General features: G+C 71.2%; 58 protein-coding genes and 1 riboswitch (2 of these 59 only partly in view). Of the genes, 29 read left to right on the top strand and 29 right to left on the bottom strand.

The window, feature by feature from the left end:
• On the bottom strand, positions 1-204 hold the 5' portion of the coding sequence (locus D581_RS0119085) for a transporter (RefSeq protein ID WP_018958816.1). Its footprint begins 771 nt before the window's first position; 204 of the gene's 975 nt are visible here — the first part of the coding sequence; the start codon lies at positions 202-204; the stop codon falls past the left edge of the window.
• Positions 201-1,145: an ABC transporter ATP-binding protein gene (locus tag D581_RS0119080; RefSeq protein ID WP_018958815.1), complete on the bottom strand. Its 945-nt coding sequence runs from the start codon at positions 1,143-1,145 to the stop codon at positions 201-203. The genes D581_RS0119085 and D581_RS0119080 overlap by 4 nt, the downstream gene beginning before the upstream one ends.
• Positions 1,146-1,311: 166 nt before the next feature.
• Here D581_RS0119080 and otsB point away from each other — a divergent pair, with 166 nt between their 5' ends.
• Positions 1,312-2,163 (top strand): trehalose-phosphatase, encoded by an 852-nt coding sequence (gene otsB / locus D581_RS0119075; RefSeq protein ID WP_018958814.1) that lies wholly within the window; start codon positions 1,312-1,314, stop codon positions 2,161-2,163.
• Between the two features lie 33 nt (positions 2,164-2,196).
• Here otsB and D581_RS1000000141330 read toward each other — a convergent pair whose 3' ends face one another.
• From D581_RS1000000141330 to D581_RS0119060, 3 genes are all read right to left on the bottom strand, one after another.
• A complete protein-coding gene (locus D581_RS1000000141330) occupies positions 2,197-2,361 on the bottom strand; it encodes a hypothetical protein (protein WP_018958813.1) in 165 nt (54 codons plus the stop codon).
• Positions 2,358-3,785, bottom strand: a complete 1,428-nt coding sequence (locus D581_RS0119065; protein WP_018958812.1) for a trehalose-6-phosphate synthase — start codon at positions 3,783-3,785, stop codon at positions 2,358-2,360. Before D581_RS0119065 ends, D581_RS1000000141330 begins: the two co-directional genes overlap by 4 nt.
• Positions 3,786-3,849: 64 nt before the next feature.
• Positions 3,850-4,800: a glucosyl-3-phosphoglycerate synthase gene (locus D581_RS0119060; RefSeq protein ID WP_026290676.1), complete on the bottom strand. Its 951-nt coding sequence runs from the start codon at positions 4,798-4,800 to the stop codon at positions 3,850-3,852.
• A gap of 154 nt (positions 4,801-4,954) precedes the next feature.
• Positions 4,955-5,082, top strand: a riboswitch (SAM riboswitch).
• 19 nt (positions 5,083-5,101) lie between these two features.
• Between D581_RS0119060 and thrC the strand changes: the two genes are divergently transcribed.
• From thrC to D581_RS0119015, 9 genes are all read left to right on the top strand, one after another.
• Positions 5,102-6,403 (top strand): threonine synthase, encoded by a 1,302-nt coding sequence (gene thrC / locus D581_RS0119055; protein WP_026290675.1) that lies wholly within the window; start codon positions 5,102-5,104, stop codon positions 6,401-6,403.
• Positions 6,404-6,432: 29 nt separating this feature from the next.
• Positions 6,433-6,711: a MoaD/ThiS family protein gene (locus D581_RS0119050; RefSeq protein WP_018958809.1), complete on the top strand. Its 279-nt coding sequence runs from the start codon at positions 6,433-6,435 to the stop codon at positions 6,709-6,711.
• A gap of 441 nt (positions 6,712-7,152) precedes the next feature.
• On the top strand, positions 7,153-7,359 hold the full coding sequence (locus D581_RS0119045) for a cold-shock protein (protein WP_003967346.1): 207 nt from the start codon (positions 7,153-7,155) through the stop codon (positions 7,357-7,359).
• Positions 7,360-7,799: 440 nt separating this feature from the next.
• Positions 7,800-9,422: a chaperonin GroEL gene (gene groL, locus D581_RS0119040; RefSeq protein WP_018958808.1), complete on the top strand. Its 1,623-nt coding sequence runs from the start codon at positions 7,800-7,802 to the stop codon at positions 9,420-9,422.
• A gap of 742 nt (positions 9,423-10,164) precedes the next feature.
• Entirely contained in the window at positions 10,165-10,287 is a 123-nt protein-coding gene (locus D581_RS1000000140815) for a keywimysin-related RiPP (RefSeq protein WP_018958807.1), read from the top strand.
• A gap of 50 nt (positions 10,288-10,337) precedes the next feature.
• On the top strand, positions 10,338-12,356 hold the full coding sequence (locus D581_RS0119030; RefSeq protein WP_018958806.1) for an asparagine synthase-related protein: 2,019 nt from the start codon (positions 10,338-10,340) through the stop codon (positions 12,354-12,356).
• An 18-nt stretch (positions 12,357-12,374) separates the two neighbouring features.
• Positions 12,375-12,626, top strand: a complete 252-nt coding sequence (locus tag D581_RS0119025) for a lasso peptide biosynthesis PqqD family chaperone (RefSeq protein WP_018958805.1) — start codon at positions 12,375-12,377, stop codon at positions 12,624-12,626.
• The gene (locus D581_RS0119020; RefSeq protein WP_018958804.1) at positions 12,623-13,096 is read left to right on the top strand and encodes a lasso peptide biosynthesis B2 protein; all 474 of its coding nucleotides are present in this window, start codon (positions 12,623-12,625) and stop codon (positions 13,094-13,096) included. Before D581_RS0119025 ends, D581_RS0119020 begins: the two co-directional genes overlap by 4 nt.
• Entirely contained in the window at positions 13,047-15,029 is a 1,983-nt protein-coding gene (locus D581_RS0119015; RefSeq protein ID WP_018958803.1) for an ABC transporter ATP-binding protein, read from the top strand. The genes D581_RS0119020 and D581_RS0119015 overlap by 50 nt, the downstream gene beginning before the upstream one ends.
• A gap of 4 nt (positions 15,030-15,033) precedes the next feature.
• Here D581_RS0119015 and D581_RS0119010 read toward each other — a convergent pair whose 3' ends face one another.
• Positions 15,034-15,621, bottom strand: a complete 588-nt coding sequence (locus D581_RS0119010; RefSeq protein ID WP_018958802.1) for a Uma2 family endonuclease — start codon at positions 15,619-15,621, stop codon at positions 15,034-15,036.
• 56 nt (positions 15,622-15,677) lie between these two features.
• On the bottom strand, positions 15,678-16,496 hold the full coding sequence (locus D581_RS0119005; protein WP_018958801.1) for a hypothetical protein: 819 nt from the start codon (positions 16,494-16,496) through the stop codon (positions 15,678-15,680).
• Positions 16,497-16,864: 368 nt separating this feature from the next.
• On the opposite strand from D581_RS0119005, the gene D581_RS0119000 reads away from it, so the two are divergent.
• From D581_RS0119000 to D581_RS0118985, 4 genes are all read left to right on the top strand, one after another.
• Complete coding sequence (locus tag D581_RS0119000; RefSeq protein WP_018958800.1) at positions 16,865-17,668, top strand: hypothetical protein; 804 nt, start codon at positions 16,865-16,867, stop codon at positions 17,666-17,668.
• 117 nt (positions 17,669-17,785) lie between these two features.
• On the top strand, positions 17,786-18,286 hold the full coding sequence (locus tag D581_RS0118995; RefSeq protein WP_018958799.1) for an RNA polymerase sigma factor: 501 nt from the start codon (positions 17,786-17,788) through the stop codon (positions 18,284-18,286).
• Complete coding sequence (locus D581_RS0118990; protein WP_018958798.1) at positions 18,279-18,785, top strand: hypothetical protein; 507 nt, start codon at positions 18,279-18,281, stop codon at positions 18,783-18,785. The genes D581_RS0118995 and D581_RS0118990 overlap by 8 nt, the downstream gene beginning before the upstream one ends.
• A gap of 229 nt (positions 18,786-19,014) precedes the next feature.
• Complete coding sequence (locus tag D581_RS0118985; protein WP_018958797.1) at positions 19,015-20,292, top strand: mannosyltransferase family protein; 1,278 nt, start codon at positions 19,015-19,017, stop codon at positions 20,290-20,292.
• Here the strand turns inward: D581_RS0118985 and D581_RS0118980 are convergent.
• A complete protein-coding gene (locus D581_RS0118980; protein ID WP_018958796.1) occupies positions 20,210-21,205 on the bottom strand; it encodes an NAD(P)-dependent oxidoreductase in 996 nt (331 codons plus the stop codon). The genes D581_RS0118985 and D581_RS0118980 overlap by 83 nt on opposite strands.
• A 149-nt stretch (positions 21,206-21,354) precedes the next feature.
• On the opposite strand from D581_RS0118980, the gene D581_RS0118975 reads away from it, so the two are divergent.
• On the top strand, positions 21,355-21,681 hold the full coding sequence (locus tag D581_RS0118975) for a winged helix-turn-helix transcriptional regulator (protein ID WP_007456995.1): 327 nt from the start codon (positions 21,355-21,357) through the stop codon (positions 21,679-21,681).
• A gap of 48 nt (positions 21,682-21,729) precedes the next feature.
• Here the strand turns inward: D581_RS0118975 and D581_RS0118970 are convergent, their stop codons facing one another.
• Positions 21,730-22,137 carry a cupin domain-containing protein gene (locus tag D581_RS0118970; protein ID WP_018958795.1) on the bottom strand — a complete coding sequence of 136 codons (408 nt, stop codon included), beginning with the start codon at positions 22,135-22,137 and terminating at the stop codon, positions 21,730-21,732.
• Positions 22,138-22,207: 70 nt separating this feature from the next.
• Here D581_RS0118970 and D581_RS0118965 point away from each other — a divergent pair, with 70 nt between their 5' ends.
• The 4 genes from D581_RS0118965 to D581_RS0118955 all read left to right on the top strand — a co-directional run bounded on the left by D581_RS0118965 (position 22,208) and on the right by D581_RS0118955 (position 26,657).
• Positions 22,208-23,158, top strand: a complete 951-nt coding sequence (locus tag D581_RS0118965) for a GlxA family transcriptional regulator (protein WP_018958794.1) — start codon at positions 22,208-22,210, stop codon at positions 23,156-23,158.
• Positions 23,159-23,550: 392 nt separating this feature from the next.
• On the top strand, positions 23,551-23,712 hold the full coding sequence (locus D581_RS1000000141325) for a hypothetical protein (RefSeq protein WP_158688618.1): 162 nt from the start codon (positions 23,551-23,553) through the stop codon (positions 23,710-23,712).
• Positions 23,713-23,808: 96 nt separating this feature from the next.
• Positions 23,809-24,492, top strand: coding sequence for an ABC transporter ATP-binding protein (locus tag D581_RS0118960; protein WP_032752820.1), 684 nt, complete (start codon positions 23,809-23,811; stop codon positions 24,490-24,492).
• Positions 24,492-26,657, top strand: coding sequence for a hypothetical protein (locus tag D581_RS0118955; protein ID WP_026290673.1), 2,166 nt, complete (start codon positions 24,492-24,494; stop codon positions 26,655-26,657). The genes D581_RS0118960 and D581_RS0118955 overlap by 1 nt, the downstream gene beginning before the upstream one ends.
• Before the next feature lie 258 nt (positions 26,658-26,915).
• On the opposite strand, the gene D581_RS0118950 is transcribed toward D581_RS0118955, so the two are convergent.
• From D581_RS0118950 to D581_RS0118935, 4 genes are all read right to left on the bottom strand, one after another.
• Positions 26,916-29,111 (bottom strand): tetratricopeptide repeat protein, encoded by a 2,196-nt coding sequence (locus tag D581_RS0118950; RefSeq protein WP_018958791.1) that lies wholly within the window; start codon positions 29,109-29,111, stop codon positions 26,916-26,918.
• Positions 29,108-29,506: a hypothetical protein gene (locus tag D581_RS0118945; protein ID WP_018958790.1), complete on the bottom strand. Its 399-nt coding sequence runs from the start codon at positions 29,504-29,506 to the stop codon at positions 29,108-29,110. Before D581_RS0118945 ends, D581_RS0118950 begins: the two co-directional genes overlap by 4 nt.
• Positions 29,507-29,586: 80 nt before the next feature.
• On the bottom strand, positions 29,587-30,195 hold the full coding sequence (locus tag D581_RS0118940) for a DUF6879 family protein (protein ID WP_018958789.1): 609 nt from the start codon (positions 30,193-30,195) through the stop codon (positions 29,587-29,589).
• The gene (locus tag D581_RS0118935; protein ID WP_018958788.1) at positions 30,188-30,457 is read right to left on the bottom strand and encodes a hypothetical protein; all 270 of its coding nucleotides are present in this window, start codon (positions 30,455-30,457) and stop codon (positions 30,188-30,190) included. The genes D581_RS0118940 and D581_RS0118935 overlap by 8 nt, the downstream gene beginning before the upstream one ends.
• Positions 30,458-30,772: 315 nt before the next feature.
• On the opposite strand from D581_RS0118935, the gene D581_RS1000000140810 reads away from it, so the two are divergent.
• A complete protein-coding gene (locus D581_RS1000000140810) occupies positions 30,773-31,825 on the top strand; it encodes a hypothetical protein (RefSeq protein WP_486585850.1) in 1,053 nt (350 codons plus the stop codon).
• 126 nt (positions 31,826-31,951) lie between these two features.
• Here the strand turns inward: D581_RS1000000140810 and D581_RS0118925 are convergent, their stop codons facing one another.
• From D581_RS0118925 to D581_RS0118915, 3 genes are all read right to left on the bottom strand, one after another.
• Positions 31,952-32,161 (bottom strand): DUF397 domain-containing protein, encoded by a 210-nt coding sequence (locus tag D581_RS0118925; protein ID WP_018958786.1) that lies wholly within the window; start codon positions 32,159-32,161, stop codon positions 31,952-31,954.
• A gap of 67 nt (positions 32,162-32,228) precedes the next feature.
• Positions 32,229-32,438: a DUF397 domain-containing protein gene (locus D581_RS0118920; protein ID WP_026290672.1), complete on the bottom strand. Its 210-nt coding sequence runs from the start codon at positions 32,436-32,438 to the stop codon at positions 32,229-32,231.
• Positions 32,435-33,274, bottom strand: coding sequence for a Scr1 family TA system antitoxin-like transcriptional regulator (locus D581_RS0118915; protein WP_018958784.1), 840 nt, complete (start codon positions 33,272-33,274; stop codon positions 32,435-32,437). Before D581_RS0118915 ends, D581_RS0118920 begins: the two co-directional genes overlap by 4 nt.
• A gap of 106 nt (positions 33,275-33,380) precedes the next feature.
• On the opposite strand from D581_RS0118915, the gene D581_RS0118910 reads away from it, so the two are divergent.
• From D581_RS0118910 to D581_RS0118890, 5 genes are all read left to right on the top strand, one after another.
• Positions 33,381-33,650, top strand: coding sequence for a hypothetical protein (locus D581_RS0118910; protein WP_026290671.1), 270 nt, complete (start codon positions 33,381-33,383; stop codon positions 33,648-33,650).
• A gap of 52 nt (positions 33,651-33,702) precedes the next feature.
• Positions 33,703-34,119, top strand: a complete 417-nt coding sequence (locus D581_RS0118905; protein ID WP_018958782.1) for a hypothetical protein — start codon at positions 33,703-33,705, stop codon at positions 34,117-34,119.
• A gap of 23 nt (positions 34,120-34,142) precedes the next feature.
• A complete protein-coding gene (locus D581_RS0118900) occupies positions 34,143-34,517 on the top strand; it encodes a hypothetical protein (protein WP_018958781.1) in 375 nt (124 codons plus the stop codon).
• A gap of 14 nt (positions 34,518-34,531) precedes the next feature.
• Entirely contained in the window at positions 34,532-34,951 is a 420-nt protein-coding gene (locus D581_RS0118895) for a hypothetical protein (protein ID WP_026290670.1), read from the top strand.
• A 178-nt stretch (positions 34,952-35,129) separates the two neighbouring features.
• Positions 35,130-36,593, top strand: a complete 1,464-nt coding sequence (locus D581_RS0118890; protein ID WP_026290669.1) for an MFS transporter — start codon at positions 35,130-35,132, stop codon at positions 36,591-36,593.
• A gap of 51 nt (positions 36,594-36,644) precedes the next feature.
• Here D581_RS0118890 and D581_RS0118885 read toward each other — a convergent pair whose 3' ends face one another.
• The 5 genes from D581_RS0118885 to D581_RS0118865 form a co-directional block, all read right to left on the bottom strand.
• The gene (locus D581_RS0118885; protein WP_018958778.1) at positions 36,645-37,241 is read right to left on the bottom strand and encodes a hypothetical protein; all 597 of its coding nucleotides are present in this window, start codon (positions 37,239-37,241) and stop codon (positions 36,645-36,647) included.
• Between the two features lie 946 nt (positions 37,242-38,187).
• Positions 38,188-39,612: a GH1 family beta-glucosidase gene (locus D581_RS0118880; protein ID WP_018958777.1), complete on the bottom strand. Its 1,425-nt coding sequence runs from the start codon at positions 39,610-39,612 to the stop codon at positions 38,188-38,190.
• Between the two features lie 188 nt (positions 39,613-39,800).
• The gene (locus D581_RS0118875; protein WP_018958776.1) at positions 39,801-40,712 is read right to left on the bottom strand and encodes a carbohydrate ABC transporter permease; all 912 of its coding nucleotides are present in this window, start codon (positions 40,710-40,712) and stop codon (positions 39,801-39,803) included.
• Positions 40,709-41,686 carry a carbohydrate ABC transporter permease gene (locus D581_RS0118870; RefSeq protein ID WP_018958775.1) on the bottom strand — a complete coding sequence of 326 codons (978 nt, stop codon included), beginning with the start codon at positions 41,684-41,686 and terminating at the stop codon, positions 40,709-40,711. Before D581_RS0118870 ends, D581_RS0118875 begins: the two co-directional genes overlap by 4 nt.
• A 336-nt stretch (positions 41,687-42,022) precedes the next feature.
• Positions 42,023-43,327: an extracellular solute-binding protein gene (locus D581_RS0118865; protein WP_018958774.1), complete on the bottom strand. Its 1,305-nt coding sequence runs from the start codon at positions 43,325-43,327 to the stop codon at positions 42,023-42,025.
• Positions 43,328-43,561: 234 nt separating this feature from the next.
• On the opposite strand from D581_RS0118865, the gene D581_RS0118860 reads away from it, so the two are divergent.
• The gene (locus D581_RS0118860) at positions 43,562-46,378 is read left to right on the top strand and encodes a glycosyl hydrolase (protein WP_018958773.1); all 2,817 of its coding nucleotides are present in this window, start codon (positions 43,562-43,564) and stop codon (positions 46,376-46,378) included.
• A gap of 234 nt (positions 46,379-46,612) precedes the next feature.
• Here D581_RS0118860 and D581_RS0118855 read toward each other — a convergent pair whose 3' ends face one another.
• Positions 46,613-47,656 (bottom strand): LacI family DNA-binding transcriptional regulator, encoded by a 1,044-nt coding sequence (locus D581_RS0118855; protein ID WP_018958772.1) that lies wholly within the window; start codon positions 47,654-47,656, stop codon positions 46,613-46,615.
• Positions 47,657-47,929: 273 nt separating this feature from the next.
• Between D581_RS0118855 and D581_RS0118850 the strand changes: the two genes are divergently transcribed.
• A complete protein-coding gene (locus D581_RS0118850; RefSeq protein ID WP_026290668.1) occupies positions 47,930-48,172 on the top strand; it encodes a hypothetical protein in 243 nt (80 codons plus the stop codon).
• The gene (locus D581_RS0118845; protein ID WP_018958770.1) at positions 48,162-48,398 is read left to right on the top strand and encodes a hypothetical protein; all 237 of its coding nucleotides are present in this window, start codon (positions 48,162-48,164) and stop codon (positions 48,396-48,398) included. The genes D581_RS0118850 and D581_RS0118845 overlap by 11 nt, the downstream gene beginning before the upstream one ends.
• 86 nt (positions 48,399-48,484) lie before the next feature.
• Here the strand turns inward: D581_RS0118845 and D581_RS0118840 are convergent, their stop codons facing one another.
• Both D581_RS0118840 and D581_RS0118835 read right to left on the bottom strand, forming a co-directional pair.
• Positions 48,485-48,838, bottom strand: a complete 354-nt coding sequence (locus D581_RS0118840; RefSeq protein ID WP_018958769.1) for a PRC-barrel domain-containing protein — start codon at positions 48,836-48,838, stop codon at positions 48,485-48,487.
• Positions 48,839-49,021: 183 nt separating this feature from the next.
• Entirely contained in the window at positions 49,022-49,192 is a 171-nt protein-coding gene (locus D581_RS0118835; protein WP_018958768.1) for a DUF5670 family protein, read from the bottom strand.
• Between the two features lie 236 nt (positions 49,193-49,428).
• On the opposite strand from D581_RS0118835, the gene D581_RS0118830 reads away from it, so the two are divergent.
• Positions 49,429-50,043: a Uma2 family endonuclease gene (locus tag D581_RS0118830; RefSeq protein ID WP_018958767.1), complete on the top strand. Its 615-nt coding sequence runs from the start codon at positions 49,429-49,431 to the stop codon at positions 50,041-50,043.
• Here the strand turns inward: D581_RS0118830 and D581_RS0118825 are convergent, their stop codons facing one another.
• The 5 genes from D581_RS0118825 to D581_RS0118805 form a co-directional block, all read right to left on the bottom strand.
• Positions 50,044-50,679, bottom strand: coding sequence for an NAD(P)-binding domain-containing protein (locus D581_RS0118825; protein WP_018958766.1), 636 nt, complete (start codon positions 50,677-50,679; stop codon positions 50,044-50,046). It lies immediately after the preceding gene.
• A gap of 127 nt (positions 50,680-50,806) precedes the next feature.
• Positions 50,807-51,142 (bottom strand): helix-turn-helix domain-containing protein, encoded by a 336-nt coding sequence (locus D581_RS0118820; protein WP_018958765.1) that lies wholly within the window; start codon positions 51,140-51,142, stop codon positions 50,807-50,809.
• Between the two features lie 97 nt (positions 51,143-51,239).
• Positions 51,240-52,859: a PTS transporter subunit EIIC gene (locus D581_RS0118815; RefSeq protein ID WP_018958764.1), complete on the bottom strand. Its 1,620-nt coding sequence runs from the start codon at positions 52,857-52,859 to the stop codon at positions 51,240-51,242.
• A 50-nt stretch (positions 52,860-52,909) separates the two neighbouring features.
• Positions 52,910-53,881 carry an N-acetylmuramic acid 6-phosphate etherase gene (gene murQ, locus D581_RS0118810; protein ID WP_018958763.1) on the bottom strand — a complete coding sequence of 324 codons (972 nt, stop codon included), beginning with the start codon at positions 53,879-53,881 and terminating at the stop codon, positions 52,910-52,912.
• A 132-nt stretch (positions 53,882-54,013) separates the two neighbouring features.
• Positions 54,014-54,886: the 3' portion of a MurR/RpiR family transcriptional regulator gene (locus tag D581_RS0118805; protein WP_018958762.1), read on the bottom strand. 45 nt of this gene lie beyond the right edge of the window; only the last 873 of its 918 coding nucleotides appear in the window; its start codon lies off the right edge, out of view; the stop codon is at positions 54,014-54,016.

Raw genomic sequence — 54,886 nt, 5'->3', positions numbered from 1 at the left:
GTCCTTCTCCGGCCAGCCCCTCGCGTCGAGCAGCTGGCCCAGTTCGTGGCGCTCGTACGCGATCCAGAGCGCGGTCAGCAGTGTGAGGCCGAGGACGCAGGTCAGCGCGGTCCGGTGCTGGCGTACGACGAGCCACGGCATCCCGCGCAGCAGGCGGCGTCCGGAGCCGGTTTCGGCGGGCTTCTCGGTGAGGGTGGTACTCATGCGGCCTGGGTCCCTTCGGCCTCGACGCGGGCGCCCTGGGTGTAGAGCGAGGGCGCGTCCGGGGAGCGGAGATGGGCGAGGAGGACTTCCTCCAGGGAGGGTTCGGCGCTCTCCCAATCGGCTGGGATCGGCGCCTTCGGCCGGATCATCGCCTGGAACTGCCTCCCCTGGAGGCGGGTTTCGACGACGGTGTGGTCGGCCAGCTCGGGCGGCAGCGAGCCGTCCCGGGCCACCCCGGTGACCAGCGCGTGGGCCGGGACCAGCGCGTCGGCGTCACCGGCCATCCGGATCCGGCCCTCGGAGACGACCAGTAGGTAGTCGCACATGTCCTCCAGCTCGGTCAGCATGTGCGAGGACATCACCACCGTGGTGCCGCGCTCGACGGCCTCCGCCATCAGCAGGGTGCTCATCTCGTCGCGGGCCAGCGGGTCGAGGTCCGACATCGGCTCGTCCAGGAGCAGCAGGTCCGGCCGCTTGCCGAAGGCGAGCGCGAAGGCCACGCGGGTGCGCTGACCGCCGGAGAGCGTGCCGACCTTCGCGTGCGGCGAGATGTTGCCCGAGCGGACGATCCGTGTCGCCGCGGCCGCGTCCCAGGCGGGGTTCAGCTCGGCGCCCATGCGCAGGGTGTCGGCCACGGTGAACCGCTTGAACAGCGGCTTCTCCTGGCCGAGGAACGCGAAGGTGGGCAGCACGGCGGGGTCGTCGACCGGTACGCCGAAGATCCGCAGCTCGCCGGTGGTCGGCTGCACCTGTCGGGTCGCCAGTCCGAGCAGGGTGCTCTTGCCCGCGCCGTTCGGGCCGACCAGACCGCAGATGCGGCCGGCCGGGATCCGGAAGGAGCAGTCGCGCAGTGCCCAGCCGCGTCGGTAGCGCTTGCCCAGGCCGCGGGCTTCCAGCGCCCAGCTGCCGGACGTCGCGTTCGGAGTGCCCGTGTCCGCCACGCACCTCACCTCAATTCCATTAGTCAATTAATGGAATCATGGAGTCGTGGGGGAACGACTGTCAAGCCGGCGGGGCCGGTGGGGCCGGGGTGCGGGGCGCGGGGAGAAGGAGGGGCGACGGCCCACAAGGCTCGTGAACAACCCGCTCAAGGCATAAGCTCGCCCCATGGGCAGCCACTCCGTACATCTGCCGAACCCGACCACCCCGGCCGGCCGCGAGGGGCTCGACGCCGTCCTCGCCCGGCCCGACCGCGCGGTCGTCGCCCTCGACTTCGATGGCACGCTCGCCGACATCGTCCCGGACCCCGAGCAGGCCCGCGCCCACCCCGGCACGGTGGCCGCGCTCGCGGCGCTCGCGCCGAAGGTCGCCGCCGTCGCCGTGATCACCGGCCGTCCGGCGGGCGTCGCGGTGCGCTACGGAGGCTTCGCGGGCGTCCCCGGACTGGAGCACCTCGTCGTGCTCGGGCACTACGGCGCCGAACGCTGGGACGCCGTGACCGGCACCGTGAACACCCCCGCCCCGCACCCCGGCGTCGCCGCCGCGCGGGCCGAACTCCCCGGCTTCCTGCACGAGTTCGCCTCGTGGCGCGGTACCTGGATCGAGGAGAAGGGGCAGGCCGTCGCCGTCCACACCCGGCGCGCCCAGGACCCGCAGGCGGCCTTCGAGACGCTGCGCGGGCCCCTGGGCGAGCTGGCCGCCAAGCACGGGCTGATCGTCGAACCGGGCCGCCAGGTCCTGGAGTTGCGCCCGCCCGGTATGGACAAGGGCGTCGCGCTCGGCAGATTCGTCGCGGAGCTGGACGCCGAGTCCGTGATCTACGCGGGCGACGACCTCGGGGACCTCGCCGCGTTCGCGGCGGTGGAGAAGCTGCGGACCGAGGGCCCGGACGGCATCCCCGGCCTCCTGGTGTGCAGCGGCAGCGCCGAGGTGCCCGAACTGGCCGAGCGGGCCGACCTGTCGGTGCCGGGCCCGGCCGCCGTGGTCGCGTTCCTGGCGGCCCTGGCCGAGCGGCTGTAGGAGAAGGGCCCCGACGGGGGTCCCGGCCGGGCATCAGGCTTTCGCGGTCACGAGCAGCGTGCCGAGAGCAGCCCGGCCCGCGGGTAGGGGCTCGGTCAGCCGCACCAGGTAGGTGTCCTCGACCCGTCCCGCAGCTCCCGTCTTCTCGTCCGTGGCCGTGGCCCAGCCGAGCAGGGCCCCCGTCCCGTGAGCCCTCACCCCTGCCGCAGCGCCTCCAGCTGGTCCAGGAACCACTGTTGCGGCGGCAGCGCGGTCGCCGCCTCGGCCAGGCGCTTCGTGCGGCCGGACCGTTCGTCGGCGCTCATCGTCAGCGCCTCGTGCAGGGCCTCCGCCGTGCCCACCACGTCGTACGGGTTCACCACGATCGCGTCCTCGCCCAGTTCCTCGTACGCCCCCGCCTCCCGCGACAGCACCAGCGCGCAGCCGTGGTCGGAGACGACGGGGACCTCCTTGGCGACCAGGTTCATCCCGTCGCGGATCGGGTTGACCAGGGCCACGTCCGCCAGCCGGTACGCGGCCAGCGAGCGGGCGAAGTCGTCCTTGACGTGGAGCACGACCGGCGTCCAGGTCTCCGTGCCGTACGACTGGTTGATCTCCGTGGCCAGGGTCTGCACCGCCGCCGTGTAGTCCCGGTAGACGGCGAGGTCCTGCCGGGAGGGGTAGGCGAAGGCGATGTGCACGACGCGCTCGCGCCACTCGGGGTGGGCGTCCAGCAGGGCCCGGTACGCGTGCAGGCCGCGCACGATGTTCTTGGACAGCTCGGTGCGGTCCACCCGGACGATGGTCTTCCGGCCCTCGCCCACCTGCTCCCGCAGCGCCGCCATCCGCTCGTCCACGTCCGCCTCGTGCGAGCGCCGGCGCAGGAAGTCCGCGTCGGCCCCCAGGCCGTGCACCCCGATCCTCGTCCGGCCCGTGCCGCCGAGGATCTCCGTGCAGCAGCCGATGAACGCGTCCGCCCAGCGGCGGGTCAGGAACGCGGCCCGGTCCGCGCCGAGGACGCCGCGCAGCAGCTGCTCCGCGATGTCGTCGGGCAGCAGCCGGTAGTAGTCGACGGGCGCCCACGGGGTGTGCGAGAAGTGGCCGATCCTGAGGTCCGGGCGCAGCTCACGGAGCATGCCGGGGACCAGGGCCAGGTGGTAGTCCTGCACGAGGACCGACGCCCCGGGGCCCGCCTCCTCGGCGAGTGCCTCGGCGAAGGCCCGGTTGTACGTCTCGTACGAGGCCCACCGGCGGCGGAACTCCGCGTCGAAGACCGGCTCCACGGGCGTCTGGTAGAGCAGGTGGTGGACGAACCACAGCACCGAGTTGGCGATGCCGTTGTACGCGTCCGCGTGGACCTCGGCGTCGATGTCGAGCATCCGCACGCCCGCCTCGCCGACCCCGCGCCGCACCGCCTCGCGGTCCCCGTCGCCGAGGGCCGCGCAGACCCACAGCTTGTCGTCGACGGCGCTCAGCCCGGAGACGAGACCGCCGCCGCCGCGCTTGGCGTCGAGCGTCCCGTCCTCGCCGAGCGTGTACGAGATCGGGCCGCGGTTGGACGCGACGAGGACCTGGGCGGTGGAGGCGGCGGCCGCGGGTTCGGATCCGGGTTCGGTTTCGTGTTCGGCGTGCTCGGAGACCATGTAGCGGAACCTAGCCCGTTCGGGAAGCCCCCAAACGCCTCAGGGCGTCATGCGGCCCACCGCCTCACGCCGCGTGGCGCTCCGCGTACTCCGCGATCTCCCGCATCGGCGGCCGCTCCTCCGTGTCCACCGCATGGGTGCGGGGTACGAAGCCGTCGTCGCCGCGCTCGAACTGGGTCAGCGCGGGCCGCACCAGATGACCCCGGGAGAGCCGCAGCTGCGCCGTGCGGTAGATCGCCGCCGCCATCCGGCCCAGCGCCTGCCCGTCCTGGTGGCGGTGTTTCCGTACGCCGACGTCGACCTGGCCCAGCGCGTCCAGGCCCACCGTGTGCAGCGCGTCGACCAGCAGGCCCAGCTCCACTCCGTAACCGACCGGGAACGGCAGCCGCTCCAGCAGGGACCGCCGCACCGCGTACTCGCCGCCCAGCGGCTGCACGAACCCGGCCAGCTGGGGCCAGTGCAGATTGAGCAGCGGGCGCGCCACCAGCTCGGTGACCCGACCGCCCTGACCTGCGCTGTCGCCGAGCGGGCGGTCGTACATCGCCTTGACGAACTGGACGGACGGGTCGGTGAGCAGCGGTCCGACCGTGCCCGAGACGAAGTCCGCGGAGAAGTCCCTGAGGTCGGCGTCGACGAAGCAGACGATCTCGCCGCTCGTCACCAGGAGTGACCGCCACAGCACCTCGCCCTTGCCGGGCAGGGCCGGGACGCGGGGCAGGATCGCGTCCCGGTGGACCACCCGGGCGCCGGCCGCCCGGGCCACGGCGGCGGTGGCGTCGGTGGAGCCGGAGTCGATCACCACGAGTTCGTCGACGAGCCGGACCTTCTCCATCAGCTCCCGGCGGATCGTCGCCACGATTCGGCCGACCGTGGCCTCCTCGTTCAGCGCCGGCAGCACCACGCTCACGGACGTGCGGTGCGGATCGGCGTCCCGGGCGTCGGTGAGCCGGTTCAGCGGGCGGTCGCCGGACGACCAGGAACGCCTGGTCAGCCAGCGTTCCACCTCTTCGAGCACGGTCGGCACTCCCTGTGTGTGATCCATCTCGCGGTTCGGACGACTATCTCAACGGTCCGGTGCTTCGGTTACAGTCTTGAACAACGCGGATGGCCGTCGCATGTCGGGGTCGGAGCGCGCATAAACGCCTGGATCGAAGATCCAGCGCCATAAGAGCTCATCCAGAGGGACTGAGGGAACGGCCCGTTGAAGTCCCGGCAACCCTCCTGCCGACCGCGAGGTCACGGTGGGGAAGGTGCCAATTCCGTCTTGCGGCGAAATGCGTCGTAGGGAAGATGAGGAGAAAGGGACCTCCGCCATCATGGCTGTTCAGACCGTTGCAGGTACGACCGCTTCTTCCGCCCCGGCCGTCGATCTCGGCCCCGCCGCGGCGCTTTCCTGCCGCGAGTGCGGCGAGCGTTTCGACCTCGGCCCCCTTTTCGCCTGTGCGTCCTGTTTCGGGCCGTTGGAAGTCGCCTACGACCTGCCCACCGGCTCCCCGGAGGAGCTGCGCAAGCGCATCGAGGCCGGCCCGAACAACATCTGGCGCTACGCCCCGCTGCTGCCGGTGCCCGCGGACGTCGCGGAGAAGCCCAACATCAACCCCGGCTTCACCAAGCTCGTCAAGGCCGACAACCTCGCCCGTGAGCTGGGCGTCACCGGCGGCCTGTACGTGAAGGACGACTCCGGCAACCCGACGCACTCCTTCAAGGACCGCGTCGTCGCCATCGCCGTCGAGGCCGCCCGCGCCTTCGGCTTCACCACCCTCTCCTGCTCCTCCACGGGCAACCTGGCCGGAGCCGTCGGCGCCGCCGCCGCCCGGGCCGGACTGCGCTCCTGTGTGTTCATCCCGCACGACCTGGAGCAGGGCAAGGTCGTCATGGCCGCGGTGTACGGCGGTGAGCTGGTCGGCATCGAGGGCAACTACGACGACGTCAACCGCTTCTGCTCCGAGCTCATCGGCGACCCGCTCGGCGAGGGCTGGGGCTTCGTCAACGTCAACCTGCGCCCGTACTACGGCGAGGGCTCCAAGACGCTGGCGTACGAGATCTGCGAGCAGCTCGGCTGGCGGCTGCCCGACCAGATCGTCATCCCGATCGCGTCCGGCTCCCAGCTCACGAAGATCGACAAGGGGTTCCAGGAGCTGATCAAGCTCGGCCTCGTCGAGGACAGGCCGTACAAGATCTTCGGCGCCCAGGCCGAGGGCTGCTCCCCGGTCTCCGCCGCCTTCAAGGCCGGCCACGACGTGGTGCGCCCGCAGAAGCCGAACACCATCGCCAAGTCGCTGGCCATCGGCAACCCGGCGGACGGCCCGTACGTCCTGGACATCGCCCGCCGCACCGGCGGCGCGGTGGAGGACGTGACCGACGAGCAGGTCGTCGACGCGATCAAGCTGCTGGCGCGCACCGAGGGCATCTTCGGCGAGACGGCGGGCGGCGTGACGCTCGGCGTGACGAAGAAGCTCGTCGAGGCGGGCGTCATCGACCCGGCGCTCACCACCGTCGTCCTGAACACCGGCGACGGCCTCAAGACGCTGGACGCGGTCTCCGCGACCTCGCAGGCCACGGCGACCATCAAGCCGAGCCTGGACGCGTTCCGCGCCGCGGGCCTCGTCGCCGGCTGATCACCCGAGACTTCAGGAAGGCACCCACCATGAGCGTCAAGGTCCGCATCCCCACCATCCTCCGTACGTACACGGGCGGCCAGGCCGAGGTCCCGGCGGAGGGCGCCAAGCTCTCCGAGGTCATCGAGTCCCTGGAGAAGGACCACCCGGGCATCGCGGCCCGCGTCCTGGACGACCAGGGCAAGCTGCGCCGCTTCGTGAACGTGTACGTCAACGACGACGACGTGCGCTTCGAGGGCGGCCTGGACGCGGTCACGCCCGACGGCGCGGGCGTCTCGATCATTCCCGCCGTCGCCGGCGGCTGCTGAACCGCCCGGGCCGCTCCACGGCGGCCCATCGCACCTCCGTGTGACCACAGTTGCCCCCTCCGCGAGAGAAGCGGAGGGGGCAATTCTGTATGGTTGAGCACGGTACAGTTGGGGAAGCCCCGTCCGCTGCCCGTGCCGCCCGCATATGTGAATGCGCCCGGCTCCGATGAGATGCAGCCAAAGTACGTGAACCTCTTGCGGCATAAGTGCCCTTTGTCTGGCCCGACTTGCCCGTAAATCTCAGCAAACCCGCATATTCGCGTGTTCTGCTGCGCCCAGAATTCTCGTCCGATTGACCTGTTGCAGAGGGCAGTTGGGCGGATACATTCGGCCGCGGTCGACGCGCTGCGGCGCCGCACACCCTCTCCTGTCGGGGGTGAGTTCCGACCCGGGTCCGCGAAGTGCGGTCCCGTGCAAGGGCCAGTAATAGGGGAGTTAGGCATGGCTCAGGGCACCGTCAAGTGGTTCAACGCGGAGAAGGGGTACGGCTTCATCGCGGTCGACGGTGGTGCGGATGTTTTCGTCCACTACAGCGCGATCCAGATGGACGGGTACCGCACCCTCGAAGAGGGTCAGCGAGTTGAATTCGAGATCTCGCAGGGCCAGAAGGGGCCCCAGGCCGACATGGTCAAGCTCGCCGTCGGCTGAGTTCGGCGCGGTCGTCCGACGACACTACTCACGCACGCAGGGCCCGGCCCCCGGATCAGGGAGCCGGGCCCTACGTGCGTCCCGGGGGCCCTGCCGGGAGGCGCGTGTCGCCGTCCCGCGTCCGAGGTGCGCCGCCGCGTACATCCGAGGCGTGCTGCCGTCCCGCGTCCGAGGTGCGCCGCCGCCTGCATCCGAGGCGCCGCGCCGCCCGCATTCGAGGCGCCCCGCTGTCCACATCCGGAGAAGGACGCTTGCACTCGCAGGGGTCGAGTGCTAATCATTGGCGTTAGCACTCTCCAGGTGAGAGTGACAGAAACTTGGACCGGGCCGGTGAGGCCCGCAGGCGCGGTGGGGCAAGGAACCACCACGCAGGCAGGCCGTCCGTCGCGGGCGCCTCTCGGTCCGGAGAAATCCACCCCTGTCCGGGAGGACCACTTCACATGGCCAAGATCATCGCGTTCGACGAGGAGGCACGGCGCGGTCTCGAGCGCGGGATGAACCAGCTCGCCGACGCCGTCAAGGTCACCCTCGGCCCCAAGGGCCGTAACGTCGTCCTCGAGAAGAAGTGGGGCGCGCCCACGATCACCAACGATGGTGTTTCCATCGCCAAGGAGATCGAGCTCGAGGACCCGTACGAGAAGATCGGTGCGGAGCTGGTCAAGGAGGTCGCCAAGAAGACGGACGACGTCGCCGGCGACGGTACGACCACCGCCACCGTTCTGGCTCAGGCTCTCGTCCGCGAGGGCCTGCGCAACGTCGCCGCAGGTGCCAACCCGATGGCCCTCAAGCGGGGCATCGAGAAGGCCGTCGAGGCCGTCTCCGCCGCTCTGCTGGAGCAGGCCAAGGACGTGGAGACCAAGGAGCAGATCGCTTCGACCGCCTCCATCTCCGCCGCCGACACCGAGATCGGCGCCAAGATCGCCGAGGCGATGGACAAGGTCGGCAAGGAAGGCGTCATCACCGTCGAGGAGTCCCAGACCTTCGGTCTGGAGCTTGAGCTCACCGAGGGTATGCGCTTCGACAAGGGCTACATCTCGGCGTACTTCGCGACCGACATGGAGCGTATGGAGGCGTCGCTCGACGACCCGTACATCCTGATCGTCAACTCGAAGATCGCCAGCGTCAAGGACCTGATCCCGCTGCTGGAGAAGGTCATGCAGTCGGGCAAGCCCCTGCTGATCATCGCCGAGGACGTCGAGGGCGAGGCGCTCTCCACCCTGGTCGTCAACAAGATCAAGGGCACGTTCAAGTCCGTCGCCGTCAAGGCTCCGGGCTTCGGTGACCGCCGCAAGGCCATGCTCGCGGACATCGCCATCCTCACCGGTGGCACCGTGATCTCCGAGGAGGTCGGTCTCAAGCTGGAGAACGCCGGCCTGGACCTGCTCGGCCGTGCGCGCAAGGTCGTCATCACCAAGGACGAGACCACGATCGTCGACGGCGCCGGTGACAGCGACCAGGTTCAGGGTCGCGTCAACCAGATCCGTGCCGAGATCGAGAACTCCGACTCGGACTACGACCGCGAGAAGCTCCAGGAGCGTCTGGCGAAGCTGGCCGGCGGCGTGGCCGTCATCAAGGCCGGCGCGGCCACCGAGGTGGAGCTCAAGGAGCGCAAGCACCGCATCGAGGACGCGGTGCGCAACGCCAAGGCCGCCGTCGAGGAGGGCATCGTCGCCGGTGGTGGCGTGGCTCTGCTCCAGGCCTCGGCCGTCTTCGAGAAGCTCGACCTCACGGGCGACGAGGCGACCGGCGCCAACGCCGTGAAGCTCGCGCTGGAGGCCCCGCTCAAGCAGATCGCCGTCAACGGTGGTCTTGAGGGTGGCGTCGTCGTGGAGAAGGTCCGCAACCTGCCGATCGGTCACGGCCTCAACGCCGCGACCGGCGAGTACGTCGACATGATCGCCGAGGGCATTCTCGACCCGGCGAAGGTCACGCGCTCCGCTCTGCAGAACGCCGCCTCCATCGCCGCGCTCTTCCTCACCACCGAGGCCGTCATCGCCGACAAGCCCGAGAAGGCCGGCGCGGCCGCCCCGGGCGGCATGCCGGGCGGTGACATGGACTTCTGATCCGCCGCGGAGTCCCGGGCCCGCCCGGGAGCCCTCCGGCTGATCGAAGTTCGCCGTACGTCCCACAGGGGCGGTATCTCCTTCGCGGAGGTGCCGCCCCTGTGGCGTTCCCCGACGGGCGTTCCCCGACGGGGCGTTTCCCGACGGGCCGCTGCGGCCCGACGCGAGCCGACGCGGCCCGACGCGAGCCGACGCGGCCCGACGCGAGCCGACGCGGGCCGACGCGGGCCGGCCCGGTGTGCGGGCCATGGCCGAATGGCTACTTGCCGCGACCTTCCCGGTGGGGCAGCAGTGCCGGCGCGGTGGCGCCGATCACGGGGGCGCGCCCCCGTGATCGGAGGCAGGACGGACGCGGAGCCGCCCGGAGGTCCGTCCCGGCTGGTTCCCCGCTGCCCCGGTGGGCCGCTCCCTCTCGTGGCAGCTCACCGCCCGGTCCGGCGACCGCAGCCGGTCAGTGGTCCAGTCCACTTCACCTCCGCGCCCCGGTGGTGTGCGACTGCACACGGCGCCCGGCCTACGTTCCCGGCCCCGGTGGGGACGGTCCGGAGCGGCCCGCCCCGGACCTCGTCGCTCGCGCTATCCAGCCAACTTCGGACGGTAAGTCGGAATCATGCGTACCGGCGGTACTGCGGGACATGATGGCTCTGGTGTTCACGTGGTGAACAGCAGTCGCATAAACAACTTCCGTTATGCGGAAGCCACTTGGGCATAACGGAATCAACCGCACAGAAGGGAAGGTGTCATGAAGCTGCGGAAGAAGGCTTACGTGAAGCCGTCGCTGTTCAAGCAGGGCGACTTTTCGAAGAAGACCGCCGGTTACTTCTACGGCTCGTACAAGGAGTACTGGGTCCGTCGCATCAGCTGATCCGGCCCCCGGCCTCCTGTGCGCTGTATGAGAACTTCCGGAAGGTGAACATGCCCGGCCACCCGCGTGACTACTTCGTCGTCCTGCCGGACAGTGCGGCGGGAGCGGCGGTGGCCGGGCAACTCCCCCCGGACACGGGCCTCCCCTCGGGCACGGGTCTCCCCCCGGGGGCGGGCTCGTCCCCGAGCACGGGCCTTCGCCCCGGTACGGGCGGGACGCCGGTCGTCGCCCACGCTTCGGGGCGGCCCTGGGTCGTCGCCCGCCCGCTGGTTCGCGAGGTGAGCCATCTCCGCCGGGGCGACGACGCCCTCGTGCTCATCGGCCCGGACCGGGTCCCCGAGGCCGTGCTCGCCGGTCTCCTGGAGGGCGCCCGCGACCGGGCCGGCCTGGAACGCCGCCTCGCCCGGCTGCCAGGCCTCCACCACGTGATCGCCCGGCTCTCCGGCGAGACCTGGATCCGGGGCACTGCCTCCGGGCTGCGCCGGGTCTACCACGCCCGGCACCCGGAGGCCGGAACCATCGCCTCCGACCGCCCCGCCGTCCTCGCCCGCCTGACCGGCGCACCCCTGGACGACGGCGCGCTCGCCCTGCGCATGCTCGACTTCCTCCCGCACCCGCTGAGCCGCCGCGTCGTGTGGCGGGGCGTGTACGAGACCGGCGCCGGGTACGGCCTGGCCCTGCCCGCCGCGACATTGGGCACGGCCGCCGCCCCGGGCCCCACGGAGCACCGCTGGTGGGAGCCGCCGCCCGCCGAACTCTCCCTGGCCGAGGGGGCCCGAAGACTCGGTGACGCCGTCGCCGCCTCCGTACGGGCCCATGTCGGCGGCCTGGACCGGATCAGCTGCGAGCTGTCCGGCGGCCTGGACTCCACCGCGCTCACGTTCGCCGCCCGTGCGACCGGGCCCGCCGAGCTGTCCCTCCTCACCGTGGCCGCCCGGGACCGCTACAGCGAGGACGAGACCTGGGCGCGGCGGGCCGTGGAGGCGGCCGGGAAGAGCGAGGCGGTGGCCGGGGGGCGCGGGAGCACGAGCAGTGCGTCCGCCGCCCTGGACCACCGGATCATCCCCGCCAGCGACGCCCCCTACTTCTACGCCGATCTCGCCTCCTGCGCCGACGAGTTGAACGACGAACCGCTCCCCGTCGCCCCCGGCCGGGCCCGCGCGCACCTCCTGCTCGGCCGCGCCCGCGCCACCGGATCGCGCTACCACCTCACCGGCTACGGCGGCGACGAACTCTTCCTCGGTCTGCCCCACGCCTACCAGGACCTCTTCCACGGCAACCCGTTCACCGCCTGGAGTCACCTCGGCGGCCTGCGCCACCAGCTCGGCTGGCCGCTCCTGCCCACGGTGCGGGCCCTGCTGAACCGCTCCACGTTCCCCCGCTGGCTCGCCGGGGCGGTCACCGCCGAACCCCAGCCGGTCGCCCGGACCCCGCTGCTCTCCTGGGGCGTACGGCAGTCGCTGCGGCCCTGGTTCACCGACCACGCGAACTCCCTGATCACCGAGGAGTTCCGGGCCGCCGCCGAGCACGCCGAGCCGATCGACCCCTGGCGCGGACGGCACGTCGACATCGACGCCGTACGGATGGGGGCCCGGCACTTCCAGGCGATGGAGGACATCGGCATGACGATCGGGCTGCCGGTCGCCGCGCCCTTCTACGACGACCGCGTCCTGGAGGCGACCCTCGCCGTCCGCCTGTCGGAGCGGATCAGTCCCTGGCGCTACAAACCGCTGCTCGTCGAGGCGATGCGAGGCGTGGTCCCGGACGCGCTCCTGGCCCGGACAACGAAGGACCACATGTCCTCCGACGAATACCAGGGCCTGCGCGAACACGCCCCGGAACTGGCCGCTCTGTGGACCGGCTCCCGGCTGGCGGAACGCGGTCTGGTCGACTCCCGCCGACTGCTCCGGCTCGCCGCCGAACCCTTCTCACCGGTCCTGGTCGAGCACTCCATCAGCTCCACCGTGGCCGGGGAGACCTGGCTCCGCACGGCCGAGGACGCCTGGCCCGCCCCTCGGACACGTATGACATCGCCGACACCGCCGACATCGCCGATATCGCCCATCTGACCACCAGCGAGGCATCCGATGAAGCTCAGAAAAGGCATCGCCGTCACGACCACCGAGTACGGCGGCGTCCTCCTCGACGAGAAGGACGGCAGTTATTGGCAGTTGAACGACACCGGCGTCATCGTCGTCGGCACCCTTGCCTCGGGGCACACCCCCGAGATCGCCGTGGAGCGGATCCTCGCCGACTTCGACGTCGAGCGGGCCGAGGCGGAGGCGGACGTGGCGGAGCTGACCCGGCAGCTGGTCGAGGCGAGGATCCTGCACCCGTGACCACCGAGATGACGATGCCGCGCCGGGGCGCGGGAGCGGGCGGGTTACGGCTGCGCACGGCCATCGCCGCCGCGTTCGTCCTGGCCCGCCTCAAGCCGGGGCGGCTGCGCCGGGTGCTGGCCGGGTGCGCCCGGGGTGCGCGCCCGGCCTCGTATGCGGAGACGCTGGAGGTGTGGGAGGCGGTCGTCACCACCAGCCGCCGTTGCGCGGGCCGTTTCGGCTGCCTGCCCCGCTCGGTCGCCGTCGCCCTGGCCTGCCGGATGTCCGGTGTCTGGCCCGACTGGTGCGCGGGGGTGCGGGCGGCTCCGCCGTTCTCCCCGCATGCTTGGGTGCAGGCGGGGGACCGTACGGTCGGCGAGCAGGCGGAACCGGCGGATCTGCGTCCCTTGATGGTGGTGACGGCAGACGGAGGGGATCCGGGTGAGCACGGTGACGGGGACGACGGAGGCGGACGAGGGCCGAGGGACTGAGGGGAGGCCGGACGGGGCGCAGTCGGCAGGCTCCTTCCCCGCAGGGGAGCAGCCTGCTGGGAAGGGACCCGCCGGGAAGGGGCCCGCCGGAGAACGGCCCGCGCGGGATGCCGCGGAGGGGCCCGCCAAGGACGAGCCGGGTGCGGGCCCGTCTCCTCTCCGGCTGCTCCTCTCCCGGGTCCGTCCGCACCGGGGCGTCCTCGTCCGCGCGGGTCTGCTCTCGCTCGCCGGTTCCGGGGCGGGCCTCGCCATGCCGCTGATGGCGAAGCACGCGGTCGACGCGTTCGCCGCGGACCGCTCGCCCGCGGGACCGCTCGTCGCGCTGACCGCGCTCGTGCTGGTAGGAGCCTGCCTCTCCGCGTACGGGCGCTATCTCATGTCCCGTACGGGAGAGGGCGTCGTCCTCCGCGCACGCGATCAACTCGTGGGCCGCATCATGCGGTTGAAGGTCCCGGCGGTGGACCGGCTGACCCCGGGCGACCTCCAGTCACGCGTGACCAGCGACACGACCCTCCTGCGGACGGTTCTCTCCAGCGGCCTGGTCGAGTCGTTCAACAGCGTGCTGATGCTGCTGGGAACGATCGGCTTCATGGCGTACATGGACCTGACGCTGCTCGGCGTGACGCTGGTGGTGATCGTCGGCATCGGAGCCGTGACCTCGCTGCTGATGCCGCGTATCCAGCGGGCCCAGCTCCGCGCCCAGGAGGCCGTGGGCGCGATGGGCGCGGCACTGGACCGGGTGCTCCAGGCGTTCCGCACGGTGAAGGCGAGCGGGGCGGAGGAGCGGGAGACGGCGGCGGTCGCGGAGGCCGCCCGGCACGCGCACGACCGGGGCGTATCGGTGGCGCGGTGGTCGTCGGTCTCCGACGTCACCATGGCGATGTCGATCCAGCTGGCGTTCCTGGCGGTGCTGGGCGTGGGCGGCGCACGGGTCGCGTCCGGCTCGCTGGAGATCTCGTCGCTGATCGCGTTCCTGCTCTACCTCTTCTACCTGATGGGCCCGATCGGCGGCCTGGTCGAGGGCTGGACGGGCTTGCAGAGCGGGCTCGCGGCGGTCCGCAGGATCGACGAGGTCGAGTCGCTGCCCGGCGAGCCGGCCGCCGGTCCCGGTCCCGGTCCCGGTCCCGGTCCCGGTCCCGGTCCCGGAGCCGGTCCCGGAGCCGGAGCCGTACGGCAGGAGATCCCCGCGACTCCGCTCGGCGTCACGTTCCAGGACGTGACGTTCGGATACGGCGACGAGCGGGCCCCCGCCCACAAGGGGGTGACGTTCGACGTCCCGACCGGCGGACTCGTCGCGCTGGTGGGCCCGTCTGGGGCGGGCAAGTCGACGGTGTTCAGCCTGCTGGAACGCTTCTACGACCACGACGGCGGCACGATCACGGTCGCCGGCCGGGACATCCGCGACTGGCCGCTGGCCGAGCTGCGGGGCTCGCTGGCGTACGTGGAACAGGACGCGCCGGTCCTGGCCGGAACGCTGCGGGAGAACCTCCTCTTCGCCGCCCCGGACGCCGAGGAGGAGGCGGTGGCCCAGGCGGTGGCCCGCACCCGCCTGGACAGCTTGGTCGAGCGGCTGCCGGAGGGCCTGGACACGGCGGTGGGCCACCGTGGCGTCACCCTCTCCGGCGGCGAACGCCAGCGGATAGCCATCGCCCGGGCCCTGCTGCGCCGCCCCCGTCTGCTGCTGCTCGACGAGGTGACTTCGCAGCTGGACGCGGTCAACGAGCAGGCGCTGCGCGACGTGATCCTCGAACTGGCGGAGCACACCACGGTGTTGGTCATCGCGCACCGCCTCTCCACCGTCCGGCACGCGGACCGCATCGTGGTCCTGGAGGACGGCCGGGTCCGCACGGCGGGCACGCACGAGGAGCTGATCGCCGGGGACGACCTGTACCGCGAGCTGGCGACCACCCAGCTCGCGGCCGAGGTGCGGTGAGGCTTCAGCGGGCGTACTCCTTGAGCTCCTCGGTGTCCAGGGTGATGTCGACGGGGCCGGGGAGGGGGACGGCGTCGCCGTAGTCGTACGAGTGCTGCTGCCGGTAGCGGCCCTTGTCGGGCTCGCTGTGGACGACGAGGGTGTCCGACTCGCGGTCGATCAAGAGGTACACCGGGATGCTCGACGCCGCGTACCCGTCACGCTTCTCCGTGCGATCACGGCTGTCGGTGTCGTGGTCGTGCGACGTCACCTCGACGGTCATGAGGATGCGGTCCGGGCTCGACCACTCGCCGTCACCCGCGAACCGGCCCGCGCGGGCCAGAGTGCCGTCCGGGCGGGCGCGGCCATTGCGGTATCCGCCGATCCGCAGCCCGCGTTCGCGGTACAGCCGCAGATCCGGCTGCTGCCGCATGCACTGCATCGCGACCCACATGATGATCTCGTCGTGGTCCCCGTCCGGCACGGGCTTGACCGCCGGCTTTCCGTTGATGAGCTCAAGCGTCACGGTCTCGGGGGACGTACGGGCGAGCTGCTCGAACTCCTCGACGGACAGCTGGGCGTGCGGGACGTGATCGGCGGTGCTGGGGGTCATGGCGTCGCCTCCTCCCCTCCATCGTGCCCTGTCCGGTCTGTGGGTGAGCTGCACGGTCATCGGTATGTCCTCTCGGATCGGGGAGTCAGACCCGCCCGGACCGCGTTCATCCGGTCCCGTACGCCGGGCGGCTGCACGGCTCCCGGCGGGCCGACCGGCGGTTGTGGGGACGGGCCCCGGCACGGCCGGCAGAGGCCGCCGAGCAGGGCTTCGGGCGCGCCGGGGGCCCCGCATTCACCGCACTCCAGGGTGCGCAGGACCGTACGGGGGCCCGGCAGGACCCGCTCGGGCGGCAGCTTGTCGCGCAGGCGCCGTTCGACGAGGCGGGCGGCGCAGTGGACGGGCGACGGCAGCCCGTTGGTGAGCGCGTGCAGCAGCTCGGCCTCCGTGGCGCCCCGCGCGAACCACTCGCTGACCTGCGGTTCCAGCAGTACGCAGTCGGCGGCGGACAGCGTCAGCGCGGGGGCGGTCCGGCCGAGCGCCGCCAGCAGGATGAAGGCCCGCGAGCGGGTCGGCCGCCTGGGTTCGTCCGGCGGGGCGTCACCCCGGGTGTAGGCGTTCCACCAGTCGTCCTCGCGTGCGGTGCGGGAGAAGAAGGTACGGGTCACCCAGAGCATGGCGGCGTCGGTGATCACGCACTCGCTGCCGCGCCGCAGGTGCCCCGCGTCCTGAAGCCGGTTGAGGGTCGTGCCCAGGGCGCACTGGCCGTACGGCAGGTGCTTGGCCAGGGTCTTCACGGAGATGTCGGAGCCGTCGGGCAGCCGGTCGATGTATGCGGCGACAGCGGCGTCGCGGGGGAGGAGGTGGGCGAAGTCCCGGTCGGTGCGGGGGCGTGCGCCGGGGGCGGAGCGCTTGCCGTAGCCGGGGTTGGCCATGGGGTGGGGGATCGCGGAGGGGGGCGCGGGGGGACTCGCGGCACCGCTCTCGGGCGGGGTCTCGCGCGGGGCGCGGCGGGCATCACTAAACTGGCTGGCAGCCATGGGGATCGCTTCTTTCGCTTCTTCGATCTTCGGTGGTCAGACCCCTGTCGGTGTTGGAGCACCGGTGGGGGTCGACTTTTTGGTCCAGGTCCTCCGCACGCTAGAGCCTGGCGACCGTGTGTCGCAACTCGATCACAAATTGTCAACTTCGCAGCCAGGGTGGGCGGGTGGGTGGGATAACTGACCCATCCACCCCATCCTTGTTAAGAGGGCTCGGATCTCACGGCTTGAGCTTCGGGAGGTCGAAGCGGAACGGGGGCGGTATGAAGGACCCAGAGGACGCGAGTGCGGGCGCGGGCGCGGAGCTGACGGCCCGGTTCGCCGCGGAGGGCGACTGGACGAAGGTCGTCGACCTCTACATCCCCCTGCCGGAGGGGCAGTACGGGCCGGACCTGCTGGAGCGGCACTGGTCCCCCGATCTGCTGACGGCCGACAACGCCCAAGCCACCCTTCACTTCGCGTGCTGCGGCGACGGCAGCTCGGTGTCTCCCGCGGCGCCCGAGGTGCTTCCGTTCCTCGTCGAGGCCGTCAGGGACCCGGCCGTGAAGGTGCGTCCGCAGATCCTGGAGACGCTCGGCGTTCTCGCCCGAGCCGGGAACGCCGCCCGCGCCGCGGAACTCGGCCTGGGGCACGGCGGGCGGGGGCGCACCGCGCCGGCCGCCTGGCCCGCCGCCTGGGATCAGGCGGTCGATGCGCTGCTGCCGCTCCTCGCCGACGACGTGGAAGCGGACGGGGACATCCGGGTCGGAGTGGCCGCCGTACTCGCAGGGGCCGTCCACCGGGCGGACGACCTCGTCGACCGCTTCCTGGCCCGGTTCGAGGACGAGCCCGATCTGTCGGTGGCGGAGCAACTCGTGCTGACCGTGGGCGAGCTCGCCCCTCACGCGGTGGAGCGGCGCGATGACGCCGTCGCGTGGCTGCGGGAGCGGACAACCGACGCCGGGAAGGGCGAGGAGCCCGACATGGACGACGACATCGACGCATGGCTCGCCTGGATGGACCGGCACGGGCACGATGTCCGGCCGGCCGCGACCGTCGCGCTGCGCAGCGCCCTTCGACCGCGGTGACGTTGTGACGCAGTGACGCTGTGACGACCGTCACCCCCGATCTCTCCTGGGTAGTGTCGACCGGATGACCTGCGGCGGGCGTATACCCGGTGAAGCGAAAGAGTCCGGGAGCAACTTTTGACCGTCGAGGAGTTCGAAGAGTTCTACACCCAGGCGGTCGCACGTCTCACGGGCCAGCTGTACGTGATGACCGGCGACCTCCAGGAGGCGCAGGACGTCGTGCAGGAGGCGTTCGTCAAGGCGTGGGTCCGGCGCGGCCGGCTGGACCGCGACGGCAGCCCCGAGGCGTGGATTCGTACGGTCGCCTGGCGGCTGGCGGTGAGCCGTTGGCGGTTCCGGCGGCGTTCGGCGGACGCCTGGAGCCGGGGGAACGGCGCACCCGGACACGTGGAGCCGCCGGACCCGGGCCATGTGGTCCTGGTCGACGCGCTCCGGGAACTGCCCCCGCAGCAGCGGCGGACGCTGACCCTGCACTACCTGTGCGACCTCACGGTCGAGCAGATCGCCGGGGAGACCGGGCTTTCCGGCAGCACGATCAAGACGCATCTGGTTCGCGGACGGGCGGCGCTCGCCCACCGTCTGCGGGACCCCCGCATCGAGGAGGCCCCTGATGTCTGACCCGCGGGATCCGTTGCGGTCCCTGTTCCGGGAGGCCGGTGAGTTCGGGCAGGCCCGCTCCGACGCGGACGACGCGTCGAGCATCACGCGCCGAGGAATGCGCGCCCAGCGACGCCGGATGGCCCTGGTGGCGGTGGGTGTGTGCCTGGTCGTCGGCGGGGGTGGCGCGGTCGCGGTGAGCCTGCTGCCGGTCCGGCCGCAGCCGGTCGCCCCGGCCACGGTTCCGTCGCCCAGCTACCCGTCGCCCGTACCGTCGGACCGGCTGTCGACGCAGCCGCCGTCCCTGCCGCCGACGCCGAGCACCACGCTGCCGGAGGGCCGGTCCACCGGGCCGGGCGGAGCGCCGACAGGTATGCGTACGAGGACGAGTACGAGTACGAGAACGGGTGAGGGCACGGGTACGCGCAGGGAGACGGGTCCGGGTAAGACGCGGCTGCCGCCCACGTCCACGCCGTCCACGCCGTCGGCGACGACCGATGGGGCTACGTCGATGCCCTGACGCCCCGGCTGACACCCCGGCTGACACTTCGGCTGACGCCGCGCCGCCGCCGTACCCGATAGCCCGGGCCCATCCGGACCCGTTCGTCCGTCCGGGCCCGTCCGGGGCCGCCATGGTCCGCCGGGTCTGCCCGTTTCCGCTTCCTCCCCGCCCCGGCGACCTCACCGGGCGATCCCGTACGCCTCGACGTATCCGCGTATCCGCGAGGCACACCCGAAAGGTGCCTCAGTTGTCCACGCTCTCCCCCGGGCTGCGGCCTTCCGCCAGCCGCCCCGTACCACCCGAGCCCCGGACGTCCGCGCGCGCCGCATCCCGGGTCGCCGCCCAGCCCGAGCCCCGGGCGGGGCGGTTCCGCCGCGCGGCGGCCCGCCTGACCCCTGCCGACCGGGCCGTGCTGTGGCTCTACCTCCTGACCCGAATATCCCTGTGGATCACGGCCCACTTCGCCCGCTGGCTGTTTCCTGCCCGCCCCGGCACGCGGGAGGCGACGCCCGTACTCGCGTCCTTCCAGCGGTGGGACGCGAACCACTATCTCCACATAGCGCGCGACGGCTACTTCCCCGCGGGCGCGGGTCCGTGGACGAGCGGCTGGGACAACCGGGAGGCGTTCTTCCCGGGCTATCCCTTCCTGCTCCGCGCCGTGCACACGGTGGTGCCGGACTGGACGGCGGCCGGGCTCCTGATCTCGTTCGTCGCGGGGGCGGTGGCCGTACTGGCCCTGGCCCGTATCGCGCGGGCGTATCTGCCGGAGGACGCGGCGGGCCGCCGTACGGCTGTTCTCTTCCTGCTCTCGCCCTGCGCGGTGTTCCTGGCCGCCGGCTACACGGAGGCGCTGTTCCTCGCGTTCGCCCTGCCCGCCTGGCTCGCCGCCGTGCGGCACCGCTGGGCGCTCGCCGCCGTGCTGACGGCCCTGGCGACGACGGTGCGCGTCAGCGGCCTGTTCCTCGCCGCCGCCATCGCCCTGCTCTTCGTGCTGATGACAGCCCGGGAGAAGCGGGACCGGCGGAGCTGGCGAGCGGCCGGCTGGACGCTGCTCCCGGCGCTGCCCCCGGCCGCGTACAGCTGGTACCTGCACGCGCGGACCGGCGACTGGATGGCCTGGAAGCACGCGCAGGAACGCGGGTGGTACCGGACGTTCCACACTCCGTGGGAGGCGTGGTCGAACACGTGGAACGGGGCGTTCGGCCACACGCAGACGACCGGCTACGCGCTCATGTTCCAGGCCGAACTCGTGGCGATGCTGGTGGGGCTCGCGCTGGTGGCCGTACTCCTGTACCGCCGCCGCTGGCCCGAGGCGCTGTACGTGGCCCTCAGCCTCTGGGCCCTGGGCACCTCGTACTGGTACACGTCGATCCCGCGCGCGACGCTGCTGTGGTGGCCGCTGTGGATCGGCCTGGCGGCGCTGAGCCTGCGGCGGCCGTGGTTCAGGACGGCGTACCTGAGCGTGGCCGCGCCGGTGACGACGCTCGTCGCGGTGACGTTCCTGACGGGGAGGTGGGCGGGGTGAGCGCGTCCCGGCGGGGCTCCATGAGGATCTCCGTCAGCGCTGCGATGCTCTGCGTCCCGTAACCGGCCTTCACCGCCCGCTCCAGCAGCTCGTGGAACGGCTTGTGCCACTCCACGTCGAGGCCCGCCTCCTTCCCGAGCTCCGCGTCGTGCGCGGCCCCGGCCACGAAGACGTTCACCGACGACAGCGGTTCGCTGTAGTCGCCGCTGTCGATCTCCCGGGCCAGCACGGGCAGCACCGAAGCGATCATCTGCAACCACTGTTCGCTGAACCGCACCATCGAAGCCGCCTCCAGGCCACGTGCCCGCAGCGCCGCCGCCCCCTGGAAGAAGCCGACGAGGGCGGGCAGCAGCGTGCCGCCCACCGCCATTTCGTACAGGGCGGCGAGGTCCGGGTCCGCACCGAGATACACGGTGTCCCCACCCAGCACCCGCAGCACCGGTTCGTGGTCGGTGAAGACCGTGGCATCGCCGCTGTAGTAGAGGAGTGTGTCCTCGGCTCCCACCGCCGGCGGTACGTTCTTGATCGCGCCGCCGAGGTAGCGTGCGCCGTGCCCGCGCGCCCACTCCGCCGCGCGGCGGGCGCCGGCCGGGGACCCGCTGTTGAGGGTCACGAGGTCCCGCCCCTTCAGCGCGGCGGCCGCCGGCTCCAGGGCCTCGACGGTGTCCTCGTACGTCGTCAGGCAGGTGATCACGAGCGGGCTCGCCGCGACGGCCTCCGCCACGGTCTCCGGATGCGCGGCGCCCCGGGCGACGAGCGGGGCAGCCCGCGACGCGGTTCTGTTCCACACCGTGGTCGGGTGCCCCGCCGCTATGAAGGCCGCCGCCAGTGCGCTTCCCATCGCGCCCAGGCCGATGACGGTCACGGGGGTCTGGTGCTGGGTCTGGTGTTGGTGCTGGTTGTGCGGTGCCATTTTCCGCTCCTGTTACGGGAGTTGGAGGGTGGGTACGGAAGGCCCGTTGGTGCCGGGCTCCGGTGATCTCCATGCTGGGACGGCACGATAGATTGCACAAGTACCGACATTTTTGTTCGGTACCCACACTCTTGTCAGTGGGAGAGGTCATGCCGAAGTACACCTGCGGATTCGACGCCGCCATCGCCGTCATGGGCGGAAAATGGAAAGGGCTGATCCTCTTCTGGCTCGGTGAGGAAGAGCGTTTGCGCTTCGGGGAGTTGCGGCGGACGGTCGCCGGAATCAGCGAGCGGATGCTGACGCTGCAACTGCGCGAGCTGGAGGCGGCCGGGCTCGTCCACCGAGAGGTGCACGAGCAGGTGCCGCCCAAGGTGGAGTACTCGCTGACCGACTTCGGACGCTCACTGGTCGCCGCGCTGATGCCGCTCGGCGAGTGGGGCGAGGAGCACATGGAGCGCCTCGAAGACCTGCCGTGACCGCCTGCGGCAGGCGTTTGGACACCCCGGCACTCGGCACCCAGGCACTCAGCCTTCGGGGTAGAAGACGAAGAGCGTGCAGCCCGACGCCGTCTGCGGGATGTGCCACGAACCGGCGGGAGCGTGGATGAACGAGCCTGCGGGGTAGTCACGTTGACCGTCGTTGAAGACGCCGGAGACGACGAAAACCTCCTCCGGCCCCGGTTCGTGCACGTCGATGCCCTCCCAGCACGTGTGCGGATCCATCTCCAGCAGCTGGGCCTTCGCGCCGTTCCCGCCGCTCCACAGGGGGCGCACGCGGATGCCGGGGAAGATCTCATGCGCGGGCGCGTCGTGCACGGCGGACCAGACGTAGCCGGGCAGCTGTCGTCCACCCGCCCGCACGGAAGCGTCCTCTGTCTGCGTCGTCTGCGTCGTCTGCGTCGTCTGTGCCGTTCGTGGCTTCTGCTTCGTCATGGGGCAAGCCTCGTCGACCGCCGACGCCCCGCCCAGTGTCTCGATCGACGTTCTCCGGTACTTTCCTGCCATGCACCGTGTAGCGGCACTCGTCCACGCACCCCAGTCGACCTTCGAACTCGCCTGTGCCGCAGAGGTGTTCGGCATCACACGGCGCGAGCTGCCCACCCGTTACAGCTTCGGCGTATGCACCGAGAACCCGGGCCCTGTCGCCACGCGCGCCGGATACGACATGCTCGTCACGGAGGGCCTCGACGCCCTGGACCGGGCGGCCACTGTGATCGTCCCCGGCTGGCTGCCCACCGACGAACCCCCGTCGCCCGCTGTCGTACGGGCTCTACGCCGTGCGCACGAGCGGGGCGCACGCGTGGTCAGCATCTGCTCCGGCGCCTTCGCCCTGGCCCACGCCGGTCTGCTCGACGGCCGCGCGGCGACCACCCATTGGGCGCTGGCGGACGAGTTCGCCGCACGCTTCCCGGCCGTCCGCCTCGATCCGGACGTGCTGTACGTGGACCACGGCGACGTCGCCACGAGCGCGGGGGCCGGGGCCGGGGTCGATCTGTGCCTGCACCTGGTACGGGCCGACCAGGGCGCCGAGTACGCCGCGCGCGTCTCCCGGAACATGGTCATGCCGCCGCACCGTGAAGGGGGGCAACTCCAGTACGCCGCGCCGCCCCACCCCTCCCAGGTCGACGGCTCGCTCGCGCCGCTCGTCGAGTGGGCGACGGGCCGCCTCCACGAACCACTGGCCGTCGAGGACCTGGCCGCACACGCCGGTTGCTCCGCTCGAACCCTGGCCCGTCGCTTCACCGAGCAGCTCGGCACCAGCCCGGGACGGTGGCTGCTCGCACAGCGAATCGTCGCGGCCCGCGAGCTGTTGGAGTCCTCCGATCTTCCCGTGGACACCGTCGCCCGCCGCGTCGGGCTCTCCTCGGCCACCAACCTCCGCAGACGTTTCCTCGACGCCCTGGGCACGACGCCGGGCGCCTACCGCCGGGCGTTTCGGGCAGAGCCGGGATGACAGCCTGCTGGGTGCCGCCGGCTGACCGCTGTTTTGGTGGCCGGGCCGGTGACGACGCTCGTCGCGCTGACGTTCCTGTCGGGGAGGTGGGCGGGGCGAGGTGGCCGCCCGGCGCGAACTCCCTGTTTCGACAGTCGGATTCGAGTCGGGTCGCGGCCGGTGGTCGGGTCGGTAGCCGCCCTCCCCGCACCGCCCCCCGTAGTCGCCCCGGGATATTTTCGACGCTGCTGAACGCCGTGTGGCCAAAATGCGGTGTTCGCTGACCGTGGTCCATTTCGAGACCAAATTTGCCCAACTCGCTGAGCTGGCACTTCGTTTGCCTAATGATGTCCTGGTGTCGCCGGTCCCGACTGAAGTATTCCGATCGGAGCTACGTTTCCGGACGGCGAGTCATGTCTGCGATGCCTCACTGGCAGACGAAGCGGACCCTGTGGAACCACAGCGGGCCGGGAACCAAGGCCACGTCTGGTGGCGGCGACAGAATCCACAAGTTCCAGGCGTGCGACGAGAGCTACGGAAGCCCGGACGACTGCTCGGGCTGGGCCGTCCCGTAAAAACCCTCCCAAATTTCTTCCCCGGCTGATGTGTCGCACCGACCCCGTATCGGGTCGGTGCGGCGTATCCATTTCTCTGACAAGAGGCACATTTCTGTGAACCAAAGCGATGCGCCGGGGCTCCGTGTGAGCGGCCTCTGCTATCGGGTCGAGGGGCGGACTCTCCTCGACGATGTGAAGCTGTCCGTGTCCCCCGGCGAGTCGGTCGCGGTGACCGGCCCCAGCGGGTCCGGCAAGTCGACGCTGCTCATGTGTGTCCTCGGGCTCATCAAACCGCAGGCGGGCACTGTCACCGTTGCGGACCGGGAGATCACCGGGCTCGGGCCCGGGCAGCTCGCCCGGGTGCGGCGGGAGACGCTGGGCATGGTGTTCCAGTTCGGGGAACTCCTCCCCGAGCTCAGCCCGGTGGAGAACGTAGCCCTGCCGGTGCTGCTCGACGGAGGCCGCCACCAGGACGCCTACCGGCGCGCGGAGGAACTTCTCGAAGAGCTGGGTGTTCCCGTCGGCCCCACTCCGACCGGCATGCTCTCCGGCGGCGAGCGGCAGCGCACGGCGGTCGCCCGTGCCCTGATCACCGAGCCCGCCGTCCTGCTCGCTGACGAACCCACGGGCGCGCTGGACCCCGAAGCCAAGGAGGGAGTCGCCGAGCTGCTGTTCACGACGGTCCGTACACGGGGCTGCGCACTGTTGGTGGTCACGCACGACCTGACGGTGGCTGCTCGGGCCGACCGCCGGTACGAACTCGTCGGCGGGGTGCTGTCCGGCGTGGGGGCCTCCTGATGAAGGAAAAGGTCTGGACAGCAGGGAAGTTGTTCAGGATCGGTCTCGCCGCCGGCCGTTCCGCACCGGGCGACAGGCTGCGATGGTGGGGTCTGTTCGGCGCCGCCGTCGCGGTCGCCTTCGTCGTCCTGGCGACCGTTGCCACGGTGGCGACGTATCACGGCCGTGAGTCCAGAGCGGACGCCAGGGGGCCTGTGATCACCTTCGGCAAGGGCGCCGAACTGCTGTACCGGGAAGGGATCGACGCTGTCGGCACCAGGCCCGTATCCATCGTGTTCGTCCACCCGCTCACCCCTGACGCCCCGCTTCCCGCCGGTGTGGCCCGCTGGCCGGAACCGGGCGAGGCTCTGCTCTCTCCCGAGCTCGTCAGGACCGGACGCGGTGAGGGAATTCTGGAGCGGTACGGGCGGTTCGCCGGAACCATCACCAACGACGGACTGGTAACCCCCTCCGAGCGGATGGCCTACATCCGGGTGGCCGACCCACCCCCGAAGGACGATCCCCGGTGGATGGGAGTGTCCGCCTTCGGGAGCGGCGGCGGAGCGACCGGAGAGATGGTCGACCAGTCGCCCGTGACCTCCACCGCCCTGGCTCTGTGGGCGCTGACCGGGCTACCCGCCCTCGCCCTGGCCGTGGTCGCCGCGCGGGTCGGCTCCCGTACTCGTGACCGGCGCAGCAGCCTGTTGCAGGCCCTGGGCGGGGCATGGTGGCACCGGGCGATCGTCAACATCGGTGAAGCCGCGATTCCCACTGCCTTGGGGACTCTCACCGCGTTCATCCCGTATGCCGTGGCCTCCGTGACCGATATCCGTCTCGCGCCCACCGGCTACATCCTCGACCACCTCGACGTCCGGGGGGCCTGGCCGACCGCCGTCGCAGCGGCGGTGGTGTCCCTGTTGGTCGTTCTGGGGCTGGTCGTGGGCACGCACCGTGTTCACCGGGACGGCAGGTCCACCCGTCCCGCCTCCTTCTCTTCCCGGGTTCCCTCGTGGCGTCTGGCCACCTGTGGGGTCGGCGTCGCGCTGGTCCTGACGAGTCAGTACATGCCTCAGAAGGCCCAGCTCGCGGTGTTCACCTGTGGGACCGTGGTGATGTGGGCCTTTCTGTCCTCCGTCGTGGCCTTCCTCACCCGCCATCTGGGGTCCTGGCTCGCTGCCACGGGGAAACGCTCGGGCCATGCGGGCCGCATGATCGGCGGACGGTGGACGCACGCGCATCCTGGTGTGATCGTGCGCCTCGCTCTGGCCATGGTGATCGGCATCGGCATCGTCGCCCAGATGCAGGTGTGGACCAGCAGGCTCGGAGTGCATTCACACGCGGCAGCCGCCACGCACCACCGGATCAAGGACACCGTGATCGAGGTGACCGCCGGTGGCATGTCCGCGCCACAAGGCGATCGCTTCCGCTCGTCGCTTCCGCACGGTTCGATACTCCTGAGCCGTACTCTCCACGACCCGTCCGGCTCCGGAGACCCCTGGGTGACCATCGGAGGCTCCTGCCGGGACCTGCGTACGCTGGACCTGAGCTGCGACGGCCCCGGGCCGGTTGCCGGAGGGGCCGCCGGGTCGGTCAAGGTGGAAGAGATGCGCCGTTGGTACGGCGACGTGAGGTTCGCGCAGGTGCCCCGGATCAGCGTAAAGCCCGACGGCACGCAGTCTCTTCTCGTCGTGACTCCGGCACCGGGCCGGCTCGCCGCGGTGAAGCAGGCCGCTTTCACGCTCCCCAACCCTTCCGTGCAGGTGCAGGCCTTGAGCGGGAACTGGCTGGGGTCCTCGCGTTCCCGCCTGCCGAACTGGATCCAGCTGTTCGGGATCACCGGCATCCTGTTCGTCCTCGGGGCCGGTGCGGTGAGTGCGGCGGCCGAGTTCGTCCGGGTCCGCCACGCCCTCGCCCCGCTCTCCGTCCTGACAGGCAACCGCCGGGTGTTCCGCTCCGTGACCGCGTGGCACCTGACCGTCCCCTTGCTCATCGCTACCGTGGTCACCGGTGCTGTGACCGCATGGCACTCCGTGTTCTTCATCGCTCTGGTGGAGCAGGGTTCAGTTTCCTGGACGGTGCTCGGCCTCGGCGTCACCGCCTGTGCTGCCGTGTCCCTGATCGTCGGGCATCTCGGTGCGCGCGCGGCGGCCCGGGAGTCCGACCGATGGCGTCCCACCGCGGACTGACCCGCGACCGGCAGCCAGAGGGGGCCGATGGCCTCGGACCACGCGTCTCCGGCCCCGAAGAACACGTCGCTCGCTGGATGGTCCGACGAGAGCGATACGTACACGAGTTCAGCGGCATGTGGTTGCGCTGGCCCGAGGCGCTGTACGTGGCTCTCGGCCTCTGGGCCCTGGGCGCCTCGTATGACGACGCTCGTCGCGCTGACGTTCCTGACGGGGAGGTGGGCGGGGCGAGCGGAGGGACTCGGCGGACGAGGCGGGCTACGGCGCCTCCCCTTCGTCTCCACCGCCAGTCGTTCGCCCGTCGTCGAGGGCGTGCCGGCGCTCTGCGAGACGATCCAGCGACCACTGGGTCCATGGATGCCCGGGCCCTAGCACACGCGTCCGTGCTTCCACCACCAACTCTGCCTGTTCTGCCGCCTCCTGGGACCGCCCGAGCTCCCCGAGTACGCGACTCAGCAGGGAGCGGGCGGCAAGCGTCTTCGGATGCTCGATTCCATAGGTGTGCTCGGAGCCCGTGACCACGTTGCGGATGAGAGGAAGCGCCAAGTGCTGACGGTCGGCGGTGACGAGGGCGAAGCCGTGGTTCAGTTCGGCGTCCAAAGTGATGGGGTGCCCGGGGCCGACCTCGCCGCGACAGTCCGACACCAAGGCGGCTCCGGCGTCCGGATGTGTCCCCGGACCGGCGGTGAACTCCAGCAGGTACGTCCGCGCGATCAGCGTGGACGGGTGGGTCGGGCCGAGCAGGGCGGTGCGGCCCTCGACCGCGCGCCGCACCAGCGCCACCGCCTCGTCCTTCTGGCCGAGAACCCAGACGAGCACTGGTGCCAGCCCCGCGCAGCTCTCCAGTGTCTCGACGGCGCTCGCACCGAACACGGCGGTGCAATCCGCCAGGGCGAGGCGATGGGCCGCCTCCGCCTCTTCGTACCGTCCGAGCCGGTAGAGGGAACGGCCCGCGCGCTGGCGGATGGCGATCACCGCGGGGTGACTCGCCCCCAGCACCCGCGTCCCGCGTGTTACTGCGTCCTGCGCCACGGACAGGGCGGCCGCGTAGTCCCCGGCGCGGTGGAGTGCGACCGCCAGCCGCAACGTGCGTTCCAGTACGCGTGCCAGGGCCGCCGGCCCCACCCCCGCCCACTGGGTCGCCCGCCGCAGCAGCGCCAGGGTGTGCGGCACGTACGGGGCGAGGGGCGGGTCTTCACGCGCCCACGGCCGCGACACGTCCGGCACGACCGCGCCGAGCAGCTCTGCGGCGGTGCTCACCAGCACGTCGTGCTGGTCGGCCGGGGTGCTGCGGGCGATGCTGTCCAGCAGCACGCCGTGGGTTCGCAGACAGCGGGGCGGGCCGGGGGTCAGACGGGTGAGGGAGTGGTCGAGCAGGCCGCGGAGCGCCGACTCCACCCGCGCCCGGGGCACGACCGTATCGATGTCTGGCCCGGTCAGCAGCTGGAGGGGCAGCGGGTCGTGGGACCAGCAGCTGAGCAACCGGACCAGGGCGGCGGCTTCCGGCAGCCCTTGGGAGTGCAGTGCGTTCAGCGACAGTTCCCAGGTGGTGCTGGTGAGGTGGCGTGAGGCGTTGCCACCGCTGTACGCGGCCCCCTGATCCAGGAGCTCGATGTGATCCACCTCGTTGCCGCGGTCGAGGGCCTGTCCGTACTCCGCCATGCTCCAGGGACTGATCACCTGATGTGCCAGAAAGCCACCCGCGAGGGTGAGCGCCAGTGGCAGCCGGCCCAGCCGATCGGCGATCTCGGCCGCCTCCTCCGCTGTGCCCCTCTCCGGCGCCAGATCGCACAGCACTTGAGCCGCGTCCTCGCGCGGCAGTACACCGACGTGATGAAGGGTCGCGCCGGGCCACCAATGGGCCGCGACCTGGCGGGTGGTGACCAGAGTGATGCCGCGCGGACTGGTGCGCAGCCAGTTGCCTTCGCGCAGGATGGCCGGGTCGTCGGCGTTGTCGATCACCAGCAGCCAGGGTTGGTCGGAGTGGTCCAGCTTCTCCCACACCAGGTCCGCGGCCGCACGCAGTCCGTTGCGGGCAGCGGCGAGCTCGCCTTCGCCCGCACCCCGGTCGGCGGCGACAGCGAGCATTCCCGCGCGCAGTGAGGCCAGGTCGGGAGCGTTGACCCACAGGCCGACGCGGTCGCCTTCGCCGGTCGCGATGCGAAAGGCCTCCGAGGCGACGGCGGTCTTCCCACATCCGCCCAGGCCGTGAAGTACGTAGACCTGCTCCGCTCCGCCGTCCTCCAGGGCCGACCGAAGTTGGGTCATCAGCTCCAGCCGGTCGCGCAGGACGACCGGTGCGCGCCCCACCGCCGGCCGCCGCACGGAGTCGGGAGCGGGTCCGGACGGGAACGCCGGTTGGCCGTGGTGGTGGTGCTCGGTGATGTGCTGGTCCCCGGCGCTCTGGAAGACGCGGCCGTTGCCCTCCGCCCGCCCCTCGGTCGATCCGTTCACCGTTCGGTGATGTGCAAGTCGCGGCCGGCCTGGTAGACCCTGGAGTGCCCGGTGGCTGTGGCGCGTTGCGAGACGGCCGCGGAGGGCGCTGCCCCGCCGGGGGCGAGCTCGTCGAGCAGCCTCCGGAGCTCCACCGCGATCTGAGGTCGGTCGATCAGCAAGCGCCGGATCCGGCCCTGCCACTCGGCCGCCAGTTCGTCCTCGGCGGTGGCGTCCGCTGCCAGATCCTCCCGAGTGTTGTCGAGTTCGGCGGCCACCGCGTCAGCGCGCTCGGGCCGGGCCCGCTGCCAAAGGGTGACGAACCCGTCCCTGGTGTGCTCCCAAGCGTCGGTCGCCATCAGACCGACGAGCGTCACGCTCGCGCTCTGGGCGAGCGCGACCAGTTCCGGGTTCATGACGCAGGTCCTTCCGGTTCTGACGTCGGCGTTGGCGTCGGCGTTCGCGTGGGCAGTGGGCAGTGGGCAGTGGGCAGCGGTCAGCGGACGGTGGGCGGATCGAGCGGGGCGATCTCGCGCTCGAAGAACTCCGCGAACCCCTCGCCCATGGCGTACAGGGCCTCGAACTCCCGGGTCGTCCGGCTGATCTGGCCGGGGTCGGTGAAGCGACGGGCCCCCGCCCCCTTCAGTTCGTCGTCGTAGATCACGGCGTACATCACCGAACGCCCGAGGACGACGACCTCGGGCAGCGACTCCTCCCGTTCCAGGTCGGAGATCTTTCGGGCGTCCAGCACGCGGATCTCTTCGCCCAGCTCCGATCTGAGCCGGAAGACGTTCATCTCCCACTGCAGATAGGGAGACACCGGGAACTCCACGACACGAACCCTGCGGAAGACGAGGCCGCGTTGGGCGGCATCCCGGAAGTAGGCGGCCATCGCGTCCCGCTCGTTCTCGATCAGCCGGAGGGCCCCGGCCCAGTCCCCGGAGGCGAAGGCGTCCCAGCTGGGGGAGCCTTGCTCCTTGAACGTCTGGCCGCGCTCGATCTTGGCGAGCAGGGTGATGTCGCCCTGGTGAACCCGTCCGAAATCGGCGAGGTAGTCGGCTCGTGTGAGGATCTCGCCGGCACCGCTGCGGAAGCACTCAAACATCGGGGATGTCCGCCTTCGCTGCGACGAGCATCCTGCGGGGGATGACCACGAGACGCTCATCGGGGCTGATGGAGACACCATCGGGCAGGCGCGTCCCCAGAGAGCCGGTGAGATCGCGTCCGATCACGGCGATGTCGCCGTTGTCCAGCTCCCAGATATCCGGGCATTCGGGTCCGGTGCTGGTGGCACGCAGCTCCAGGGCCGACTTGCCGAGGCGTCTCTTGAAGCCGGTGTCAGGATCGGCTTCCCAGGGTCTGACCATGCTGCCGCCCTCCCCTTCCGAGTGGGTCAACTTACCAGTGACTACCAGCCCAATACCGGTGTCAAGAGGGCTATTTGGCCTGTTCGGGTGAGCTGTGGACGACTGGAGTTCCGTCGGAGGACGGATGTTCGCCCCGGATGCTCGGCCGGGGTGGTCGGTACCGGCGTCGCAGGCGGCCGGCTCCTGGAGGGGAGCACATAGGAGAGGAATGGGGAGCGGGCAGGCCGGTACGACGAGGGCGGGTCACCGCGCGGGGGAGGCGGTTCGTTCCGGCGGTTGATGGCGCACGGCTCCGCCGGTGCGATGTTCGGGTTCATGGACGCCGCAGCAGTGACAGAGACAGGACCCGAGGCCCGTACGAGGGCGCTTCGGCGCGCGTGGTGGCAGCGGTGGCGAAGCCGGGTGGACCGGGCCACGACCGTATGGGCGGTGGCGTACGCGGGCTTCGGCCTGGTGTGCGCGCTGCGGGGAACGCCACTCTTCTCCCTGGGCGACCTTCCCGCCTCCCCGGCGCTGAGCTGGGCGGTCGTGGTGCTGGGGGTGCTGGCCGTGGCGGCCTCCGGGGCGGTGACGCGGTACGGGGTGCGGCTGCCGGGCCTGCGCGTACTGCTGTGGGGGACCTGCGTACTGGCCGGGGTCGCCGCGTTCGGCCTGCTGATGGACGTCATCACGCTGATGTTCGGCCAGGGGGTGGACAGCGCGCCGGCCGCCGCCAACCACGCCCTGGCGGCGATCGGGTGCCTGCTGCTCGCGACCACGGCCCGGACTGTCGGCGGCCCGGGCCCCGCGACCGGCGCAGCCGCCCCGCCAGTCCCGTCAGCAGCCGCGCGACCAGTTCAACTCGCCGCCTGCGCGGGCACGGTGGCCTTCCTGCCCTACGTGGCGATGAAGCTCGTATGGGTGTCCGGCGGCACCTTCGCCGGGAACACCGGCGAGCAGATGCTCGCGATCTCCGAGCACAACGGGGCCTCGGGGATCTGGCTCACCCTGGAGTCCTGGGGCCTGGACGGCACCGTGCTGCTGGCCGCGCTCGGCGTCTTCCTCCTGTGGGGTCTGGTCCGGCCGTGGGGCCAGGTCTTCCCGCGCTGGACACCGTGGCTGCGCGGCAGGCGCGTCCCCCGCGCGCTCCCTCTCGTCCCGGCCCTGGTGGGCGCCGCCACCCTGGCCCCGTACGGGGTGCTCGGCGCCGGCTACCTGGCTCTGGCCACGGCCGACGTGGTCACGGTGCGCCAGGGCGACTTCTCCTCGCCCGGTGACGCGCTGCTGGTCGGCTGGATCGGCATGTTCGCGTTCGGCGTCTACGGATGCGCCCTGATCGCCGCCACCCGCTCGTACTGGGTCCGCACCCGTCCCGTCGCCGTAACGTGACCAGCTCTTACGGCACATGAGTCGGGTCCACCGGTCCGGACGCGCGGGGGCGGCCGCCGATCAGGAAACCCCACCGTGCGGGTGCGGGTGCGTGGCACGGTGGGGCGGTGGTCCTGGGACGGCTCGTCAGACCGTGGCGAACGTTCCGCCCCGGACGGCCTCGACGAAGGCCGAGAACGCGGTGACGGGGACGGTGACCACGGGGCCGTCCGCGACCTTGGAGTCGCGGACCGGGACGATGGCGTGTGTGGTGGCGAGGTTGGCGGCCACCTCGATGCAGTTGCCGCCGTTGTCACTGTACGAGGACTTGAACCAACGAGGGGATTCCGTCGTCATGAGGTGCCCTTTCGTAGCAGGAAGCCCCACCGTGCGTGGCACGGTGGGGCGGTGCCGGCTCGTCCCGTCAGACGGTGTCGAGCCTTCCGGCCTGTACGCCGGCGACGAAGGTGGAGAACGCGTCGGCGGGGAAGCTCAGTACGGGGCCGCTGATGTCTTTCGAGTCGCGGACCGGGACGATGCCGCGCGAGGCGGCGAGGTTGGCAGCGACCTCGACGCAGGCGCCGCCGTTCGAGCTGTACGAGGACTTGAACCAACGGGGGGATTCGCTCATCACGGAGTGCCCTTTCGCAACTGGCTGATCTTGGCCACAGACGCCGCCTTCGACAGCGCCTCGCCCTGGAGTTGATGGTAGGCCGTGAGCATGGGTACGACGAACGAACTTTCGCGCTCGACGTGGCCCTGCGCCTGTGATTCGGCATACGCGACGATGGACCGGTCCGCAAGGGTGAGCAGGTAGACCGGCAGGTCGAACGCCCTTCGCGCGCCCAGGCTGAACGGTGCCACCTGGATGATCCAGTTGGGCATCGCCGCCATCTCCTCCAGTCGTTGGAGCTGTGCGTCCATGACCTCCGGGCCGCCGACAGCTTGATAGAGGCAGCTCTCGTCCATGACGACGAACACCATGGGCGGACGTGGCCGCACCAGTGCCGCCTGCCTCTCCGCCATGAACGCAACGCGCTCGTCCGCCTGTTCGGCGGTGATGGACCCGCGCTCCACGTCCCCGTACGCCACGGCACGCGCGTACTCCGGCGTCTGTAATAGCCCTGGGATCAGGCCGACCTCGAACAGTCTGATCTCCACCGCCCGGCCCTCGTACCCGACGTACTCCGGGAAGCCCTCCAGCAGCGAGCCGTTCCGCAGCTCGGCCCACTCGCGCTCGAACGAGTCGGCCGTGCCGGTCGTGCCGAACGCCTGATCAGACCTACGCGAAAAGCGCAGGGTTGGCGGTTTGCGAACAGTTTCCACGGCCGAGACATGCTGACTGGAGTACCCGATGCGGGGGGCCAGTTCCTCCTGGCTCCACCCCCGCGCCTCCCGGAACCGCCGGATGCGGGCACCGTAGGCCGCCTGCGGGCTGCTGCCCGGGTTCAGATCCTTGCGATTGACCATGCTGAAGCCCCTCCCCTTCCTTCTTTTCCAGCTAGTTGAAGGGTTCTTCACGCTAGGCCACTCTGAGGCCCCCCGGTAGTCAAACAGCTACGGAGAGGAGCGATAGGTGTACGGCGAGAACACGCGTCCGAATACCCCGGAACCTCCTGGCCCCACGGTTCCCCCGGCCCCCGGCACTCTCATGGTGGACACCAGCCGCGGGAATCGCGTGGGCGAGTTCCGCGGCCTCGCCGGCCTCTACTGGTCCCTCCGCCCCATCGGCGGCGGTATCGAGTGGGAGGTCGAGCCCCGCCACGTACGCCCCGCGCTTCCCATAGAGCAGCTCCGGGCCCGTACCGCGCGGGCCAACGCCCGGAGCCGGGGTGAGGTGTTGTGAGCGTCCTCGCCCGGTTACGGGTCCGGCTCGCGGTCACCGGCGAGCGTGCCGTATGACGCGCACGGGGTATGCCGCCGAGGTCACCCTGACGGACGGGCAGTGGTTCGCCTCGCTCGGCGGTGTGACCGTACGGAACCGGCGGTTGGCACTCCTGTGGCTGCGGGGGCAAGCGCTCGGCCTGGCCAACGGACACGGACACGGGCCCGGTTACGGACACGGGCGCGGGCGCGGGCCCACGACGCACCCCCGCCCGCCGGGGTCGTCGGCCCCTGATGTGCGGCCCGTCCTCTTCCACGGCTCCGACGCGCCCCAGGGGTTGCGGGCCTGGGCGACCGACGGTGAGCGCCAGGACGACGCGATACGGGCCCTGGAAGCGGGTTTTCCGTTGCTGTTCACCGTGGTCGACCCCGCTGTCGGGCTGAGCCTGACCCTCTCGGGGTGGCGCGGTTCTCTGACCGATCATCTCTAGGCCCGCCGACAGAAGAGGCCGACGTGCTGCAATGCACCGCCGTGACCCACGCTCCTCCCGGTGACGTTTCGGACACCGCCGTCCCGCCCTCCTTCCTCCTCTGCGAGCTGGGCGAGCACGACGCCTTCACCGAGCACGCCGCCTTCCTCCGGGCGGCCGAGCCGTCCAGCGCTCCGGCTCTGTGGTTCTTCTGGACCGGTACCGGCCCGGACCGGTCCCACCGGGTGGCCACCGTGCCGTGGTGCCCGGCCGTCCTCCGCCACCTCGGTTCCGGCGTCGTACGGCAGTGCGCGTTCCCCGACCATCACCCCGCGCCCCATTCCTGGAGCGTGACGGACCCGTTGGCCGACCTGATCGCCGAACGGCTCCTGTCCGGCGACGGGTCCGACACCTCATGAGGACGGCCTCAACCGTGAACCAGTGCACCGCTGTTGCCCTGCTGAAGCCCCCGGATTTCCTTCTCCCCTTGTCCGCCCCCGGGCGCCGGCCGGAGCCCGGACACGTGCTCTGCGAACTGGGCGAGGACCACGACGGTGACCACGAGACCGACCGCGACCACGACGGCGACCACGCGGCGCTGCTGTGGGACGAGGGCGGGCGACCCGGAAGCGCCGTCTGGGTCCGGTGGAGCGCGGAGCGTACGCGCTTGGACTCGCTCCCGTGGTGCCCTGTGCGCGATGCGCGGAAGGAGTCGTGCGAGCTGTTCGCCGGGCATCGGTCCGAGCACAGCTGGGGCGTCACGGACCCCACCGACGAGGCGATCACCCGGACCCTCGCCGCGCAGCATCCTCATCTCTTCCCCGACTGCCGGGACGGGGGCGGGACGACGTGATCCGTACCGGCCTGTGAGCCGGATCACGGCCGCTTTCGGCGCGGACCGGGCCCCGGCGGGTGGTTAGGATGGATGGGCTCGGCCCCGTGGCCGAGGTGGTCGGACCCCGCCTTGCGGTGTCCGGTCCGAGGCTTGAAACCTCCGGCGCTCATCTGGACAGAACCCCGGAGGTTTCTTCATGTCTGTCCCCCTGCCTTCCCAGCCCTCCATACCCGATCCCCGCCGATGGTGGGCGCTCGCGGTGATCGCGCTGACACAGCTGGTGGTCGTGCTCGACGCGACCATCGTCAACGTGGCCCTGCCCCAGGCCCAGCTCGAACTGGAGCTGAGCGACACCGAGCGGCAGTGGGTCATCACCGCGTACGTCCTGGCGTTCGGCGCCCTGCTGCTGCTCGGCGGACGCGTCGCCGACTACTGGGGGCGCAAGCGCAGCTACATGGTCGGGATGCTCGGGTTCGGCGCCGCCTCCGTGTGGGGCGGTCTCGCGCAGAGTGGGACCGAGCTGATCGCGGCGCGCGGTCTCCAGGGCGCCTTCGCGGCGCTGCTGGCCCCCGCCGCGCTTGCTCTGCTGACGGTCACGTTCCCGGCCGGGCGCGAGCGCGGAACGGCGTTCGCGGTCTTCGGCACCGTCGCCGGCACCGGCGCCGCGGTGGGCCTGGCCCTGGGCGGCGTCCTGACCGAGTACGCCGACTGGCGGTGGTGCCTGCTGGTCAACATCGTCTTCGCCGTCGTCGGCCTGATCGGCGCTCTGCTGTTCGTCTCCGAGAGCCGGGTCGAGGGCGACAACCGGTACGACATCTGGGGCACCCTCGCCGTCACCCTCGGCCTGGCCGCCCTCGTCTACGGGTTCACCCTGGCCGAGTCCGGATGGACCGAGCCGGACACCATCGGCTTCCTCGCCGCCGGCCTGGTCCTGCTGGCGGTGTTCGTGTGGATCGAGTCCCGCGTCGCGCAGCCGCTGCTGCCGCTGCGCGTCGTGCGTGACCGCGCCCGCGCCGGAGCCTTCCTCATCCAGGCGGCCATCGGCGCCGTCTACATCGGGATGACCCTCTACCTGATGTTCCACCTCCAGATCGTGCTCGGGCTCTCCCCGCTGCTCGCCGGACTCGCGAGCCTCGCGATGACCTTCGCGACCATGATCACCGCACCCGTGGCCGCCAGGCTGCTGCCCACCCGGGGGCCGCGTGTCCTGATGACCGGTGGGCCGTTGATCGCCGCGGCCGGGATGGTGTGGCTGACCTTCGTCACGGCCGACGGGAGCTACTGGACGGAGGTGTTCGGCGGCCTCGTGGTCGTGGGCATCGGCATCGCGTTCGTGATCATCCCGGTGCAGAACGTCGCGCTCGCCGGCGTCGGTCACCACGACGCCGGCGCGGCATCGGCCCTGGTCAACTCCGCCATGCAGATCGGTGGCTGCGTGGGCCTCTCGGTGTTCACCACGATCTACCTCGGCGCCGTCGAACGGTCCGCCGCGGCCGGCCAGGGCCAGGCGATCGCCCTCACCGAGGGCTATTCCGCGGTGTTCCTCGCCACGGCCGTCACCCTGGTGGTCGCGGCGGTCGTCGCCGCGACCATGCTCCGCGGGCCGCGCCCCTCGGTCACCCCGCAGCAGCTCGCCGAGGTGCCGGTCCACGTCGGCTGATCGCCTGATCGCCGTCCTTGTTCCGGGAGCGGACCGGGGGCCGGGCTTTCTTCATTCGTGCGGTGTTCGGTCGGTACCGTCCGGGCGCCGTGACGCCCTGGACCCGCTTCCCCACGCGTCGGCGGCCACGACCAGGCACACGGCCACCAGGACCACGTTCTTGACGACGTACTGACCTTCCATGGTCGGCGCGGGGGAGTGGGACTGCCACATCGCGTCGGGCAGGAGGACGAGGGTCGAGAACACGCCGCCCATGTGGAGGAAGAACGCGACGAGGGTGGGGCGCAGCAGGCGGCCTCCCGCGATCAGACCGATCCCGATGGCCGTTTCCAGCGCCGCGAGGGAGAGCAGCAGCACCGTCTCCGGTACGAGGCCCAGGGTCATCTTCGTGGCCGCGTCGACGGCCAGTTGCTCGGCGGGGCTGGCCGAGGGGAACAGCTTCAGCACGCCGAAGCCGAGGAAGACGATCCCGACGGTCACCCTCAGCAGGGCGACGGCGCGCACGTTGACGTGGTCGGCCAGCCGTTGAAGGGCTGCTCGGGCGTCGGCTGTCGCCGGACGTTCGCGGCCGAAGCCGCGTGGGTGGGACGGGGGTTCAGGTGCGCTGCCGGGCGGGGGAAGGCTCGGCTCGGCGGTGTGGCTCCTCATGTGCGATCTCCCGCTGTGTCCGTGGGGGTGGGAAAGCGTGCATGGGCGGTCCACGCGGGTGCGCGGGCGCCTGTGGGGTGTCTCTGCGGGAAGCGTCGGCTCTTGTCGCTTCGGCGCACGGGGTGACGGGCCTCTCGCTGGCGCCCTGGGGTTGTTCTTCTCCTCGGCTGGGGGATCTGAAGGATCTGGAGGATCTGGGGGATCTGGAGGATCTGGAGGATTCGGGAGGTGAGCTCGAATGCGCCTGGCCTGGTACGTGGGCGAGGCAGGGGCGGCGCGTGATCACCACCGCCGACTGCCTCTCTCTGCTTGGTCTAGACCATACGGATGGGGGTCCGCAGGTCAAGAGGCTTATGGAGCGGCCTCTGTCGGAGGCGACGGATTCGCGCCAAGTTGCATCGGGGCAAAGGGCGTTGAGCGACGGCGCGCACGGCGCCCGCAGATCGGCCGCGCAGGCGATCGGGCCGGCCGTGCCCATGGGGCCGCCACCCGGCTCACCGGCCCGGACGGGCTCCGGCCCACCCCTCGGCTGAGCAGCCCCGTTCTCCCGACTTCGGGTCCCGTCGGTGTTCCGGGAGCGTCGGTCGGGCCGTACTCCCAGGGCCGCTTCGGGCCACGCGGGTGCTCCGCCGCCCCCCGCACCGGCTACCCGCCGGTGCGGGGGACTTCACCGGTGATTCATCCGGCCGAAAGTGGTCCGGCCGATTCCAGGAGAAAACTCTCATCGCCCGTACTCTGCGGCCGGGCACCCGCCCCCAGCTCCCGGGCGCCCCCCGAGCCGCCCCCGGACATGCGCCGGGGCCCGGAGCGCATGCCGCCCCGAGCCCCTGCGTAACCCGTAACCCGGGCCCGTAACCCGTGAACCCGTGAATCTGTGACCGGGAGGCGGCAGGCGGCAGGCGGTCGTCGGCCGACCCGCCCCGACCCGCCCCGCCCCGCCCCCGGTTCAGCGCTCCAGGCCGCCCCGCGCGATCACCTCCGCGTACCACCGCGCGCTGTCCTTCGCCGTACGGCGCTGGGACGCGAAGTCCACGTGCACGATGCCGAACCGCTTGCTGTAGCCGTACGCCCACTCGAAGTTGTCCAGCAGCGACCACAGGAAGTACCCGCGCACGTCCACCCCGTCCGCGATCGCCCGGTGCACCGCCGTCAGGTGGGCGTCCAGATACGCCACCCGCTCCGGGTCGTGGACCGCGCCCTCCGGGTCGGCGTAGTCGTCGTACGCCGCCCCGTTCTCCGTCACCAGCAACGGCACGGACGGGAGTTCGTCGCGGAGGCGGGTCAGCAGCTCGTACAGGCCGTTCGCGTCGACCGGCCAGTCCATCGCGGTGCGCGGGCCGGCCGCCGGGGTGAACGCCACGTGCTGTTCCGCGCCCGCCCACGGCGACGGGGAGGCCGAAGCGCCTGCCGAAACCACGCTGGGGGAGTAGTAGTTGATGCCCAGCGAGTCGATCGGCGTCGACGTCACCTCCAGGTCGCCGTCCCGGACGAACGACCAGTCCGTCACCTCCGCCGTGTCCTCGACCAGGTCCCGCGGCAGCCGGCCGTGGAAGACCGGGTCCAGGAAGATCCGGTTCGCCACCGCGTCGATCCGGCGCACCGCGTCCCGGTCCGCCTCCGTGTCCGTCAGCGGGCGCAGCGCGTGGAGGTTCAGCGTGAGGGAGATCTCGGCGGTGTCCGGCAGGAGGTCGCGCAGGACGCGGGCGCCCGCGCCGTGTGCCAGGTTCAGGTGGTGGGCGGCGCGCAGGGCCGCGAGGTCACTGGTCCGGCCGGGGGCGTGGACCCCCTCCCCGTACCCGAGGAACGCCGCGCACCAGGGCTCGTTGAGCGTCGTCCAGGTAGGCACCCGGTCGCCCAGCGCCCCGGCCACCAGGCCCGCGTACTCCGCGAACCGGTGCGCCGTGTCCCGCTCCGGCCAGCCGCCCGCGTCCTCCAGCTCCTGCGGCAGGTCCCAGTGGTAGAGCGTGGCGACCGGTCTGATCCCGGCCGCCAGCAGCTCGTCCACCAGACGGCGGTAGAAGTCCAGGCCGCGCTCCACGGCCGGGCCCCGGCCGGTCGGCTGGACCCGGGACCAGGAGACGGAGAACCGGTAGTCGGTGACGCCCAGTTCCTTCATCAGGCGTACGTCGTCCGGCATCCGGTGCAGGTGGTCGGCGGCGATGTCACCGGTGTCGCCGTTGCGCACCTTGCCGGGCGTCCGGCTGAAGGTGTCCCAGATGGACGGCGTACGGCCGCCCTCGGTGGCTCCGCCCTCGATCTGGTAGGCGGCGGTGGCGGTCCCCCAGCGGAACGCGGTGGGGAAGCGGAGTTCCGCCGTGGTGTCGGGGCGGGGACCCGCGGAGTTCGCCGGACGGGCATCGACAGCGGTCATGGACTGACACTCCAGAGGTGAGGGAGGGGGCGGGGGCCCGCAGGAGGGGCGGGGCCCGCAGGGAGGGCGGTCGGTCCGGCCGGGCGGGCGGTCCCGCAGGGCGGTCGGTCCCGCAGGGCGGTCGGCGCCGCAGGGCGGGCGCGGCCTCGCAGGGAGGGCGGCCCTGCGGGGCGGGGTGGCGTGCGGCGTCAGCCCTTGACCGCGCCCTGCATGATGCCGCCGACGATCTGTCGGCCCAGCAGGCCGAAGACCAGCAGCACGGGCAGCGTGCCCAGCAGCGTGCCGGCCATGATCACCGACTGGTCGTTGACGTATCCGCCGCCGAGCTGACGCAACGCGACCTGCACGGTCGGCTCCTGCGAGGACAGCGCGATGATCGGCCAGAAGAAGTCGTTCCACGCCGTCATGAACGTGAGCATCCCGAGCACCGCCATCCCCGGCCGCGCGATCGGGATCACGATCGACCAGAAGATCCGGGCCGTCGACGCCCCGTCCACCCGGGCCGCCTCGATCAGCTCGTCCGGCAGCGACTGCACCAGGTACTGGCGCATGAAGAACACCCCGAACGCCGAGACCAGGCCCGGCAGGATCACCGCCTGGAGCTGGTTCACCCACTGGAGCTCGGCGATCAGCATGAAGAGCGGGATCACACCGAGCTGCGGCGGGATCATCATCGTCCCGATCGTCAGCGTCAACAGCGCGCCCCGGCCCCGGAACCTCAGCTTGGCGAAGGCGAATCCGGCCAGCGTGCAGCACAGGACCGTGCCGATCGTGATCGAGCCGGACACGATCAGCGAGTTGAGCAGGGCCTTGCCGATGTCGGCCTCTTCGAGGACCGCGTCGAAGTTCTTGATGAGGTTCGGTCCGGGCAGCAGGCTCGGCGGCACCTGCGCCAGGTCCGCGTTGGACCGGCTGGCCGCGACGATCGTCCAGTAGAACGGGAACGCGGAGATCAGCAGCGCGAAGCCGAGGATGAGGTAGGAGAGCCAGCCGCCCTTCATCGTCCGGCCCGCGCCTTCTTTACGTATCCGCTTGCGCGGCGGGTCCTGCGGCGGGCGGCCCTTCCCGGGCGCGGTCGGCGGTGCGGCGAGCGCGGTCATCGGCCGGCCTCCTTGCGTGCGCGGCGGCGTACGAGCAGGGCGTTGGCCCCGACGAGCACCACGATCAGGACGAACATCACCCAGGCGATGGCCGCGGCCCGGCCCAGGTGGAAGAAGCCCCAGCCCTGCTCGTACATGTACAGGCCGAGGGTCTGGTACTGGTGCGAGATGCCGCCGGAGATCGATCCTTCGAACAGCAGCGGCTCGCCGAAGAGCTGGGTCGCGCCGATCGTCGAGATGATCACCGTGAAGACGATCGTGGGACGGAGACCGGGCAGCGTGACGTGGATGAACTGCCGCCAGCGCGACGCCCCGTCCATCTCCGCCGCCTCGTACAGCTCGTGCGGGATCGACTGCATGCCCGCCAGGTAGATCAGCGCGTTGTACCCGGTCCAGCGCCAGATCACGATGGTGGAGACCGCGATCTGCGAGGCGACCGTGCCCGTCTGCCAGTCCACCGGATCGAAGCCGACCAGCCCGATCACGTAGTTGATCAGCCCGAAGTCGCGGCCGAAGAGCTGCGCGAAGACGAGCGTGGCAGCCGCCACCGATGTCGCGTACGGGAGCAGGATCGCCGTCCGGATGAAGGTCCGGCCGCGCAGCTTGTAGTTGAGCAGGTGCGCGAGGCCGAGTGCCATCGCGAGCTGCGGGACCGTGGACAGCACGCCGATCGTGAACGTGTTGCGCAGCGAGATCCAGAAGTACTCGTCGGTGAACAGCGCCGTGTAGTTGGCGATGCCCCGCCACTCCATCTCGCCGCTCGTCTGGAGCTCGACCCGGTAGAGCGAGACGAACGCCGTGTAGAGGAGCGGGAAGAGTCCGAAGGCCAGGAAGAGAGTGAAGAAGGGGGCGATGTAGGCGTACGGGGAGGCCTTGCGCCAGGTGCGCCGGAGGGCGGCGGCCCGGCCGTCGTCGGGGCCGGGCCCGGTTCCGGACGGGCGGGGCCCGGCCTTCGCGGTGGCGGTGAGGGACACGGAGCGGCCCTTCGGGATCGGGAGCGGGCTGGGGGCGGAGGGGAGGCGGAGGAGAGAGACGTACGGGTGTGGGGCCGGCCCAGCCGCCGTGCGCGGGCGGGGAGAGTCCGAGTCCGGAGAGTCCGAGTCCGGAGAGTCCGAGTCCGGTGGGCCGGTCTCCGCCGTGTGCGGCGGGGGTGGGGCCGGCCTGTCCGCCGCCGTGTGCGGCGGGGGTGGGGCCGGCCCGTCCGCCGTGCGCGCGGGTGGACGGGCCGCCCCCTGACCGACGGGGGTGAGGCGGTGGGGCGGTGGGGCGGTGGGGCGGTGGGGTAGTGGGCAGTGGGGCGGTGAGCGGCGTCAGCCGATCACGTTGTTCACGCCCTTCTTCGCCGTCTGCCACGCCTTGTCCGACGACACCCCCTTGCGCTCGACCTCGCTCAGCGCGTTCGTGATCTGCTGCATCACGTTCTGGTCGTGCACGCCCAGCACCTGGACCGGGGACTCCTTGGCCGCCTCACCGAAGATCTGGCCGATCGGGGCGTTCGAGAAGTACTCGTCCTTCGCGCCCGCGATCGTCTCGATGGCGCCCGTAGAGGACGGGAAGTTGCCCTGCTTCTGGAAGACCTTCGCCTGCTGCTCGGGGGCGGTCAGCCACTCGATCAGCTGGTACGCCTCCTTCTTGTGCTTGGCCGCACGCGGGATGGAGAGGTACGAGCCGCCCCAGTTGCCCGCGCCGCCGGGGAGCTTGGCGATGTCCCACTTGCCCTTGCCCGCGTCGCCGGCCTGGCCCTTGACGTAGCCGAGCATCCAGGCCGGGCACGGGATCGTCGCGAACGAACCGGCCGCGAACGCCTGGTTCCACTGCGGGGACCACTGGTCCAGCTTGGCGCTCAGGCCCGCCTCGGCCGCCGCCACGGAGGTGTCCCAGGCTTCCTTGACCGCCGGGTTCTTCTCGTAGATCAGCTCGCCGGAGGCGTCGTAGTACCGCTCCTTCTCCTGGCCGATCATGATCCCGTAGAGCGAGCCGACGCTGTCCAGCCAGGCGCTCTTGGCGGGGGCCTTCTTCTTGTACTGCTTGCCCAGCTCCAGGTAGCCGTCCCACGTGGCCCACTTCGCTGCGAGCTCCTCGCGGTCCGTGGGCAGCCCGGCCTGCTCGAAGAGGTCGGTGCGGTAGCACATCGCCTCGGGGCCGACGTCCGTGCCGAGGCCGAGGATCTTGCCGTCCTCGGTCGTCGCCGCCGACCACTTGGCCTCGGCGAACTCGCCCTTGAGCTTGTCGGCCCCGAACTCCTTCAGGTCCTGGAACTTGTCGGACTGCTGCTGGGTGACCGAGGCGATACGGCCCACCTCGACGCCCTGCACGTCGGCGAGACCGCCGCCGCCCGCCAGCCGGGTCTGGAGCGACTTCCAGTAGTCCGCCTCGTCCTGGGTGTCGCTCTGCTTGATCGTGATGTCCGGGTTGAGCTTCTGGTACTCCTCGTACAGCCCGGCCTCCTTGAAGCCGAACGACCCGAAGAGGTCGACGTTGAGCGTGACCTTTCCGCCCGCGCCGTCGGAGGAGTCCGACGAGTCGCTGGATCCACAGGCGGCGAGGAGCGCCCCGGCGAGGACGACCGCGCCGAGGCGGGCGGTGGCTCTCTTGGCGGCTCGGGCGATGGGCATGGGAAGCCTCCCTTGGCTTCGGGATGAACCGAGCGCTTTGAGAGCGCTCTCAAACCTGCGTCTGGAGCGTCCCCCACCGCCCCCGCCCCGTCAAGACTCGAACGCATAACAGCTTGGGGTCGCACTCGACGCCCTTCCAATTGCCGTCTGTGCGCGATCTATTGACACCTACGTTTCAGGAGTTTTACGTTCCTTGGCACTTGAGAGCGCTCTCGGAAGTGCTCTCCCCCCCCCATGATCGAGGTGCTGCTCGTGCGAACCTCCCCCTCCAGACTGGCCTCCAGACCCGCCGCGGCGACGCTCCTCGCCATCGCCGTGGCCGCCGTGGGCCTGGGTCCCGCCGCATCGCCCGCTGCCGCCGCCACCATCCCCGCCGGCGCCGGCAGCTACTCCGACTCCCGCCCCGCCGGTACCTCCGGCCCGACCACCAACACCGGTGCGCCCGTCACCCCCAAGGTCACCGCCGCCGCACGGGACAAGCCGGTCCCGACCAACGACTGGTGGTCCTCGCTCGCCTACCAGCGCTACGGCGACAACCCGTACAGCACCCCCATGTACGGCCACCCCCTCACCTACCAGGCCAAGGCCTCCGGCCTGGAGGTCGGTTATCCGACCACGCCGGCGGTCGTCGGCGACGGCCGCCAGTACGAGTACGCCCACAAGGCCGACCTCACCGTCGGCCTCAGCGGCCTGAACTCACCCGACACCAAGGCCGACGCCTGGTCCGACTGGACGGTCACGCCCTACTGGGCCGACGGCTCCCGCACCTTCCGGGCCACCATCGGCCACGGCATGCCCTTCGTGTACGCCAAGGGCTCCGGCGGCGACGCGCGCATCACCACCGCCTCCACGCCCACCGTCTTCTCCGACCAGGGCAACGTCCTCGGCATCACCGTCGCCGGACACCACTACGCCCTCTTCGCCCCGACCGGCAGCGACTGGAACGTCTCCGGCACCGCGATCACGGCGGGTCTCGGCGGGAAGGACTACTTCTCGCTCGCCGTGCTGCCCTCCACGGACGCGCTCGCGACCTACAAGAAGTACGCCTTCAGCTTCGTCACCGGCTCCCAGGTGGCCTGGCAGTCCACCGGCGGCAACGTGCGGGCGACCTACAGCCTGACGACCGAGGCCAAGGAGGGCACCGAGCGCGGCACGCTCCAGGCGCTCTACCGCCACCAGTGGCTGCACACCACCGATGCGCTGACCCCTTACACGTACGTGTCACCGCGCGGCACGATGAAGGTGCGCGAGTCCGCCTCCTTCACCACCAGCCAGAAGAGCAACGGCGTCGTGCCCGCGCTGCCCGCCTCCAGCGGCGTCGACAAGGCCCGGCTCATCGGCTATCTCAACGAGGTCGCGAACGCCTCCGACCCGTTCTCGGGGGCCGCCGACACCTACTGGACCGGCAAGGCGCTCGGCCGCCTCGCCCAACTGGTGCCCGTCGCCGACCAGATCGGCCAGACCGCCATCCGCGACAAGCTCCTCGGCCTGATGAAGGGCCGGCTCCAGGAGTGGTTCACGGCGGGCGGGGCCAGTGAGTTCAGCTACGACAAGGACTGGAAGACCCTCACCGGCTACCCGGCCTCGTACGGCAGCGACACCGAGCTCAACGACCACCACTTCCACTACAGCTACTACGTCTACGCGGCGGGGATCATCGCCCAGTACGACCAGGCCTGGGTCGCCGACTCCGCCTGGGGCACGATGATCAAGCACCTGATCCGCGACACCGCCAACGCCAGCCGCACCGACTCCGCCTACCCGTTCCTGCGCGGCTTCGACGTGTACGCGGGCCACAGCTGGGCCTCCGGGCACCAGGGCTTCGCGGCGGGCAACAACCAGGAGTCCTCCTCCGAGTCCATCAACCTCAGCGCGGGACTCATCCTCTACGGCTCGGCCACCGGCGACACCAACCTCCGGGACCTCGGCAGCTACCTGCTGACCACCGAGTCCGAGGCGATCACCCAGTACTGGTTCGACGCCGACCAGCAGGTCTTCCCCGCCTCCTTCGGCCACGACACGGTCGGCATGGTCTGGGGCAGCGGCGGCGCGTACTCCACCTGGTGGACCGCCAACCCGGAGGAGATCCACGGCATCAACGTCCTGCCGGTTACCGGCGGTTCACTCCACCTGGCCCGCGAGAAGGCGGCCATCAAGCGGAACATCGCCGAGATGGAGCGCGAGAACGGCGGTCCCGCACAGGAGTGGCGCGACCTGCTCTGGGAGTTCGAGTCGCTGGCGGACCCGGCGGCCGCGAAGGCCAAGTGGGACGCGGCGAACGGGAACTACGGGCCGGAGCAGGGTGAGTCCAAGGCGCACACCTACCACTGGATCAACACCCTGAACACGGTCGGCGCACCCGACATGACGGTCAGTGGCGACCTGCCCACCTCCGCCGTCTTCTCGAAGGACGGCGTCCGCACCTACACCGCGCACAACCACGGCTCCACCGCCCGTACGGTCACCTTCTCCGACGGCAAGACCCTCGCCGTGCCCGCTCGTTCGACGGCCACGAGCACGGGCCCCGGCGGCGACCCCGGCCCCGGCCCCGACCCGGACCCGGAGCCGCCGACCGGCAACACCTTCCGCCTCAAGTCCGGCGGCGTCCTCACCACCGCCACCAACGACCCGGCGGGCGCGGACGCCATCGCCTCGGCCGACGGCGTCAACCGGGACGGCACCCCGTACCGGCCGACCGTCTACGAGGTGAAGAAGGTCAACGGCAAGGTCGCCCCCGGCGCGGCCACCGAGTTCCGCCTCCGGGTCGACGCGGGCACGAAGGTCGGGCTCGCCCCGCAGGTCCGGGTCAGCTACGACCTCACCGGCGACGGCAGGTTCGACCGGGCCGAGACCTTCCGCTACTTCGCGACCGACCCGGTCAACGGGTGGGAGGAGTACACGCAGGCGGTCGGTGCGAGGGCTGTCACCGGGAACCTGGGCGAGCTGAGGAACGGCACGGTCCGCCTGGAGATCTGGAACGCGCTCGGCAGCGGCACGTCCCAGGTGCAGACCGGCACGGACGCGGCTGTCCTGAAGATCCCGTACGTGTAGGCCGCGCGGGATCCCGTACGTGTGGGTCGCGCGCAATCCCGTACGTGTGGGTCGCGCCGACCCGTATGTGCGGGTCGCGCGGACTCATCCCGATAACCGGATAACCGGATAAGTGGCGGGATCTGTACGTGTAAGGCGTGACGGTACGGGCACGATTCGTGCGGCGGGTCTTCGGCTCCTCAGGGCGGAGGCCCGCCGCACTTCCGTACTTCCGCGCTTCCGCGCGCGTTGCGGTCAGGCCGAGGCCCGGCGCACCAGTGTCGTCGGGGTGATCACCGAGTCGGGCGCCGGTCCGCCGCCCGTACGGTCCCGGCCCAGGCCGCGCAGCAGCAGGCGGGCCATCAGCCGGCCCTGCCCCTCGATGTCCTGGCTGACCGTGGTCAGCGGCGGATCGGTGGTCCCGGCCACCGAGTCCATGTCGTCGAACCCGACGATCGCCACCTGCTCCGGCACGGCCACGCCGCGCTCCCGCAGCACACGCAACGCACCCGACGCCATCAGGTCGTTGGCGGCGAACACCGCGTCCAGGTCGGGCCGCCGCTCCAGCAGCTCCGCCATCGCCCGCGCCCCGCTCTCCACGGTGAACGCGCCCTCGGCGACGAGCGTCGGGTCCACGTCCGGCAGGACGTCCCGGTAGCCGTCGAGGCGGTCCATCGCCGAGGTCTGGTCGGGCGGTCCGCCGATGTGCGCGATCCGCTCCCGCCCGAGGTCCTTCAGATACCGCACGGCCACCCGCGCGCCGCCCCGGTTGTCCGCGTCCACATACGAGACGGCCTGGTCCCCGGGATCGGCGGTCCAGCTGGGCCGGCCCCCGTACACCGTGGGAATCCCCGCCCGCCGGGTGATCGCGGGCAGCGGGTCGTCGGTGTGCAGCGAGAACGCGAGCGCCCCGTCGACGTGCCCGCCGGACAGATAGCGGGCGATCCGCTCGAAGTCTCCGGGCCCCTCCACCAGCAGCAGGACCAGCTGGGTGTCGTGGGCGGCCAGCTCCTTGCTGATGCCCCTGATCTGCTGGGAGAAGAAGGGGTCGGAGAAGATCCGTATCTCCGGCTCCGAGATGACGACGGCCACCGCTCCCGTCCGCCGGGTCACCAGGGTCCTGGCCGCGTGGTTCGGGATGTAGCCCAGCTCGTCGACCGCCTTGAGTACCTTGTCCACGAGCGGCTTGCGGACTCCGTCGCCCCCGTTGACGACCCGCGAGGCGGTGGCCCGCGACACCCCCGCACGTGTCGCGACGGCTTCCAGGGTGGGCCGGGACCCGGGGGACTGCTCGGGCAAGGCGATCGCTCCTCGTCGACGGGGGCGGCGATACGCGGGCTGGTGCGTGGGGGTGCGTGCGCGGGGTGCTGTGCGCGTGCTCGGTGTCGCCGCCGGATCGTCTACAGCCTAGCGCCGGGCGCCGACAGCGCTGAGAGCGCTCCCAAACGGGGTGTGTGGGGGTAACCGTCGGTAGTGGGAAAGCGGTTGCCCGAACTGCGCCTCTTCCGGGCCAACTGCGCGTTGGACACGCTGGGTATGCATGACCATCACTCAGAGTGGAAGGTGTGCGGCATGGAAGCGATGGAGCGGCGCAGGGCGGCGGCGGACCGGGTGCGGGTGGCGGAGGACGCCGTGGAGTGGTTGAAGGAGGGGCTTGCGGGGTTCGGGGTGAAGCTGCCGTCCCTGCGGATCGATCCGGTCTCGTGTGCGGGTGACGAGCCGGTGCCCCTGGTCGACCTGGGCCGCTGCAACATCGACACCGCGTTGCGGTTGTGCGAGGTGCTGGCGGAGAAGGAGAGCGGTCATGACGGCTGACGGATACGGGCCGGGCGTGCCCGAGGCGGGCGGGTTCGCGGTGGACGCGCGGGACGGGCGGGTCGGCCGGGTGACGGGCCGGTCCGGGCCGAACGTGCGGCTGCGGCCGCCCGGCGGCGGGCCGGAGTGGGAATGCCCGCCGGCGGCGGTGCGGCCGGCGTCACCGGGAGTGGTGCTGCGGGCCCGGGTGACAGAGATCAACAGGGAGGGGCAGCTGCCCCGTTGAGGGCGGGCGGGGCGCCACGCGCGAGGCGGCGGGGCCGGCCCCTCCTCGGGGTCGGGCCCGCCGCCGTTCAGGGGGCGTACGCCGGGTCACATGATGCGGTACGCGAGGTAGTACGCGGACAGTTGCTCGTGGTAGCCCGGGTCGTCGGCCTGCCGGTGGCGGTCGAACTCCGGGGAGTCCTTCACCTGTTCCTTGGTGAGGTCGACGTAGACCTTCTGCTCCGCGATGTCGATGCGCTTCACCGTGCCCGCGGGCAGCAGGACGTCCTTGCCGAAGATCCAGACTCCGGTGTCGACGAGCAGATAGGCAGAACCCACCTCGTCGGAGTGCTTGTCGACCTTTCCGATACTGCCGTCGGTGGCCTCGACCGCATAGCCGGTCAGATCGGCGCCCGCGGTGTGACCGCTCGACGGCTGATAGCCCCACAGGGAGTCGCTCATTGTGGCTCCTTTCGCGAAGGTCGCCCAGTGCATTCGCACCCAGTGCATTCGTTCTGGTGGATCGGAAATGCACTTCTGATTTATCCACCGAATGATATTTCCGCTGAACTTCGTGTGCCCGGGGAGAGGCGGTGTACACCTGGGCGGTGCCGCCGGTCAGCGGCGGATGCTGGTCAGAAGTGACTACCAGCGGTACCACCGGCCCCGTCGGCCGCCGCTGGCGGAGGGACGGACGAAGAACCCTACGAGCCACAGCACCAGGATGATCACGGCTATCCACCAGAGAGCCTTGACCGCGAAACCGACACCGAAGAGAACCAGGGCGAGCAGAAGAACGAGAAGCAGGGGAACCATGACTATCAACCTCCGGAAATTCAGGTTCCCGCTTACATTTTTCCTACACATGAACGGTGCCGATAAACTCCCCCCGACCGGTCCGGGAACGGGGCGCGGTATCACTCGTGACCGGTGGCCGCCGCGCGCTTCCCTGTGCGGGGCCACTCGTTCGCGGGACCCTGGAAGGAACGGCGGACAGCCGTGAAAGCCCCGATCTAACCTCGTCGGCAAGGCCACGGAAGAAGGGACCCGCGATGACCGCAGCGTTCGTCGAGAACAGCCAGGCTTCGGATGGGCGCGCCTGGGACTACCTGCTGCGGACATGGCGTGAACTGGACGTGCCCGAGGGGTGGCGTGCCGAGATCGACGAGGAGCGGATCGTCTTGGGGCCACCGCCGCATGCGCACCACAGCGGCATCGCTGCCAAGGTGCAGCGCAGGCTCTACGCGACGCTGCCCGAGGACCTGGGGATCTACCAGACCCTCGGCGTCCACGTCGCCCCGCTCGGCAGGCTGTACGTCCCCGATCTGGTCGTCATGCCGACCGAGCTGATCGCGGCGGCCGATCCGGAGATCAGCGATCCGATGGACGCGGCGGAGGCGTTGCTCGTCGTCGAGATCACGTCGCGGGGCAACGCGCGGGAGGACCGCACCAAGGAGTACCGCGCGTACGCCCGCGCGGGAGTCCCGATGTACCTGCTGATCGACCGGTTCGACACCCGGGGGCCGATGGCCACGCTGTTCACCGAACCGAACGAGGACGGTACGTACAAGCACACGGACGCGGTGCCGTTCGGCAAGCCGCTGGCTCTGCCGTCCCCGTTCGACGTGCAGCTGATGACGGGGGAGTTCCCGGGGCCCGCCGTCTAGCTAGCGGGTGCCCGCCGGCGGGCGGGTGACCACCTTGATGTTGAAGGTGTGGGACCCCACGCCGCCCGCGATCCCCATGAAGAGGAACGCGAAGTGCTCCTGGCCGCGCGCCGTGGTGATGCCGCCGATGTCGAGCTGGGAGGACTCCGGCCAACCGAGGTCCGTGAGCAGCCGGCCGGTGGTGCGCTTGGCCTCGGCGTCGTCGCCGGAGAGGAAGACCGTGCCCGGCTCGGTGAGGTCGCCCGGGGCGGTCATGGTGGTGGAGTCCATCGTGCAGAGCGTCTTGACGACCGGAGTCAGCGGGAACGCCTCCTGGATCAGCTCGCCCAGGCTGCTGTTGGGGTGGGTGAGCGCGCTGAAGTCGTCGGAGAGGCCGACGCCGACGTCGATCAGCAGCGTGCCGGCCAGCGCCGGGGCTCCGATGGAGTGCAGCAGGTCCACGGAGACCCCGCCAGGGGTGGCGTTGACCAGCACCTCCGCGTGCGCGGCCGTCTCGTCGAGGCCGGCGACGGGCAGTCCGAGGCCGGTGCGTTCTTCGGGCCGACGTGATCCGAGGACGACGTCGTGTCCTGCGGCGCGCCAGCCGTGGGCCAGGGCGCGGGCGACATTTCCGGTACCGAGAAGTCCTATACGCATGGGGGAGACGCTAGCCAGCGGGGCCCCCGGGCGTATCGGGCTGGAGACCGGGGCGGACCGGCACCTGAGGCGTAGTCCGCAGGACGCCCCTGTGCGGAGGACGGGCCCGGTTCTCGCCCCGCACCGGTCACGCCGCTGTACGGGCCACGAAGGCCACCTCTTCCTGGTCCTCGTCGAGGGCGATGCTGAGGGAGGCGTCCAGGGCGAGCGCCAGCCGCCGGAGCAGGAGCAGCGTGGGCACCGCGTCGGCGCCCTCGACGCGGGAGATCTTCGCCTGGGTCAGTCCCGCTCGCTCGGCGACATCCTGCTGGGACAGGCCGAGTTCCTTGCGACGGTCGTACACCGCCTTGGCGAAGGCCATGGCGAGCCGGACTTCCGCGCGCTCGGCGCGGGTCTCCTCGGACTCGTCGGGCCCGGAGGCGAGTTCCTGTTCGCGCTTCAGCTTCCAGCGGCTGTGGTTCATGAGGTCTCCCTGCTCTCTCCGCGTGTGTAGGGGCGCAGGACGCCCTCGGCCTGCCCCCGCCGGGACGGGCGGAGGCAGGCCGAGGGCCGGGACGGGGTCAGACTCCTGCCGGGGCCTTCGCCGGGGAGGTGCCGGGGTCCGTGCCGTCGGAGTCGGAGTCGGAGTCGGGGGCGGGGCCGGAGCCCGTGTCGGCGGGGGCGGCCGGAGCGGTGGCGGGGTGGGTGTTGCCCTGGGCGGCGACCGTGGACGGGGCCGGTTCCTGGGAGACGTTGAACTCGGCCAGCAGGTCGTTGCCGAAGCCGAAGAAGTACGTCGCGACGAACCCGGCGACATAGCCGACGAGCAGGCCGCCCGCGTAGATCGCGATCGTCGAGCCCAGGCCGTGGTTGCCGTCGAGGAGGGGGAACAGGGCCCAGCCGGACGGGCCGATGGCCGTCGAGCCGACCGTGTCGCCGAGCTGGTTGAACAGGCCGACGAAGCCCGCGCCGAACGCGCCGCCGACGCACGCCGTGACGAACGGGCGGCCGAGCGGGAGCGAGACGCCGTAGATCAGAGGTTCGCCCACGCCCAGCAGGCCCGCCGGGAGCGCGGACTTGATGGTGCGGCGGATCGACTCGTTGCGGGGGAGGCGGAAGTACACGGCCACGGCCGCGCCCACCTGGCCCGCACCGGCCATCGCGAGGATCGGGAGCAGGACCGTGTAGCCCTGCTGCTCGATGAGCGTGGTGTGGATCGGGATCAGCGCCTGGTGCAGGCCCAGCATCACCAGGGGCAGGAACAGGCCGCCGAGCACGAAGCCCGCGCCCGCGCCGCCGTTGGACAGCAGCCAGTCGGCGAACGTGCCGATCGCGGACGAGACCTCGCCGGCCACGTACATCAGGCCGAAGATCGTCACCAGGCCGGAGATCAGCACCGTCAGGGTCGGGGTGACCAGGACGTCCAGCGCCTCCGGCACCCACCGGCGGCACCACTTCTCCACGTACACCGCGAGGACCGCCGCGCCCAGCGCGCCGAGCACACCGCCCTGGCCGGGGGAGAGCGTCTGGCCGAAGGCGTCGATGTTCGCGACGCCCGGGAAGACGATGATCGCCGCCACCGCACCGCCCAGGATCGGCGTACCGCCGAACTCCTTCGCCGTGTTGTAGCCCACGAACACCGCGATCAGCGCCATGAAGCCGGACGCCATCGCGGCCAGCGCGGGTGTCACGGCGGGCAGCCACTCCAGGTTCACCAGCAGGCCGTTGAGGCCCGCGATGATCCCGCAGCCGATGAGCGCCGGGATCAGCGGCACGAAGATGTTGGCGATCTTGCGCAGGAACAGCTTGAACGGGGTGGCGTTCTTCGCCTTCCGCTGCGCCTTGATCGCCGCGCCCTGTGCGGCCAGTTCCTCCGCCGATACGGCGGTGACAGCGGGGGTGCCGGCGGGGGTGTCCGCCGGGGCCGGGGCGGCCTCGCGGGCCTCGTCGACCAGCTGCTCGAACTCCGGGGTGACCCGGGCGACGGTGCCCGGGCCCAGCACGATCTGGTACGTGTCGTCGTCGACGACGCCCATCACGGCGGGCAGGGCCTTCAGCGCCTCGTCGTCGACGAGGGACCGGTCGTGCAGCCCGAGGCGGAGCCGGGTCATGCAGTGGGCGATGGAGGCGACGTTCGCCCCGCCGCCGACGAGCGGCAGGATCGCGGCGGCGGTGGCGCGGTTCTTGTCTTCTGTGGCCATGGTGCTCGGTGCCTTGCTGTGCGGGGGGTGGGGCGGGGGACCCGGGTGGGTCAGGTGGTGCGTGCGGCCGTGAGTGCGGCGCGGAGGTGGCCGTCCGCCTCGGTGAGGCGGGCGGCGGCGGTGGGGCCGTCGACCTGGCCGAGGATGACCAGGATCGCGTTCTTGACCTCGCCGTCGGTGGCGGCGAGCGCGGCCTCGATCTCGGCGTCGGACGCGCCGGTCGCCAGGGAGACGATGTGCCGGGAGCGGGCCCGCAGCTTCTCGTTGGAGGCGCGGACGTCGACCATGAGATTCCCGTACGTCTTGCCGAGCCGGATCATCGTGATCGTCGAGATCATGTTGAGGACGAGCTTCTGGGCTGTGCCCGCTTTCAGCCGGGTCGAGCCGGTGAGCAGCTCGGGGCCGACGACGACTTCCAGGCCGTGTTCGGCGGCGGCGCCGAGCGCGGAGCCGGCGTTGCAGGAGAGCCCGATGGTCAGGGCGCCCTGTGCGCGGGCGTGCTCGACGGCGCCGATCGCGTACGGCGTGCGGCCGGAGGCGGAGATGCCGACCACCGTGTCGTCGGCGGTCAGCTTCAGCCCGTCGAGGTCGGCGGCGGCCAGCTCCTTGCTGTCCTCCGCGCCCTCGACGGCCGTGACCATGGCGGAGGGGCCGCCCGCGATCAGGCCGATGACCTCGGACGGGTCGGTGTTGAAGGTGGGCGGGCACTCGCTGGCGTCCAGCACTCCGAGGCGGCCCGCCGTGCCGGCGCCCGCGTAGATCAGCCGGCCGCCGCGGGCCATGCGCTCGGCGGTGGCGTCGATGGCCGCGGCGATCTGCGGCAGCCGCTCGGCGACGGCGGCCGGAACGGTGGCGTCCTCGCCGTTCATGATCCGCGCGATCTCCCGCGTGGGCTGCCGGTCGATCTCGGCCAGCTCGGGGCGGAACGCCTCGGTGGTGAGGGTGGCCAGCTGGGCGCGGAGTTCGCCGTAGGTCCCGGAGGCCTCGGGGGTGCCGGTGTTCGCGTCGGTGGTGGAGGTCATGAGGTGCGGCTCAGCTTTCTCGGTGTTCTCGGTCTCGTACGCGTACGTGTGGTGCGTGGCATGCGCGGCATGCGCGGCATGCGTGGCGTGCGTGGCGTGCGTGGCTCTGACCGTGGTGGTTGGCCGGGGCGGTCAGCGGGTGCGCGGGTTGTGGCGGTGGGCCAGCGCCTCGTAGGAGGCGGCCAGGGCGGGCGCGGCGGTCTCGTACGTCCGCTGCGCGACGCCTATGAACAGACAGTCCACGACGAGCAGCTGGCTGGTGCGGCTCGACATGGCGGCGGGGCGCAGCTCGCTCTCGCGCGCGGTGGACGTGGTCAGCACGTGGTCCGCGTACTGCGTCACGGGCCCGTCGGGCCGTCCGGTGATCGCGATCGTCGTCGCCCCGCGGTCGAAGGCGACCCGCAGCGGCTCGATGACGTCGCCGGTGGAGCCGGAGTGCGTGATCGCGATGGCCACGTCGCCGGCGCGCAGCTGCACGGCGTTGGTCACCGCGAGGTGCGGGTCCATGTGGGCGTGGGCGATCAGCCCGATCCGGAGCAGCTTCTGCGCCAGGTCCTGGCCGACGAGGGAGGACGCGCCGATGCCGTAGACGTCGATGCGGCGGGCGGTCGACGCGGCGGCGACGGCGGCCCCCAGCTGTACGGTGTCGAGCCCGGCGGCGGTGTCGGCGAGGGTCTGCTGCTCGTCGTAGGCGAGCTTGGCGACCACGTCGGCGATCGGGTCGTCCACCGCGATGTCGGCGGTGACGGCGGGGGCCCGGCCGGACTCCTGGTGCGCGGCGAGGCCGGCCAGCGCGAGGCGCAGATCCCGGTAGCCGGGGTAGCCGAGGAGCCGCGCGGTGCGGACGACGGTGGCTTCACTGGTGCCGGTGAGCTCGGCGAGACCGGTGACGGTGAGGGCGGCGCACCCCGCGGGGTCGCCCGCCACGGCTTCGGCGACCAGCTGCATCGAGCGGGTCATGGAGGGGGCGAGGGTCCGGACCTTGGCGGCGAGGGCCGCGGGGGC

This window comes from Streptomyces sp. CNB091 (assembly GCF_000377965.1).
Note: the sequence above shows the minus strand (reverse complement) of the source record. Positions and strands in the feature narration are given on the sequence as shown.

Excerpts from the sequence above, each read along its gene's own strand:
- otsB (WP_018958814.1), top strand. The coding sequence starts at position 1,312 with ATGGGCAGCCACTCCGTACATCTGCCGAACCCGACCACCCCGGCCGGC.
- D581_RS0119065 (WP_018958812.1), bottom strand. The coding sequence starts at position 3,785 with ATGGTCTCCGAGCACGCCGAACACGAAACCGAACCCGGATCCGAACCC.
- thrC (WP_026290675.1), top strand. The coding sequence starts at position 5,102 with ATGGCTGTTCAGACCGTTGCAGGTACGACCGCTTCTTCCGCCCCGGCC.
- D581_RS0119050 (WP_018958809.1), top strand. The coding sequence starts at position 6,433 with ATGAGCGTCAAGGTCCGCATCCCCACCATCCTCCGTACGTACACGGGC.
- D581_RS0119045 (WP_003967346.1), top strand. The coding sequence starts at position 7,153 with ATGGCTCAGGGCACCGTCAAGTGGTTCAACGCGGAGAAGGGGTACGGC.
- groL (WP_018958808.1), top strand. The coding sequence starts at position 7,800 with ATGGCCAAGATCATCGCGTTCGACGAGGAGGCACGGCGCGGTCTCGAG.
- D581_RS1000000140815 (WP_018958807.1), top strand. The coding sequence starts at position 10,165 with ATGAAGCTGCGGAAGAAGGCTTACGTGAAGCCGTCGCTGTTCAAGCAG.
- D581_RS0119030 (WP_018958806.1), top strand. The coding sequence starts at position 10,338 with ATGCCCGGCCACCCGCGTGACTACTTCGTCGTCCTGCCGGACAGTGCG.
- D581_RS0119025 (WP_018958805.1), top strand. The coding sequence starts at position 12,375 with ATGAAGCTCAGAAAAGGCATCGCCGTCACGACCACCGAGTACGGCGGC.
- D581_RS0119010 (WP_018958802.1), bottom strand. The coding sequence starts at position 15,621 with ATGACCCCCAGCACCGCCGATCACGTCCCGCACGCCCAGCTGTCCGTC.
- D581_RS0119005 (WP_018958801.1), bottom strand. The coding sequence starts at position 16,496 with ATGGCCAACCCCGGCTACGGCAAGCGCTCCGCCCCCGGCGCACGCCCC.
- D581_RS0119000 (WP_018958800.1), top strand. The coding sequence starts at position 16,865 with ATGAAGGACCCAGAGGACGCGAGTGCGGGCGCGGGCGCGGAGCTGACG.
- D581_RS0118990 (WP_018958798.1), top strand. The coding sequence starts at position 18,279 with ATGTCTGACCCGCGGGATCCGTTGCGGTCCCTGTTCCGGGAGGCCGGT.
- D581_RS0118980 (WP_018958796.1), bottom strand. The coding sequence starts at position 21,205 with ATGGCACCGCACAACCAGCACCAACACCAGACCCAGCACCAGACCCCC.
- D581_RS0118975 (WP_007456995.1), top strand. The coding sequence starts at position 21,355 with ATGCCGAAGTACACCTGCGGATTCGACGCCGCCATCGCCGTCATGGGC.
- D581_RS0118970 (WP_018958795.1), bottom strand. The coding sequence starts at position 22,137 with ATGACGAAGCAGAAGCCACGAACGGCACAGACGACGCAGACGACGCAG.
- D581_RS0118965 (WP_018958794.1), top strand. The coding sequence starts at position 22,208 with ATGCACCGTGTAGCGGCACTCGTCCACGCACCCCAGTCGACCTTCGAA.
- D581_RS1000000141325 (WP_158688618.1), top strand. The coding sequence starts at position 23,551 with ATGTCTGCGATGCCTCACTGGCAGACGAAGCGGACCCTGTGGAACCAC.
- D581_RS0118955 (WP_026290673.1), top strand. The coding sequence starts at position 24,492 with ATGAAGGAAAAGGTCTGGACAGCAGGGAAGTTGTTCAGGATCGGTCTC.
- D581_RS0118945 (WP_018958790.1), bottom strand. The coding sequence starts at position 29,506 with ATGAACCCGGAACTGGTCGCGCTCGCCCAGAGCGCGAGCGTGACGCTC.
- D581_RS0118940 (WP_018958789.1), bottom strand. The coding sequence starts at position 30,195 with ATGTTTGAGTGCTTCCGCAGCGGTGCCGGCGAGATCCTCACACGAGCC.
- D581_RS0118935 (WP_018958788.1), bottom strand. The coding sequence starts at position 30,457 with ATGGTCAGACCCTGGGAAGCCGATCCTGACACCGGCTTCAAGAGACGC.
- D581_RS1000000140810 (WP_486585850.1), top strand. The coding sequence starts at position 30,773 with ATGGACGCCGCAGCAGTGACAGAGACAGGACCCGAGGCCCGTACGAGG.
- D581_RS0118925 (WP_018958786.1), bottom strand. The coding sequence starts at position 32,161 with ATGACGACGGAATCCCCTCGTTGGTTCAAGTCCTCGTACAGTGACAAC.
- D581_RS0118915 (WP_018958784.1), bottom strand. The coding sequence starts at position 33,274 with ATGGTCAATCGCAAGGATCTGAACCCGGGCAGCAGCCCGCAGGCGGCC.
- D581_RS0118905 (WP_018958782.1), top strand. The coding sequence starts at position 33,703 with ATGACGCGCACGGGGTATGCCGCCGAGGTCACCCTGACGGACGGGCAG.
- D581_RS0118890 (WP_026290669.1), top strand. The coding sequence starts at position 35,130 with ATGTCTGTCCCCCTGCCTTCCCAGCCCTCCATACCCGATCCCCGCCGA.
- D581_RS0118885 (WP_018958778.1), bottom strand. The coding sequence starts at position 37,241 with ATGAGGAGCCACACCGCCGAGCCGAGCCTTCCCCCGCCCGGCAGCGCA.
- D581_RS0118880 (WP_018958777.1), bottom strand. The coding sequence starts at position 39,612 with ATGACCGCTGTCGATGCCCGTCCGGCGAACTCCGCGGGTCCCCGCCCC.
- D581_RS0118875 (WP_018958776.1), bottom strand. The coding sequence starts at position 40,712 with ATGACCGCGCTCGCCGCACCGCCGACCGCGCCCGGGAAGGGCCGCCCG.
- D581_RS0118865 (WP_018958774.1), bottom strand. The coding sequence starts at position 43,327 with ATGCCCATCGCCCGAGCCGCCAAGAGAGCCACCGCCCGCCTCGGCGCG.
- D581_RS0118860 (WP_018958773.1), top strand. The coding sequence starts at position 43,562 with ATGATCGAGGTGCTGCTCGTGCGAACCTCCCCCTCCAGACTGGCCTCC.
- D581_RS0118850 (WP_026290668.1), top strand. The coding sequence starts at position 47,930 with ATGGAAGCGATGGAGCGGCGCAGGGCGGCGGCGGACCGGGTGCGGGTG.
- D581_RS0118845 (WP_018958770.1), top strand. The coding sequence starts at position 48,162 with ATGACGGCTGACGGATACGGGCCGGGCGTGCCCGAGGCGGGCGGGTTC.
- D581_RS0118840 (WP_018958769.1), bottom strand. The coding sequence starts at position 48,838 with ATGAGCGACTCCCTGTGGGGCTATCAGCCGTCGAGCGGTCACACCGCG.
- D581_RS0118835 (WP_018958768.1), bottom strand. The coding sequence starts at position 49,192 with ATGGTTCCCCTGCTTCTCGTTCTTCTGCTCGCCCTGGTTCTCTTCGGT.
- D581_RS0118830 (WP_018958767.1), top strand. The coding sequence starts at position 49,429 with ATGACCGCAGCGTTCGTCGAGAACAGCCAGGCTTCGGATGGGCGCGCC.
- D581_RS0118825 (WP_018958766.1), bottom strand. The coding sequence starts at position 50,679 with ATGCGTATAGGACTTCTCGGTACCGGAAATGTCGCCCGCGCCCTGGCC.
- D581_RS0118820 (WP_018958765.1), bottom strand. The coding sequence starts at position 51,142 with ATGAACCACAGCCGCTGGAAGCTGAAGCGCGAACAGGAACTCGCCTCC.
- D581_RS0118815 (WP_018958764.1), bottom strand. The coding sequence starts at position 52,859 with ATGGCCACAGAAGACAAGAACCGCGCCACCGCCGCCGCGATCCTGCCG.
- murQ (WP_018958763.1), bottom strand. The coding sequence starts at position 53,881 with ATGACCTCCACCACCGACGCGAACACCGGCACCCCCGAGGCCTCCGGG.